Origin of the sequence: Pasteurella oralis, from assembly GCF_042681465.1 — a bacterium.
GTDB classification, from domain to species: domain Bacteria; phylum Pseudomonadota; class Gammaproteobacteria; order Enterobacterales; family Pasteurellaceae; genus Pasteurella; species Pasteurella oralis.
Window position 1 is genome coordinate 1 of the sequence record NZ_JBHUFP010000001.1, and the last position, 57,671, is coordinate 57,671.

Annotated in this window: 49 protein-coding genes (1 of these 49 running past the window's edge); 22 read left to right on the forward strand and 27 right to left on the reverse strand. The window is 36.2% G+C overall.

What is annotated here, in order from left to right; translation table 11 throughout:
* Window positions 1–215 precede the first annotated feature (215 nt).
* From hemG to ACFSAV_RS00015, 3 genes are read right to left on the reverse strand one after another with little or no spacing between them, the layout of a single operon-like run.
* Complete coding sequence (gene hemG / locus ACFSAV_RS00005) at window positions 216–728, reverse strand: menaquinone-dependent protoporphyrinogen IX dehydrogenase (protein WP_101775730.1); 513 nt, start codon at window positions 726–728, stop codon at window positions 216–218.
* Window positions 728–2,179 carry a TrkH family potassium uptake protein gene (locus tag ACFSAV_RS00010; protein ID WP_379094729.1) on the reverse strand — a complete coding sequence of 484 codons (1,452 nt, stop codon included), beginning with the start codon at window positions 2,177–2,179 and terminating at the stop codon, window positions 728–730. Before ACFSAV_RS00010 ends, hemG begins: the two co-directional genes overlap by 1 nt.
* Before the next feature lie 3 nt (window positions 2,180–2,182).
* The gene (locus ACFSAV_RS00015) at window positions 2,183–2,791 is read right to left on the reverse strand and encodes a YigZ family protein (protein WP_379094733.1); all 609 of its coding nucleotides are present in this window, start codon (window positions 2,789–2,791) and stop codon (window positions 2,183–2,185) included.
* A gap of 77 nt (window positions 2,792–2,868) precedes the next feature.
* Between ACFSAV_RS00015 and tusA the strand changes: the two genes are divergently transcribed.
* Complete coding sequence (gene tusA / locus ACFSAV_RS00020) at window positions 2,869–3,108, forward strand: sulfurtransferase TusA (RefSeq protein WP_101775727.1); 240 nt, start codon at window positions 2,869–2,871, stop codon at window positions 3,106–3,108.
* A 62-nt stretch (window positions 3,109–3,170) separates the two neighbouring features.
* On the opposite strand, the gene ACFSAV_RS00025 is transcribed toward tusA, so the two are convergent.
* The 13 genes from ACFSAV_RS00025 to zapB all read right to left on the reverse strand — a co-directional run bounded on the left by ACFSAV_RS00025 (window position 3,171) and on the right by zapB (window position 13,993).
* Window positions 3,171–3,599, reverse strand: coding sequence for a F0F1 ATP synthase subunit epsilon (locus ACFSAV_RS00025; protein ID WP_379094736.1), 429 nt, complete (start codon window positions 3,597–3,599; stop codon window positions 3,171–3,173).
* Between the two features lie 40 nt (window positions 3,600–3,639).
* Window positions 3,640–5,013: a F0F1 ATP synthase subunit beta gene (gene atpD, locus ACFSAV_RS00030; protein ID WP_101775725.1), complete on the reverse strand. Its 1,374-nt coding sequence runs from the start codon at window positions 5,011–5,013 to the stop codon at window positions 3,640–3,642.
* Between the two features lie 17 nt (window positions 5,014–5,030).
* Complete coding sequence (gene atpG / locus ACFSAV_RS00035; protein ID WP_101775724.1) at window positions 5,031–5,900, reverse strand: F0F1 ATP synthase subunit gamma; 870 nt, start codon at window positions 5,898–5,900, stop codon at window positions 5,031–5,033.
* Between the two features lie 25 nt (window positions 5,901–5,925).
* Window positions 5,926–7,467, reverse strand: a complete 1,542-nt coding sequence (atpA, locus tag ACFSAV_RS00040; RefSeq protein ID WP_379094740.1) for a F0F1 ATP synthase subunit alpha — start codon at window positions 7,465–7,467, stop codon at window positions 5,926–5,928.
* A gap of 12 nt (window positions 7,468–7,479) precedes the next feature.
* The gene (gene atpH / locus ACFSAV_RS00045; protein WP_379094743.1) at window positions 7,480–8,013 is read right to left on the reverse strand and encodes a F0F1 ATP synthase subunit delta; all 534 of its coding nucleotides are present in this window, start codon (window positions 8,011–8,013) and stop codon (window positions 7,480–7,482) included.
* A 13-nt stretch (window positions 8,014–8,026) separates the two neighbouring features.
* On the reverse strand, window positions 8,027–8,497 hold the full coding sequence (gene atpF / locus ACFSAV_RS00050; RefSeq protein WP_101775721.1) for a F0F1 ATP synthase subunit B: 471 nt from the start codon (window positions 8,495–8,497) through the stop codon (window positions 8,027–8,029).
* 76 nt (window positions 8,498–8,573) lie between these two features.
* On the reverse strand, window positions 8,574–8,828 hold the full coding sequence (atpE, locus tag ACFSAV_RS00055; RefSeq protein WP_049214366.1) for a F0F1 ATP synthase subunit C: 255 nt from the start codon (window positions 8,826–8,828) through the stop codon (window positions 8,574–8,576).
* Window positions 8,829–8,884: 56 nt separating this feature from the next.
* Complete coding sequence (gene atpB / locus ACFSAV_RS00060) at window positions 8,885–9,679, reverse strand: F0F1 ATP synthase subunit A (RefSeq protein ID WP_379094748.1); 795 nt, start codon at window positions 9,677–9,679, stop codon at window positions 8,885–8,887.
* Between the two features lie 33 nt (window positions 9,680–9,712).
* A complete protein-coding gene (locus ACFSAV_RS00065; protein ID WP_379094751.1) occupies window positions 9,713–10,099 on the reverse strand; it encodes an ATP synthase subunit I in 387 nt (128 codons plus the stop codon).
* A gap of 137 nt (window positions 10,100–10,236) precedes the next feature.
* Window positions 10,237–10,869: a 16S rRNA (guanine(527)-N(7))-methyltransferase RsmG gene (gene rsmG, locus ACFSAV_RS00070; protein WP_379094755.1), complete on the reverse strand. Its 633-nt coding sequence runs from the start codon at window positions 10,867–10,869 to the stop codon at window positions 10,237–10,239.
* The gene (mnmG, locus tag ACFSAV_RS00075; RefSeq protein WP_379094757.1) at window positions 10,869–12,758 is read right to left on the reverse strand and encodes a tRNA uridine-5-carboxymethylaminomethyl(34) synthesis enzyme MnmG; all 1,890 of its coding nucleotides are present in this window, start codon (window positions 12,756–12,758) and stop codon (window positions 10,869–10,871) included. The genes rsmG and mnmG overlap by 1 nt, the downstream gene beginning before the upstream one ends.
* 518 nt (window positions 12,759–13,276) lie before the next feature.
* Complete coding sequence (gene mioC, locus ACFSAV_RS00080) at window positions 13,277–13,720, reverse strand: FMN-binding protein MioC (protein ID WP_379094760.1); 444 nt, start codon at window positions 13,718–13,720, stop codon at window positions 13,277–13,279.
* 54 nt (window positions 13,721–13,774) lie between these two features.
* Window positions 13,775–13,993: a cell division protein ZapB gene (gene zapB, locus ACFSAV_RS00085; RefSeq protein WP_101775714.1), complete on the reverse strand. Its 219-nt coding sequence runs from the start codon at window positions 13,991–13,993 to the stop codon at window positions 13,775–13,777.
* 213 nt (window positions 13,994–14,206) lie between these two features.
* Between zapB and glpX the strand changes: the two genes are divergently transcribed.
* The 12 genes from glpX (at window position 14,207) to ACFSAV_RS00145 (ending at window position 32,262) form a co-directional block, all read left to right on the forward strand.
* Window positions 14,207–15,220, forward strand: a complete 1,014-nt coding sequence (gene glpX / locus ACFSAV_RS00090) for a class II fructose-bisphosphatase (protein ID WP_379094763.1) — start codon at window positions 14,207–14,209, stop codon at window positions 15,218–15,220.
* Window positions 15,221–15,429: 209 nt separating this feature from the next.
* Window positions 15,430–17,850 (forward strand): DNA topoisomerase (ATP-hydrolyzing) subunit B, encoded by a 2,421-nt coding sequence (gene gyrB, locus ACFSAV_RS00095; RefSeq protein ID WP_379094766.1) that lies wholly within the window; start codon window positions 15,430–15,432, stop codon window positions 17,848–17,850.
* 68 nt (window positions 17,851–17,918) lie between these two features.
* Window positions 17,919–18,776, forward strand: coding sequence for a DMT family transporter (locus tag ACFSAV_RS00100; RefSeq protein WP_379094769.1), 858 nt, complete (start codon window positions 17,919–17,921; stop codon window positions 18,774–18,776).
* Between the two features lie 142 nt (window positions 18,777–18,918).
* Window positions 18,919–20,667, forward strand: a complete 1,749-nt coding sequence (locus ACFSAV_RS00105; protein ID WP_379094772.1) for an ABC transporter ATP-binding protein/permease — start codon at window positions 18,919–18,921, stop codon at window positions 20,665–20,667.
* Window positions 20,660–22,318 carry a thiol reductant ABC exporter subunit CydC gene (cydC, locus tag ACFSAV_RS00110; protein WP_379094775.1) on the forward strand — a complete coding sequence of 553 codons (1,659 nt, stop codon included), beginning with the start codon at window positions 20,660–20,662 and terminating at the stop codon, window positions 22,316–22,318. Before ACFSAV_RS00105 ends, cydC begins: the two co-directional genes overlap by 8 nt.
* Before the next feature lie 172 nt (window positions 22,319–22,490).
* Window positions 22,491–22,988, forward strand: coding sequence for a YbhB/YbcL family Raf kinase inhibitor-like protein (locus tag ACFSAV_RS00115; protein WP_379094778.1), 498 nt, complete (start codon window positions 22,491–22,493; stop codon window positions 22,986–22,988).
* A gap of 231 nt (window positions 22,989–23,219) precedes the next feature.
* Window positions 23,220–23,774: a DUF924 family protein gene (locus tag ACFSAV_RS00120; protein ID WP_379094781.1), complete on the forward strand. Its 555-nt coding sequence runs from the start codon at window positions 23,220–23,222 to the stop codon at window positions 23,772–23,774.
* A 222-nt stretch (window positions 23,775–23,996) separates the two neighbouring features.
* Window positions 23,997–25,751 carry a ShlB/FhaC/HecB family hemolysin secretion/activation protein gene (locus ACFSAV_RS00125; protein ID WP_379094784.1) on the forward strand — a complete coding sequence of 585 codons (1,755 nt, stop codon included), beginning with the start codon at window positions 23,997–23,999 and terminating at the stop codon, window positions 25,749–25,751.
* 29 nt (window positions 25,752–25,780) lie between these two features.
* Window positions 25,781–30,508 (forward strand): two-partner secretion domain-containing protein, encoded by a 4,728-nt coding sequence (locus ACFSAV_RS00130; protein ID WP_379094787.1) that lies wholly within the window; start codon window positions 25,781–25,783, stop codon window positions 30,506–30,508.
* A 15-nt stretch (window positions 30,509–30,523) separates the two neighbouring features.
* Entirely contained in the window at window positions 30,524–30,889 is a 366-nt protein-coding gene (locus ACFSAV_RS00135) for a DUF596 domain-containing protein (protein ID WP_096743519.1), read from the forward strand.
* A 228-nt stretch (window positions 30,890–31,117) separates the two neighbouring features.
* On the forward strand, window positions 31,118–31,459 hold the full coding sequence (locus ACFSAV_RS00140) for a DUF596 domain-containing protein (RefSeq protein WP_250269308.1): 342 nt from the start codon (window positions 31,118–31,120) through the stop codon (window positions 31,457–31,459).
* Window positions 31,460–31,896: 437 nt separating this feature from the next.
* Complete coding sequence (locus ACFSAV_RS00145; protein ID WP_379094791.1) at window positions 31,897–32,262, forward strand: DUF596 domain-containing protein; 366 nt, start codon at window positions 31,897–31,899, stop codon at window positions 32,260–32,262.
* 337 nt (window positions 32,263–32,599) lie between these two features.
* Here ACFSAV_RS00145 and ACFSAV_RS00150 read toward each other — a convergent pair whose 3' ends face one another.
* The 4 genes from ACFSAV_RS00150 to malK form a co-directional block, all read right to left on the reverse strand.
* Window positions 32,600–34,339: a DUF4153 domain-containing protein gene (locus ACFSAV_RS00150; protein WP_379094794.1), complete on the reverse strand. Its 1,740-nt coding sequence runs from the start codon at window positions 34,337–34,339 to the stop codon at window positions 32,600–32,602.
* Between the two features lie 134 nt (window positions 34,340–34,473).
* Window positions 34,474–35,331 (reverse strand): maltose operon protein MalM, encoded by an 858-nt coding sequence (malM, locus tag ACFSAV_RS00155; protein WP_379094797.1) that lies wholly within the window; start codon window positions 35,329–35,331, stop codon window positions 34,474–34,476.
* Window positions 35,332–35,428: 97 nt separating this feature from the next.
* Window positions 35,429–36,706, reverse strand: a complete 1,278-nt coding sequence (locus ACFSAV_RS00160) for a maltoporin (RefSeq protein WP_379094800.1) — start codon at window positions 36,704–36,706, stop codon at window positions 35,429–35,431.
* Between the two features lie 141 nt (window positions 36,707–36,847).
* Window positions 36,848–37,966, reverse strand: coding sequence for a maltose/maltodextrin ABC transporter ATP-binding protein MalK (malK, locus tag ACFSAV_RS00165; protein ID WP_379094803.1), 1,119 nt, complete (start codon window positions 37,964–37,966; stop codon window positions 36,848–36,850).
* Between the two features lie 387 nt (window positions 37,967–38,353).
* On the opposite strand from malK, the gene malE reads away from it, so the two are divergent.
* The 4 genes from malE to ACFSAV_RS00185 all read left to right on the forward strand — a co-directional run bounded on the left by malE (window position 38,354) and on the right by ACFSAV_RS00185 (window position 44,383).
* Window positions 38,354–39,541: a maltose/maltodextrin ABC transporter substrate-binding protein MalE gene (gene malE, locus ACFSAV_RS00170; protein ID WP_101775696.1), complete on the forward strand. Its 1,188-nt coding sequence runs from the start codon at window positions 38,354–38,356 to the stop codon at window positions 39,539–39,541.
* Between the two features lie 109 nt (window positions 39,542–39,650).
* Window positions 39,651–41,192 carry a maltose ABC transporter permease MalF gene (gene malF / locus ACFSAV_RS00175; protein WP_379094806.1) on the forward strand — a complete coding sequence of 514 codons (1,542 nt, stop codon included), beginning with the start codon at window positions 39,651–39,653 and terminating at the stop codon, window positions 41,190–41,192.
* Window positions 41,193–41,205: 13 nt separating this feature from the next.
* On the forward strand, window positions 41,206–42,096 hold the full coding sequence (malG, locus tag ACFSAV_RS00180; RefSeq protein WP_379094809.1) for a maltose ABC transporter permease MalG: 891 nt from the start codon (window positions 41,206–41,208) through the stop codon (window positions 42,094–42,096).
* 334 nt (window positions 42,097–42,430) lie between these two features.
* On the forward strand, window positions 42,431–44,383 hold the full coding sequence (locus tag ACFSAV_RS00185) for a site-specific recombinase (protein ID WP_379094812.1): 1,953 nt from the start codon (window positions 42,431–42,433) through the stop codon (window positions 44,381–44,383).
* Window positions 44,384–44,566: 183 nt separating this feature from the next.
* Here ACFSAV_RS00185 and ACFSAV_RS00190 read toward each other — a convergent pair whose 3' ends face one another.
* From ACFSAV_RS00190 to ACFSAV_RS00200, 3 genes are all read right to left on the reverse strand, one after another.
* A complete protein-coding gene (locus ACFSAV_RS00190) occupies window positions 44,567–44,956 on the reverse strand; it encodes a RidA family protein (protein ID WP_379094815.1) in 390 nt (129 codons plus the stop codon).
* A gap of 62 nt (window positions 44,957–45,018) precedes the next feature.
* On the reverse strand, window positions 45,019–45,600 hold the full coding sequence (locus tag ACFSAV_RS00195; RefSeq protein WP_379094818.1) for an aminotransferase class IV family protein: 582 nt from the start codon (window positions 45,598–45,600) through the stop codon (window positions 45,019–45,021).
* 2 nt (window positions 45,601–45,602) lie between these two features.
* Entirely contained in the window at window positions 45,603–46,577 is a 975-nt protein-coding gene (locus ACFSAV_RS00200; protein ID WP_379094821.1) for an aminodeoxychorismate synthase component I, read from the reverse strand.
* Window positions 46,578–46,684: 107 nt separating this feature from the next.
* Here ACFSAV_RS00200 and ACFSAV_RS00205 point away from each other — a divergent pair, with 107 nt between their 5' ends.
* Window positions 46,685–47,251, forward strand: a complete 567-nt coding sequence (locus ACFSAV_RS00205; protein WP_379094824.1) for an anthranilate synthase component II — start codon at window positions 46,685–46,687, stop codon at window positions 47,249–47,251.
* A 44-nt stretch (window positions 47,252–47,295) separates the two neighbouring features.
* Here ACFSAV_RS00205 and ACFSAV_RS00210 read toward each other — a convergent pair whose 3' ends face one another.
* From ACFSAV_RS00210 to ACFSAV_RS00225, 4 genes are all read right to left on the reverse strand, one after another.
* Window positions 47,296–48,306, reverse strand: coding sequence for a YeiH family protein (locus tag ACFSAV_RS00210; RefSeq protein ID WP_379094827.1), 1,011 nt, complete (start codon window positions 48,304–48,306; stop codon window positions 47,296–47,298).
* A gap of 177 nt (window positions 48,307–48,483) precedes the next feature.
* The gene (locus tag ACFSAV_RS00215) at window positions 48,484–49,743 is read right to left on the reverse strand and encodes a sigma-54-dependent transcriptional regulator (protein ID WP_379094830.1); all 1,260 of its coding nucleotides are present in this window, start codon (window positions 49,741–49,743) and stop codon (window positions 48,484–48,486) included.
* Complete coding sequence (locus tag ACFSAV_RS00220; protein ID WP_379094833.1) at window positions 49,736–51,718, reverse strand: ATP-binding protein; 1,983 nt, start codon at window positions 51,716–51,718, stop codon at window positions 49,736–49,738. The genes ACFSAV_RS00215 and ACFSAV_RS00220 overlap by 8 nt, the downstream gene beginning before the upstream one ends.
* On the reverse strand, window positions 51,715–52,950 hold the full coding sequence (locus ACFSAV_RS00225) for an ABC transporter substrate-binding protein (protein ID WP_379094836.1): 1,236 nt from the start codon (window positions 52,948–52,950) through the stop codon (window positions 51,715–51,717). The genes ACFSAV_RS00220 and ACFSAV_RS00225 overlap by 4 nt, the downstream gene beginning before the upstream one ends.
* Before the next feature lie 375 nt (window positions 52,951–53,325).
* Here ACFSAV_RS00225 and ACFSAV_RS00230 point away from each other — a divergent pair, with 375 nt between their 5' ends.
* The 4 genes in view from ACFSAV_RS00230 to ACFSAV_RS00245 are tightly spaced (at most 21 nt apart) and all read left to right on the forward strand, a layout consistent with a single transcriptional unit that may run on beyond the window.
* On the forward strand, window positions 53,326–54,315 hold the full coding sequence (locus ACFSAV_RS00230; RefSeq protein WP_101775684.1) for an ABC transporter substrate-binding protein: 990 nt from the start codon (window positions 53,326–53,328) through the stop codon (window positions 54,313–54,315).
* Between the two features lie 14 nt (window positions 54,316–54,329).
* A complete protein-coding gene (locus tag ACFSAV_RS00235) occupies window positions 54,330–55,418 on the forward strand; it encodes an ABC transporter ATP-binding protein (protein ID WP_379094839.1) in 1,089 nt (362 codons plus the stop codon).
* Between the two features lie 2 nt (window positions 55,419–55,420).
* On the forward strand, window positions 55,421–57,118 hold the full coding sequence (locus tag ACFSAV_RS00240) for an ABC transporter permease (protein WP_101775682.1): 1,698 nt from the start codon (window positions 55,421–55,423) through the stop codon (window positions 57,116–57,118).
* Window positions 57,119–57,139: 21 nt separating this feature from the next.
* Window positions 57,140–57,671, forward strand: the 5' portion of a protein-coding gene (locus tag ACFSAV_RS00245; protein WP_379094843.1) for an ABC transporter ATP-binding protein. It continues 527 nt past the right edge of the window; the window shows 532 of its 1,059 coding nt (coding positions 1–532); the start codon lies at window positions 57,140–57,142; the stop codon falls past the right edge of the window.

Genomic DNA, 57,671 nt, shown 5'->3' on the forward strand with positions numbered 1-57,671 from the left:
CTTTATAAAACCACTTGTCATGCCTGACTTGCGGACGTGCATTATAGGCATTTATTTATCTCAAGCAAGTCCTTTTTTACTAAATAACCTCAAATTAAATTTAACTGCTATTTTTTTAGACAAAATAAATAATATTATCTGTTATTAAGGAGTGTATCACATTCGAAAAATGGCTTTTATCAAAACATCCCCATACAACGAATCGTTGATGCTGATTACTTCATTACATTAAACTGTTCTGCAAAATCTTTTACTTTATTCCAATTTGTATATTCAACTTCTTTCGTTGTATCCGTTTCACCCCCTGTTATTCTCATAATAAATTGAATCATCATACGATCAAAAAAATTATAACGAGGATAAAACAATGCTCCGGCAAATACTGCTTTTAAAGTTGGTTGCCATTGATTACGCAAAAAAAATTTTCTCACATAAACATTTGTTTCTGGCATATCTTTACCTTCTTTACGTGCAGTTAAGTTCACTCCAAAAAATGCTGTTCGTTTTTGATTTAAAAGTGCGGTATGTTTTTTGACAAATTTATCAAGTAGTGAATTAAAATGTCCATAACGTATTGATGCACCAATAATGATGTTATCAAAACTATCAATTTGTATATTTTCTGTTAATGCTTCAATACTAACATCGCCTAGTAAACACGAAGCAATATATTCAGCTATTTTTTTAGTTTGTCCATCTCGACTTGAGTATAAAATTAATGTTTTCATTATTCTTTCCAGAAAGCAGGGCTAAATAAAACAAGTAATGAAAAAATTTCTAAACGGCCACAAATCATAGCGAAAGTTAAAATCCATTTAGCACCATCAGGAATATTAACAAAATTACTACTTACTTGTCCCAAACCTGGTCCTAAATTATTTAAACAAGCAACAACTGCATTAAAAGCATCAAAAATATCAACACCACAAGCAATGACACCAAATAAACAGACTATAAAAACAAAAACATAAGCAGAAAAAAACGCCCAAATTCCTTCTAAAACTCGTTCAGGCACAATATTACGCCCTAATTTAATTGGATAAACTAAGTTTGGATGTACAAAGCGTTTGATTTCCCTATTCCACTGTAATGATAAAATCAAAATTCTTACCGCTTTTAAACCTCCTCCTGTAGATCCTGCACATCCTCCTACAAAAGATGAAAATAATAAAAGCATAGGAATGAAAGAAGGCCAATGTGCAAAATCAGCTGTGGTGTATCCTGTTGTTGTTGAAATAGATACTGCTTGGAAAGCTGCTTGCTCTAAGCTATTTTCATGTCCACCCCACCAAAGAAAGAGAAAACAAATCACAATAAGTGCAGTCTGAAAACTGATAAAAAACTTAAATTCTGAATCACGTAGATATATTTTAAGTGATTTACCACGTTTTAATTCTGAAAATGCGGCAAAATGTAATGCATAATTACAAGCAGAAATAAGTAAAAATACAATTGTAATAATATTAATTGCACTATTATTGAAATATCCCATACTTGCATCATGAGTAGAAAAGCCACCAATAGATACTGTTGAAAAACTATGGCTAATTGCATCAAATGCTGACATACCAGCTAACCAATAAGCTAATGCACAAAGAACAGTAAGAGAAGTATAAATAAACCATAAAATTTTGGCCGTTTCTGCTATACGTGGACGCATTTTTTGATCTTTCAGCGGTCCTGACATTTCAGCACGATATAGTTGCATACCCCCAATCCCTAAAAGAGGGATAATCGCAACTGCCAATACGATGATTCCCATTCCGCCCATCCATTGCAATAGTTGGCGATAAAATAGAATAGCTTTTGGTAAATTGTCCAATCCTGTGATATTGGTTGCACCAGTAGTTGTTAGACCAGAAAAAGATTCAAAAAAAGCGCCAGATAAAGTAAGGTCAGGCTTTTCAAATAGCATGAAAGGAATGGCGCCAAGGCTACCTAATACAAGCCAAAATGCAACAACAATAAAAAAGCCATCTCGAGAACGCAATTCTTCTTTATGATGATGACAAGGCCACCATAAAGATAACCCTACAATTGAGCTCATTACGAAAGTTTGTACAAATGCTTTACCACCACCATCACCATATAATAATGCAACAAAAGCAGGTGCTAACATAGTAATAGAAAAACACATAACTAAGATACCGACAATTCGGATGATCGACAATATTCGCACAAATTACTCTCTTTCTAATTGTAGTTGTCCGCTCGAACGTTCTATTATTTCTTGTTCAAAGAGCTTCAGTTTATCATCTCTAATACCTAACTCAAACTTTACGCTTTCGCTAAATGTCTGAGTATTAACTAATATTTCATATTTTTCAAACAATAATTGTAACCAGTTAATCTGCCCATAATCACATTGTATTTTATAATTTTCACGTCGTACTTTTAATGTTGTTTCTAATAGTAATAATGCTTGTTGGACACCATTATTATAAGCGCGTATTAATCCACCAGTTCCTAACAAAACACCGCCATAATAACGTACAACAACTGCACTAATTTCACCAATATGACTACCTTGTAATGCTGATAACATTGGTTTACCTGCTGTACCAGCTGGTTCACCATCATCAGAAAAACCAAGCTGCTGTGAGTCTATTGGTGAACCCGCTACTGCTGCCCAGCAATGATGGCGAGCATGTGGATGTAATACTTTAATTTCTTGCCAAAATGCTTTTGCTTCAACAATGCCTTCAACGTGACGCAAATAGGTAATAAAACGACTTTTCTTTATTTCTTCTTCAAAAATGACCGCACTTTTTGGGATTTTATATTCAATCATTACGTTTATTGAACTTTTAGGCTATTTGAGTTTGATGTATTATACCGCTTAAATTTATTCAAAAAACGATAAAATTCATGAGCGAAATTACTGTTACTCAAACATTGGACACTTTAGGTTTACGCTGCCCTGAACCAGTAATGTTGGTAAGAAAATATATCCGTTACTTACAAGATGGGGAAGTATTATTAGTGATTGCTGATGATCCAGCAACAACAAGAGATATTCCAAGTTTTTGCCAATTTATGGAACATACTTTATTAAAAAGTAAAGTAGAAAAAACACCCTTTAAGTATTGGGTGAAAAAAGGAAAATAATTGCCAATGAAAACAAAAGACCACTAATAAGTGGTCTTTGTTGTGTTCAAAGTGCGGTCTAATTAGCGTTTATTTTTTACTAATTTTTCTGTCAATTCATAAGCGCGTAGTTTTGCTAATTCTTTAGACAGTTTAGATGCTAACATTTCATAATTTGCATCACCATGACGAGAACGAATATTTTCTTCTGCACGTTTTTTCGCAGCTAAAATACGATCACCATCAAGTTCATCACCTCGAATTGCTGTATCAGCTAATACAGTAACGATATTTGGCTGAACTTCTAAAAAACCACCTGAAACATAAACAACTTCTTCTTTACCATCTTCAAGAGTAAGCTTAACAATACCCGGTTTAATTGCGGTAAGTAATGGGGTATGACCTGCTAAAATACCAAGTTCACCCTCAATACCCGTTGCCTGAATACTCTTTACTGGACCAGAAAATATTTGCTGTTCCGCACTAACTACATTTAAATTAAATACTGACATATACTCTCCCTCAAGCCTGGTTAGTTGCTTTCAGAAGCAATTATAATTTAGCTGCTTTTTCTAATACTTCATCAATGGTGCCTGCCATATAGAACGCTTGCTCTGGGATATGGTCATATTCACCCTCTAAAATACCTTTAAAGCCACGAATTGTTTCTTTTAATGGTACATACTTACCTGGTGTACCATTAAATACTTCCGCTACGAAGAACGGTTGTGATAAGAAACGTTCGATCTTACGCGCACGTGCTACCACTAATTTATCATCTTCTGATAATTCATCCATCCCAAGAATTGCAATGATATCTTTTAATTCTTTATAGCGTTGTAATGTTGTTTGTACACCACGAGCCACGTTGTAATGTTCTTCACCAACAACTAATGGATCTAATTGACGAGAAGTTGATTCTAATGGGTCAACTGCAGGATAAATACCTAATGATGCTATTTGACGACTTAATACAACTGTTGAGTCTAGGTGCGCAAAAGTTGTTGCTGGCGATGGGTCAGTTAAGTCATCAGCTGGCACATAAACCGCTTGAACAGAAGTAATAGAACCTGTTTTAGTTGAAGTAATACGTTCTTGAAGTACTCCCATTTCTTCTGCTAGCGTTGGCTGATAACCTACTGCAGACGGCATACGACCTAACAATGCGGATACTTCAGTACCAGCAAGAGTATAACGATAAATATTATCAACGAAGAATAAGACGTCGCGACCTTCATCACGGAATTTTTCCGCCATTGTTAAACCTGTTAGTGCTACACGTAGGCGGTTACCTGGTGGTTCATTCATCTGACCATAAACAAGAGAGACTTTATCTAATACGTTAGAGTCTTTCATTTCATGATAGAAATCATTACCTTCACGCGTACGCTCACCTACCCCTGCAAATACAGAGTAACCAGAGTGTTCAATCGCGATGTTACGAATTAATTCCATCATATTAACGGTTTTACCTACACCTGCCCCACCGAATAGACCAACTTTCCCCCCTTTTGCAAACGGACATACTAAGTCAATAACTTTAATTCCCGTTTCTAAAAGTTCAGTACTGTTAGATTGTTCTTCATAACTTGGTGGCGCACGGTGAATAGACCAATTTTCTTCTGCACCAATTGGGCCTTGTTCATCAATTGGCTCACCTAATACGTTCATAATACGACCCAATGTTTTTGTCCCCACTGGTACAGAAATTGGGCTATTCGTGTTAGTTACTGTTAAACCACGTTTTAAACCATCAGATGATCCCATTGCGATACAACGAACAATACCGCCACCTAATTGTTGTTGAACTTCAAGGACTAAACCTGTTTCAACATTTAAGGCATCATATACTTTTGGTACCACATCTTGTGGGAATTCAACGTCAATAACCGCACCGATGATTTGTACAATTTTTCCAGTTGCCATTACCGATCCTCTATTTGTTAAATTGCTGCTGCACCAGCAACAATTTCATTTAATTCATTTGTAATACTTGCTTGACGAGCTTTGTTATACACCAACTGTAACTCATTGATTAAATTACCTGCATTATCAGTTGCTGCTTTCATTGCTACCATTCGAGCTGCCTGCTCAGAAGCCAGATTTTCTACTACCGTTTGATAAACTTGAGACTCTAAATAGCGGATAAGTAATGAATCAAGTAATACTTTTGCATCAGGCTCATATAAATATTCCCAAGCCTGTTGTTTTTCAGCTAATTTATCATCTTCTAATTCAGGTAAAGGTACAAGCTGTTGTAAAATCGGTTTTTGCGACATTGTATTAACAAACTTATTGTAAACAATATAAATCGCATCAACTTCACCTTCTTTGTAGGCATTAAACATACCATTTGCAACACCAAGCAATTCTTCAACTGATGGTGTATCACCCATACCTGAAAGTTGACCTCTTACTTTCATACCAATAGATTGGAAAAAACTAATACCTTTAGAGCCAATTAAACCTAGTTCTACTCCAACATTTTGTTCTTTCCATTTTTTTATTTCGGTCATTGCAGTTTTAAATAAATTAACATTTAAACCACCACATAAACCCCGATCAGTAGAAACAATTAAGATACCAACTTTTTTAATTTCACGTTCAATCAAAAACGGATGTTTGTAACCAATACTGGCTTTAGAGACATGACTGATCACATTACGTATTGCAACAGAATACGGACGTGAAGCAGACATACGTTCTTGCGTTTTACGCATTTTTGAGGCAGCAACCATTTCCATCGCTTTGGTAATCTTTTGTGTACTTTTTACACTCGCGATTTTGGTTCTTATCTCTTTAGCACCTGCCATCTTGTCTCTCCATTAAAGCGTTAACTTACCACGCACTATTTGCTTTGAAGCTATCTAAAATGTTTGCCAATGACTCTTTAATTTCATCATTGTAATTACCAGATTGAGTTAATTCACGCATAAAATCTGCATAGTTGTGGTTAGCATACTCTAAAAGAGCTGATTCAAATGAACCAATACGATCTAATTCAACTTCATCTAAATAACCAAATTCCACTGCAAATAACACTAATGCCTGCTGTGCTACTGATAATGGAGAATATTGTTTTTGTTTCAATAATTCAGTTACTTTTTGACCATGTGATAATTGTTTACGTGTTGCATCATCAAGGTCAGAAGCAAATTGAGCAAAAGCAGCTAATTCACGATATTGAGCAAGTGCAGTACGAATACCACCAGCTAATTTTTTCACTACTTTAGTTTGTGCAGAACCACCTACACGGGATACCGAGATACCTGGGTTTACCGCAGGGCGAATACCTGAGTTAAACAAGTTAGATTCTAAGAAAATTTGACCATCAGTAATTGAAATTACGTTTGTTGGAACGAATGCAGAAACGTCACCAGCTTGCGTTTCAATGATTGGAAGTGCAGTTAAAGAACCAGTTTTTCCTTTCACTTCACCATGAGTAAAACGTTCAACATATTCTTCATTTACACGTGAAGCACGCTCAAGTAAGCGAGAATGTAAATAGAAAACATCGCCAGGGAAAGCTTCACGACCAGGCGGACGACGTAATAACAATGAAATTTGACGATAAGCTACAGCTTGTTTTGATAAGTCATCATAAACAATTAATGCATCTTCACCGCGATCACGGAAATACTCCCCCATTGCACAACCAGAATATGGTGCAAGGTATTGTAATGCAGCAGATTCAGATGCTGAAGCAACAACAACAATAGTATTTTGTAACGCACCATGCTCTTCTAATTTACGCACTACGTTAGCAATTGTTGAAGCTTTTTGACCGATAGCAACATAGATACATTTAATACCTGAATCACGTTGATTAATAATAGCATCAATTGCTAATGCTGTTTTACCTGTTTGACGGTCACCGATAATTAATTCACGTTGACCACGACCGATTGGTACCATTGAGTCAACAGCTTTATAACCAGTTTGAACAGGCTGGTCAACAGATTTACGATCAATAACGCCTGGCGCAATCACTTCAACAGGTGAAAAACCATCATTAGCAATTTCACCTTTACCATCGATTGGTTCACCTAATGTATTTACTACACGACCTAATAAACCTCGTCCGACAGGTACTTCTAGGATACGACCAGTACATTGAACTTCCATTCCTTCTGCTAAATCAGCATAAGGACCCATTACTACCGCACCTACAGAATCTCTTTCAAGATTCAGTGCCATAGCATAACGATTACCTGGTAATGCAATCATTTCACCTTGCATTACTTCACTTAAACCATGAATGCGGATAATACCATCACTCACAGAAACAATTGTCCCCGTATTGCGAGCTTCACTCACTACGTCAAATTGGGCAATGCGTTTTTTAATCAATTCACTAATTTCTGTAGAATTTAGTTGCATCTTTTATTCCTCTTATAATTGCAGCTCATTTGCTAGACGAGCAAGTTGTCCACGACTACTGCCATCAATCACAAAATCATCTGTACGAATAATAACTCCAGCAATCAATGAGCTATCTAAGCTACAATTTAATTTAACTTTACGAGCTAATCTTTTTTCCATTGCTGCGGCAATTTTTTGCGATTGCACCGCATTTAATGGTTGAGCTGATATGACTTGAACTTCTACTATTTTTTGATGTTCTTCAACATAATGTTGAAATTCTTGATAAACCGCAGGAAGCACTGTTAAACGCTTGTTTTCAGCCATTAACCTAATAAGATTTTGCCCATATTGATCAAGCTGGTCGCCACAAATCGATATGACAGTATTAGCAAGTTTATGAGCAGAAAATGAACTATTCAAAAATGTTTGCATTGTTTCATCTTTAATTAATTCAGATGAAAAGTTTAACATTTCTGTCCATTTTTCAACCGCACTTTGCTCTACTGCAAAATCAAAAGCTGCTTTGGCATAAGGGCGAGCTATTGTAGTTAATTCTGACATAAGCCCAACCTTCTTATAGTTCTGCAACTAATTTATCGATAATGTCATTGTTTGCCGCTTCATCAACTGTACGACCCACAATTTTCTCAGCACCAGCAATAGCAAGTGATGCAACTTTAACGCGTAATTCTTCTTGAACACGTTTACGTTCAGCAGCAACTTCAGCATAGCCTTGTTCAATAATCTGAGCTTTAGTCGCTTCAGCTTCTGCTTTTACTTCTTCTAAAATTTCATTACGGCGTTTATTCGCTAAATCAATGATCTGTTGTGCTCGCACTTTAGCATCAGTAATTTCTTGCTCTACTAAAGCTTTAGTATCAGCCTGTTCTTTTTTTGCTGCCTCAGCAGATGCAAGCGCATTTGCAATCGCACGCTGACGCTCTTCAATCGCTTTAATAATTGGTGGCCAAACAAATTTCATACAAAACGTAACGAAAATTGCAAAAGCAATAAGTTGACCAATTAGTGTTGCATTTAAATTCACAACCACTCCTCCCTAATAATTATTGTTTACATTACTCAATATGAGTAATTATTTGCTGTTATTTGCAAACCAACAATTATTTTAATAACTCGATGAATGGGTTAGCAAAGATAAATAACAACGCAATACCTACAGCAATCATTGAAATCGCATCTAAAAGACCCGCAACGATAAACATTTTAATTTGTAAGCTACCTGCTAACTCAGGCTGGCGAGCTGATGACTCTAGGAATTTACCACCTAAGATAGCAAAACCTAATGCAGTACCTAATGCAGCAACAGCAAGAAGAATTGCGGATGCGATGATTGTTGTAGTAATTACAGTTTCCATAATGTTCTCCATAAGATTGAAATTTAGACCTTAAGGTCCGTTTTGTTTATAAAAAATTAGTGTTCAGTTTTGTTATAGCCCATACTCAAATAAACAACTGTTAGCATCATAAAAATAAATGCTTGTAGTGTAATAACTAGAATATGGAAAATTGCCCAAACTAAATGCATAAAAACACCCATTGAATTTAAAGCGAAATTATTTGCCATGTACATTACAGCAATCAAAATAAAGATAAGTTCACCTGCATACATATTACCGAAAAGACGGAATGCTAAAGAAACAGGTTTTGCTAATAATGTTACTGACTCAAGTGCTAAGTTAACGGGAATTAACAATGGATGATTAAATGGATGAAGTGTGTATTCTTTCACAAAACCACTCATACCTTTTGATTTAATGGTATAGAAAATAATTAAAAAGAATACGCCAATAGAAAGACCTAATGTACTGCTAATATCTGCTGTAGGCACAGCTCTTAAATATTCGATACCAAATAAATGAGCTAACTGTGGTAAAAAATCAACTGGGATTAAATCTATTGCATTCATAATGAATACCCAGCAGAAAATGGTTAATGCTAATGGACCAATAGTACCACGCGGACCTTGAAAATTTTCTTTTACAATACTATCAACCCAATCAACCATAATTTCAACAAAACATTGCAATTTGCTTGGTACACCAGAAGTGGCTTTTTTTGCTACGCGTGAAAAAATAAAAAGAAAAATGATACCTGAAACAAGAGAGAAGAACAGTGTATCTAAATGAACATGCCAAAAAGAATCGCCTGTTGTAAGGAACGATAAGTGGTGGCTAATATATCCAGCTGTTGTTAGTTCTGCTGCCATAATTATTCCTTTTAATAATATTTTGTGAAAATTCTATATTTTTAAGTAGTTATCAACCAAAAACGGAAGAATGTTATTCAATACAATCGCAATAAAATAACCACTAAAAAATGCTATAGGCTGCATTGAGGAAAAGAGTTTAAATGTTGCAATAATGCAGACAATCGTTAATAGGAACTTTATTCCTTCCCCATAATAAAAATAGGTTATTTTATTAGAAAACTGTTGTTTTTTTCTAAAAAAAACTAAAAATACAAAAACACAATACGGCAAAAAAATAGCCATCGCACCAAGATAAAAAGAAGCAGCTATTTGCCATTGCCAACTCATTAAAATGAGTGCTGTTATAAGCAAAATAAGGCTTTCAATAGTGAGTGATCTTTTATATTTTTTCTTTGCCTGTGCTATTACTCTAGACATTATTTATTCTGCTTTCTTGGTAAACAGCTAAATCAAAACAAAATTATGCCAGATTATACGCTAGTTTTAGTTTGATTAGAAATTAAAAAATGTGAAACAGATCACAAAATTATATTTTTTAAACATTTATTTAAAATTTAATTAACAATTACTAAATGCCTTTCTCCCACAAGGGCCGGCACTTGTAATTTAATCACTTGTTTAAGTGTAAATTTAGCTTCTAATTCAAGCACTTCTTGTTGATGGTAAATCCCTTTCAGTGCATAAAAACAACCTTGTTGATTTGGTAGATGTTGACACCAATCAGTCATATCTTTTAGCGAAGCAAATGCTCGGCTTAAGACGCCATCGAATAATTGTTCTGGTTGATAATCTTCAACACGACTTAATATAGGTTCCACATTGGTAATCCCTAACTCACGCAAGGCATTACGAATAAAACTAATTCGTTTACCCAAGCTATCTAACAATACAAAATATTTATTTGGATTAATAATCGCTAAAGGCAAGCCAGGCAAACCTGGACCAGTACCAACATCAATAAAGCGTTCGCCTTGTAAATAAGGACTCACCACTATACTGTCTAAAATATGTTTAACTAACATATCCATTGGATCACGTACTGAAGTCAAGTTATAAGCTTTATTCCATTTGTGTAAAAGCAAAACTAACTTTACTAACTGCACTTTTTGTTGATCGGTTATCGAAAGTGCGGTCTGTTTTAACAAAATTTCAAGTTTTTTAACTAATTGCTGTTCAAGATTAAGCATCATTCACCACGTTTTAACATACCCTGTTTTTTCAAGTTAACGAGCAAAATTGAAATTGCAGCTGGAGTGACGCCTGAAATACGTGAAGCTTGTCCAATAGACACGGGACGATGTTGTTCTAATTTTGATCTCACTTCATTAGATAACCCTGATACAATTGAATAGTCAAAACTATCTGGGATCACTGTGTTTTCATGACGTTTTTGACGCTCAATTTCTTCTTGTTGATGTTCAATATAACCCTGATATTTAATAGCAATTTCCACTTGCTCTACCGCTTCTTTATCTTCCATTGCAGGTTGGAATGGTGTAAGTGTAGTTAAAACTTGGTAGTTTATTTCAGGACGACGTAGCAAATCCTCACCATTAGCCTCACGTACTAATGGACTACTTAGCAGTTGGTTTACTTCTGTAAGGTATTCTGAACGTGGGTGCAGCCAAATTTGACGTAAACGTTGACGTTCTAATTCAATATTTTCCATTTTCTGGTTAAATCTTGCCCAGCGTTTTTCATCAATTAAACCAAATTGACGTGCGATAGGTGTTAAACGGCTATCAGCATTGTCCTCACGCAATAATAAGCGATATTCTGCACGAGAAGTAAATACACGATAAGGCTCTTTTGTACCTAAGGTACAAAGATCATCAACAAGAACACCAATATATGCTTGATCGCGACGTGGGAACCAAGCTTCTTTTTCTTGTACAAATAACCCCGCATTAATTCCAGCTAGTAGACCCTGTCCTGCTGCTTCTTCATAACCTGTAGTACCATTAATTTGACCAGCAAAAAATAAGCCTTTGATTTCTTTAGTTTCCAATGTTGGTTTAAGATCACGTGGATCAAAGTAATCATATTCAATTGCATAACCAGGTTTAATAATGCGGGCTTTTTCCATCCCTTTCATCGAATTAACGATCTTCATTTGTACATCAAAAGGTAAACTCGTTGAGATCCCATTTGGATAGATCTCATTGCTGGTTAACCCTTCTGGTTCAAGATAGATTTGGTGAGAACTACGTTCAGAAAAACGCATTACTTTATCTTCAATCGATGGACAGTAACGTGGACCAATTCCTTCAATGATCCCAGCATACATTGGACTGCGATCTAAATTATTACGGATCACTTCATGGGTTTGTTCATTAGTATGAGTAATAAAACACGGAATCTGTTGTGGATGTTGATTGACTGATCCCATAAATGAAAATACAGGTAATTGTTTATCACCATGCTGTTTTGCTAACACAGAAAAATCAATCGTACGTGCATCAATACGCGGTGGTGTGCCTGTTTTTAGACGATCTACACGCAAATTTAGCTCTCTTAAACGTTCTGCTAACATCACAGAAGCAGGATCACCAGCACGTCCACCAGTGTAATTTTCTAAACCTATATGGATCTTGCCAGATAAAAAAGTACCTGCTGTCAGAATTACTGATTTGGCTTTAAATTTCAGTCCCATTTTAGTCACAACACCAGCGACTTGATCTTGTTCTAAAATAATATCTGTAACCTCTTGTTGAAAAATATCAAGATTTTCTTGATTTTCTAAAGCAATACGGACTGCTTGGCGATATAAGACACGATCTGCTTGAGCACGAGTAGCACGCACTGCCGGACCCTTACTGCTATTTAAAGTACGAAATTGAATCCCTGCTTGATCTGCTGCAGTTGCCATTAAACCACCCATGGCATCTATTTCTCTGACTAAATGACCTTTACCAATTCCACCAATTGCAGGATTACAAGACATTTGACCTAAAGTATCAATATTGTGAGTCAATAGTAGCGTTTTTAATCCCATTCGTGCTGGTGCAAGTGCAGCTTCTGTACCTGCATGACCACCGCCAATTACAATCACATCATAATTTTCAGTATAAAACATAATAACCTTTTAGTAATTCATTTTGCGTTGCGATCTTTTGATCCGCTTTAACTGGGGCGTTATTCTACTGAAATTTAACCTTGCTTGAAAGTAACATTTTTGATTGGTTAGATGGGCGGATCTTGTATTGGATCATGTGTTAATAAAATAAAGATCTTTTTATATAAAGAGATCTTATTATTAATGTTATTACGATCTTTTTTATTGTGAGTAAGATCGTTTTTTTATTATTAATTAAATAGTTAGATCCTTTTTTAGCATGTTAAGATCTCTAATTTAAATCATTAATATCTTGTGTATAAATATCGGTTTTATCCACAAGTTAAATTTAAGACTATTCTATTCATTGTATAAATACAGGTTTTTTACAGATTAATTGAAAGTTATCCACAGGGAATTTAATTTTTCTAATTATTATTTTCTATAACAAAAAAATGATAATTGAGGAAAGAGAAAGAGAAAGAGAAAGAGAAAGAGAAGTGATAGGAGTTTGTATAATTTCTATCACTTTTTATTAATTAAAGTTGTTGAGTGAAGGTAGGTAACCACTGTTCTGCAGTTTGTTCAGGATCTGTAATATGTAACATATCCATCTTTAAGGATGGACAAATTTGCATAGCTTTTTTGCTAAGTAATATTTGTTCCACCTGATTTACTGCATAGCAAAAAGTATCGTAATCCGAGTTACCTAGTCCGATCACCGCAAAACGTAAATCATTTAATGGAATATTTTGCTGCATTAATTGTTCAAATAAAGGCTTGATATTGTCAGGTAATTCGCCTGCACCATGTGTTGAAGTGACAACTAACCAACATTTTTCCTCAATAATATCAGTAAGGTTAGGACCATGCTCTAAATGGATAGGATAACCCTGTTGCTGTAATACCTCTGCAATATGCTCTGCAACATATTCAGCACCACCTAAAGTACTACCTGTGATAAGACAAATTTGAGATTTCATCATTTTTTCCTAAAAATAAGGCTTAGAATGACTAAGCCTTACTTTCAAATTGAATTAAACGTTATCAATTTTACCTAATAATGAACGTAAACGTTCTTGCCAGTTTTGATGTTCACTCTTTAATTGCTCATTTTCATTGCGTAATGCATCATAAGCTTGTTGTGATTGATTATTTTTTTCTTTTAATTCTTCAATTTCTAATTGAAGCAATTGAATAGTTTCAACTGCTTGTTTAATTTTTTCTTCTAGTTGATCTAAAATTTCTAAAGACATAAAAGCTTCCTCTACTATGTAATAAGTTTAGTTATTCTACTCTAGTTAACTTTGATTGTTAAACAGATGAATAAACTTTCTCTGCAACATTAACATAATTTCTAAGCTCATTCGAAAAAATTATTATCATTTTTTTATTTTTAATTACGCAATCGATTGCGAGGTGCTAGAATAATGCCGAATTTTGATCAATCAGAACAAAGGATAAATAATATGAATAGAGCGTTAGCCATTGAATTTTCAAGAGTTACTGAAGCTGCAGCATTAGCTGGGTTTGCTTGGTTAGGGCGTGGTGATAAAGAAGCGGCAGATAATGCGGCAGTACAAGCAATGCGTTTAATGCTAAATCAAGTTGAAATGGTTGGTGAAGTGGTCATTGGAGAAGGAGAAATTGATCAAGCACCTATGCTGTATATTGGTGAAAAAGTAGGTATGGGAAAAGGTGAAGAAGTTTCTATTGCCGTTGATCCAATTGAAGGAACAAGAATGACAGCGATGGGTCAGGCTAATGCTTTATCTGTACTTGCTGCTGGTGGTAAAGAGACATTTTTAAAAGCGCCTGATATGTATATGGAAAAATTAGTGGTTGGTCCAGAAGTGAAAGGGATGATTGATTTAAGTTTACCTTTAGAACAAAATTTGCGTCGTGTTGCATCTAAAATGGGAAAGCTTCTTTCTCAATTAACCGTGATTACTTTGGATAAACCTCGTCATCATGAAACGATCAAAAAAATGCAGCAATTAGGCGTGAAAGTACTTGCCATTCCTGATGGTGATGTGGCAGCTTCCATTTTATGTTGTTTACCTGATGGCGGAGTAGATATGTTATATGGTATTGGTGGTGCGCCAGAAGGGGTCATTGCAGCCGCAGCAGTACGTGCTTTAGGTGGTGAAATGCAAGCACGTTTATTACTTCGTCATCAAGTAAAAGGTAGCACCCCTGAAAATCAAGCGATTGCAGCAGATGAAATTCGCCGCTGTCAGGAAATGGGGATCGAAGTAAATCAAGTATTGAAATTAGAAGATTTAGTTCGTGATGATAACTTAGTTTTTTCTGCTACAGGGATTACAAATGGGGATTTATTAAAAGGCATTCATCGAAAAGGTAATTTAGCTACTACTGAAACTTTATTAATTCGTGGTCGTTCACGTACTATTCGCCGCATTCAATCTGTGCATTATTTAGACAGAAAAGATACCGCACTTTATCGTATTATTGGTGCTTAAAAGTAAAGGATTCAAATGATATAAGCAGACACTTAAGTGATCTGCTTTTTATTAGATACTCTATTAGTGTGACAAAAAACGGTTTGTTCTAAAATTTTTCTATTTCAATTAAAAAATCAATCAAAACTCACCGCACTTATCTTTAGCCATTCTGCTAAAAATTTGCTATAATTGCAGCAATTTTTTACGCTTTTGAAAAGAGAGAAACAATGTCAAATAATACCCCTGAAAATTATGGTGCGAATAGTATTAAGGTCTTAAAAGGGCTTGATGCAGTACGTAAACGTCCTGGTATGTACATTGGGGATACAGATGATGGCACAGGTTTGCATCACATGGTATTCGAAGTGGTGGATAACTCTATCGATGAAGCTTTAGCTGGTTATGCCAAAGATATTACAGTAACTATTCATACGGATAATTCGGTGTCGGTACAAGATGATGGACGAGGGATTCCTGTTGATATTCATCCAGAAGAAGGTGTTTCTGCTGCTGAAGTTATCATGACGGTATTACATGCAGGTGGTAAATTTGACGATAATTCCTATAAAGTTTCTGGTGGATTGCATGGTGTAGGGGTTTCTGTTGTTAATGCTCTTTCTGATAAATTGCAGTTAACCATTCGTCGTCAAGGTAAAGTACATGAGCAGATCTATCGTTTAGGTGAACCTGAAGCGCCATTGGCGGCGATAGGTGAAACAGAGCAAACAGGCACATCTGTTCGTTTCTGGCCAAGCCCAACCATTTTTAATAATATTGAATTTGAATATGACATTTTAGCTAAACGCTTACGTGAATTATCATTTCTAAATTCAGGTGTTTCTATCAAATTATTTGATAAACGTAATGACAGACAAGATCATTTCCATTATGAAGGGGGAATTCAAGCCTTCGTCGAATATTTAAACCGTAATAAAAATCCAATTCACCAAAAACCTTTTTATTTTTCGACAGAAAAAGATGGTATAGGTGTGGAAGTATCCATGCAATGGAATGATAGTTTTAATGAAAATGTCTATTGTTTTACCAATAATATACCACAACGTGATGGTGGGACGCATTTAGCAGGCTTTCGTGGTGCTCTGACCCGTAGTTTGAATAACTACATGGACAATGAAGGACATAATAAAAAATCGAAAGTTGCCACTTCTGGTGATGATGCTCGTGAAGGTTTAGTGGCTATCATTTCAGTGAAAGTACCTGATCCAAAATTTTCTTCACAAACTAAAGATAAATTAGTGTCTTCTGAAGTGAAAAGTGCGGTTGAATCGGTGATGAATGAATATTTACAGCAATATTTATTGGAAAATCCGTCTGACGCTAAAATCATTGTAGGTAAAATTATTGATGCTGCGCGTGCGCGTGAAGCAGCACGTAAAGCACGTGAGATGACACGTCGTAAAGGAGCATTAGATTTAGGCGGTTTGCCAGGTAAACTTGCTGACTGCCAAGAACGCGATCCTGCTTTATCTGAACTTTATCTAGTGGAGGGGGATTCAGCAGGTGGTTCTGCGAAACAAGGGCGTAACCGTAAAAACCAAGCGATTTTGCCATTAAAAGGGAAAATCCTAAACGTAGAAAAAGCACGTTTTGATAAAATGTTATCTTCGGCAGAAGTAGGAACATTAATTACTGCATTAGGTTGTGGGATTGGTCGTGATGAATATAATCCAGAAAAATTACGCTATCATAGCATTATTATTATGACTGATGCGGATGTGGATGGTGCGCATATTCGTACTTTATTATTGACTTTCTTCTATCGTCAAATGCCAGAATTGATTGAACGTGGACATGTCTATATTGCTCAACCGCCTTTATATAAAGTGAAAAAAGGTAAACAAGAGCAATATATCAAAGATGATGAAGCGATGGTGCAATATGAAGTTGCTCTGGCATTAGAAAATGCAGCACTTTATGTTAATGAAAATGCGCCGGCAATGAATGGATTAGCCTTAGAAACATTAGTGTCAGAATATAATGCACTTCAGAAAATGATTGTCCGTTTAGCACGTCATTATCCAGAAGCCGTGTTAAAAGAGCTTATCTATCATCCAGAATTAACTACCGAATTAATGGCACAAGAAAATGCGGTAGAAACTTGGATTTCAACATTAGTTGAAAAATTAGCGGCAAAAGAAACTAATGGTAATCATTATAGCTATCGTCTGGTATTTAATAATGAACGTCATTTATATGAAGCCGTATTAACAGTACGTACACATGGAATTGACACGGATTATTTCCTGAATTTCCAATTTGCCACAGGTAGTGAATATGCGCGTATTGTGAAATTAGGCAAACAATTAGTTGGTTTGATTGAAGAAGGCGCTTATATCACACGTGGTGAACGTAAACTTGCTATTACTTCATTTGAGCAAGCGATTGAATGGTTAGTGAAAGAATCACGTCGCGGTTTGATGGTACAGCGTTATAAAGGATTAGGTGAAATGAACCCTGAGCAACTTTGGGAAACTACAATGGATCCAAATGCACGTCGTATGCTAAAAGTATCTATTAAAGATGCAGTGGCAGCAGACCAATTGTTTACTACGTTAATGGGCGATGAAGTGGAGCCACGCCGTGAATTTATCGAAAGTAACGCATTACATGCAAATTTAGATATTTAAAAAATTTCATTTCAATCTATCAAAGTGCGGTTAAAATAAATCCAATTTTAACCGCACTTTTTTATCTCATGTTTTATCAAATTCTTGCATTATGTATTTGGGCGAGTTCTCTCGTTGCTGGTAAATATGCATTTACTATGCTTGATCCTGTATTAACAGTTCAAGCACGGTTAATCATTATTTCATTCCTTATCTTTCCATTATTTTTACGCCATTGGAAAAAAGTAGATAAACACTGGCACAGCCAATTATGGTGGCTTAGTTTTATTAATTATCCAGTAATTTTTCTCTTGCAATTTATTGGCTTGAAATATACTTCAGCAGCAAGTGCAGTCACTATTATTGGTTTAGAACCATTATTGATTGTTTTTATTGGTCATTTCTTTTTTCAAGATAAAGCCAGTTGGTATCATTGGTTATTTGGTATGATTGCTTTTTTGGGTGTAGCCATGTTAATTATTGGCGGTGAAGATACGGGTAAAATTAGCCTACTGGGTCGTAGTTTAGTGTTATTGGCGGGTATTTGTTTTTCTGCGAGTTTGCGTTGGACTAAAAAGATGATTGTGCAGATTACCGCGCCTGCTTATACGGCTATTTCAGTCGTGTTAGGTGCAATAACTTGTTTACCTTTTACATTGATATTAACACAACATTGGCAAGTAAATTGGAATTGGCAAGGTATTGGTGGATTACTCTATCTTTCTATTTTCTGTAGCTGGATTGCTTATTGGCTATGGAATAAGGGACTCAATGCTACACACACTAATTTGACGGGATTATTAACCGCACTTGAACCTATTTTTGGTGTATTTTTAGCCATTATATTATTAGATGAATCAATTTCGTTATTATCTTGGTTTGGTATTGTTGTCATTATTAGTGCAACATTAGTGGCAAGCCTTATACCTAAATTAGGTAAAGAATAATTTCACTTATTTTATTGTTTGAATAGCCAGTAAGTTTGAACAAACTTGCTGGCTTTTTAGCTATTTTTAATAAAATCAATTCTCATTTATGTTAAAATAGCACACTTTGATTTGAACCAAGATTTTTAAGGACAAACATTTTATGATGATCGATAAACGATTGATAAATACGGTATCTGATAGCAAAAAATGGATTGCTAAAACCGTCTTTTGGAATTGGATAGTATTAGTTGCTGGTATTATCAGTGCTGTCGTTTTTGCGCTTTGTTTAGAACAAGCTTTTGAACAAACGTTAACTTTAGCAGGTGCGGTCAGTTTTGGTATAAATTTGATTGTAGCTTTAGCAATACGTGCATTTGCGAGTAAAAAATCAGTACAGGCTTCTTATCAAGCAAGTACGAAAGTAAAACATGAGTTACGTACACTAATTTTTCAAAAATTGGCCGCTATGCCATTGAGTCAAGTCAATCAACAATCAACATCATCTATTATTCAAGTCGCCTCTGAAGGAGTTGAACAACTTGAAATCTATTTTGGACGTTATTTACCTCAACTTTTTTATAGTCTACTTGCTCCTCTTACGTTATTTATCTTCTTAGTTTGGTTTAATGCGCCCACCGCTTTAATTTTATTAGTTTGTGTACCGTTAATTCCAATGTCGATTATTGCAGTAAATAAAATAGCCAAACGCTTGTTACATAAATATTGGTCAATTTATGTGGGGCTAGGTAGTAGTTTTTTAGATAATTTGCAAGGTTTAGTTACTTTAAAAATCTACCAAGATGATGATTACAAAGCTAAACAAATGGATATTGAAGCCGAAAAATTTCGTACCATTACGATGAAAGTTCTTACTATGCAGTTAAATTCTGTTTCTTTAATGGATTTACTTGCTTATGGTGGTGCAGCAATTGGCATTTTAACTGCATTATTACAATTCCAAGCGGATCATTTGAGCATTTTTGGAGTGATTTTATTTATCTTACTCGCCTCAGAATTTTTCATTCCATTACGTTTACTTGGTTCTTTTTTCCATGTAGCGATGAATGGTAAAGCAGCCTCAGACAAAATTTTTACTTTGTTAGATACGCCAATCGAAACTCATGAAAGTGCGGTGGATTTTAAAGCAGAGAATTCAGTACGCGTAGATATTCAAAATTTACACTTTGCTTATTCTCCTGAAAAATTAGCTATTAACGGTTTAAATTTGACTATTGAACCGAAGCAATTAACCGTATTTGTTGGTAAAAGTGGTTGTGGTAAATCGACATTAGTATCGTTATTGATGGGCTTCTATAGCGCACAACAGGGCAAAATTTTATTTAACCAACAAGAAATTCAAACCTTAGAACGCCATTCTTTCTATCGTCATGTGTCATTAGTGAGCCACAGTTCTTATATTTTCAAAGGGAGTTTGCGTGAAAATATGCTAATGGCCAATTTAAAGGCGACCGATCAACAAATTTACGCTGTACTCGAACAAGTCAATCTCGCTAACTTTGTGCGTGAAAATGGTGGTTTAGATATGCCATTGTTAAGCCGCGGTAGTAATTTATCAGGAGGACAAATTCAGCGTTTAGCTTTGGCTCGAGCTTTGTTGCACGATGCAGATTTATATATTTTTGATGAAGCAACCAGTAATATTGATGTAGAAAGCGAAGAAATCATTTTGACTTTTATTCAACGATTAAAAGCAGAAAAAACAATCATAATGATTTCTCATCGCTTAGCCAATGCAGTGCAAGCCGATAAAATTTATGTGTTACAACAAGGTAAATTAGCAGAGCAAGGCAATCATCTTGAGTTAATGGCGCAAAATAGCATTTATGCAGACATGTTTAATCAACAAAAGAATTTAGAAAATATCAGACAAGGAGGTGAGCATGCGTAAAAATGGATTTGTCATCATGTGGCATTTGCTTAAATTAGTTACACCATTAGCGCATATCATGACTTTTACTATTGTGATGGGGGTTCTCGGCTTTCTAGCTGCAATTTTCATTATGGTATTAGGCGCAATGGGATTAGTTAATCTACTTCAATTCCCAACCCATCTTGATTTTTCACAAATTTTGACTGCACTTATTGTACTTGCCGTAGCACGAGGTATTTTGCGTTACCTCGAACAAATGTCAGGACATTATATTGCCTTTAAATTATTAGCGTTGTTGCGTGATAAAGTTTTTACTGCATTGCGTAAATTGGCTTTTGTTAAGCTGCAAGGTAAACAATCAGGACAATTACTTTCTTTAGTGACTAATGACATTGAATTACTCGAGGTTTTCTATGCGCATACTATTGCGCCAATTATGATTGCATTTTTAACTTCAGGTATCTTATTAGCTATCTTTGCTCATATTTCGTTGTGGTTTACCTTCATTGCTTTTTTAGCTTACCTGACTATCGGTTTAATTTTACCGATTATCACCACTAAAATGGCGCGTGAAGATGGACGTGTTTATCGAGAGTTAGTCGGTGAAATGAATGATTATTTCCTTGATAGCATACGTGGTATGAAAGAGTTGCAACTTTTTGGCAATGAACAAGAACGTTTATCAGGTATTCACCAACGTAGTAAAAAGATCGATCAAGCATTCTTAAAAATTAAGCAACAAGAAGGTAAAGTTCGTTCTTATACTGAAATTGCCGTTTCAGTATTTAATATTTTAATTTTATTCACTGGACTTACTTTGTTCTATAAGCAACAAATTAATTTTGCAGGTTTATTAATTGCGGTAATTTTATTAATGTCGAGCTATGGTCCAGTCATTGCATTAAGTAACTTATCTAATAACTTATTACAGACTTTAGCTAGTGGTGAACGTGTTTTAGGTTTATTAAGTGAAGAACCGCATTTAAAAGAGGTGATAAAAGGGCAAGATTTATCAGATGTCACTCAACTTGAAATAAATAATCTCAGTTTTGCTTATGAAGATGAACATATTTTATCGAATGTGAATTTATATTTAGAAAAAGGCAATATTTTAGGTATTCATGGACGCAGTGGTAGCGGAAAAAGTACGCTATTAAAGCTAATCATGCGTTTTTATGATCCACAAACAGGTCATATTCGTATTAATAATACTGATTTAACTCAAATTAATACGATGAATTTACGCGATAATATCGCTTATATCACCCAGCAAACTTACATTTTCAATGAAACAATTTATGAAAACATTGTGATGGCAAATCGTTCTGCTTGCAAAGAACAAGTGATTGAAGCAGCAAAAAAAGCCTCAATTCATGATTTCATTATGAGTTTACCTGAAAGTTATGATACTAAAATCACCGAATTAGGTAACAATTTATCTGACGGCGAAAAACAGCGTATTGGCATTGCTCGTGCGTTTTTACATAATGCGCCAATCATTTTACTTGATGAGCCAACCAGCAATTTAGACAGTTTAAATGAAGCAATTATTTTACAATCTTTGTTGAATGTAAAAACAGAAAAATTGATTGTGTTAGTCAGCCATCGTGCGTCTACTATGGCAATTTGCGATCAAGTCATTCATATTGAAAATGGTAGAATGTCGTAAGTCATATTAAGTTTTTATTTTCAATCTAAAGTAAAAGAGCGGTCTGTTTTTCAATATGTTAGAAAGCAGATCGCTCTTTAATCTACTTGTAAAAGCAAATAATCTAGCGAAATTTTCATCAATTCTAGTTATAGTAGAAACTGCTTGTTTAACACAAACGTAAGGAGAAACGATGAAAGTAATCAGTTCTGCCATTAAAAATGGTGTATTTGAAGACAAATATGGTAAGCGAGGTAGCCAATTTAGTCCGAATGGTATGCCGACGTATTCAATTCCTTTTGAGATTAGCGATGTTCCTAAAGGTACACAATCTTTTGCAGTCGTGTTAGAAGATAAAGATGCCATTACAGCAAGTGGTTTTGTTTGGATTCATTGGTTAATTGCTAACTTAGAACGCACATCAGTACAAGCGAATGAAAGTCAAACCGCAACCGATTACATTCAAGGCGCTAATTCTTGGGCGAGTGTATTAGGTAAATTTGAACTTGCAGAAGCTTCTTTTTATGGTGGAATGGCACCACCGAATTGTCAACATCGTTATGAATTGATTGTGTATGCTTTGGATTGCAAATTAGATCTGGAAGCAGGCTTTCGCTTTAATGATCTTCATTTTGCGATGCAGGGGCATATTTTGGATCAAGCAGTTGTGATGGGTACTTATGATGTTTAATCAAGAGTAAGTTTTCTTGCTACTATTTTAACTTATTCTTTTTGTAAGTTTTGTTATATAAAGAGCGGTCTGTTTTTGCAAAATTTTACAGAAATACACTGCACCTTGTTTCGGAATATGATTGTACGGTTTATTTGACTGGTAATATATAAATCATGTTTAAACAAAGTACGATCTAATAAATGCTATCTTATTTAACGTAGTATTTAAATCCTTTAAAAAGGAAATATTATGATAAAAATTCATCCTGATGCCCAAGCTGTACTTGACTTTTGGTATAGCGAGGAAAATAAAGTAAATTGGTTTGTTAAATCAGATCAATTTGATCAAGCTATTCGAGCACAATTTGCTCAAATATTAGAGCAAGGTAGTCGTGGTGAACTAGATAGTTGGCGCACGACAATTCAAGGTCGTTTAGCTGAAATTATTGTGCTAGACCAGTTTTCACGTAATCTTTATCGCAATACACCACGTGCATTTGCACAAGATACAATGGCATTAGTGTTAGCACAAACCGCAATTGAATTGCCTGAATTTATGTCGTTGAGTGAATCAGAAAAACATTTTATTTTAATGCCTTATATGCATTCAGAATCAGCTTATATTCACCAAAAGGCAGTTGAATTGTTTGATAAATTTACTAATCCAGCGTTGTTGGATTTTGAAATTAAACATAAAGTAATTATTGATCGTTTTGGGCGTTACCCACACCGTAATGCCATTTTAGGACGTCAATCAAGTGCTGAAGAAATTGACTTTTTACAACAACCCAATTCTTCATTTTAATTATTAGATTTAAATAATAAATAACCTCCTTATAAGGTTCTTACTCTTTTAAGGAGGTTTATTTTTATAAAATATAAAATAATTGTAGTTATTGTAGAAATTAGATATCGATCACAATTTGATTAAAAATAGTTTTAAACTCTTGTTTTTGTATAAATAAAAAGCTATAACTTTTTGTAGAATTATAAATAATAAACAAATCCTTTGTGTATGGTATAAGAAATGCTTTTGTTTAAACCTCCTACAAAAATAACTTTTCCTTTATTATTCATTCTCTATTCTAATTTTTCTCTTGCTGACAATTTACAAGCCGAATCTATTCGTATTCAGCAACAACAAAAACAACTTGAGCAAGTCTTATCGAAGACACAGGATATTTATCTGTCACAAATAGATAGCAAACAAGAAATATTTCAATTAGGGCAACATGAGACTCCTTGTTTTGCTATTCAGCAATTTAATCTTGTGGGAGAGAAAGCCGATCAATTTTCTTTTCTATTAAATAAAATAATTAAAAAATCCCAATTTAAATCTGGTATGTGTCTTGGTACTCAATCCATTCAATATTTGCAAACATTGGCACAAAATATAGTGATTGATGAAGGGCTTGTCACTACCCAGCTTTATATTACACCACAAGATTTAACAACAGGTACGCTGCGTTTTTCAATAGAGCCAGGTTATATTAGTAAACTTAAATTTAATCAAAACGGTGCACAATTAAATACATTAGGTCAATATGCGACTTTTCCCGTGAATCGACAAAAGATTCTGACTTTATCTGAGCTAGAGCAAGGGCTTGAAAATTTACGCCGTTTATCTGGCGTAGAAGCGACTATTCGGATTGAACCTGCTACTGATATGCTGGGAGAAAGCAATGTCATTGTTGAGCGTTCTCAATCAAAAAGTTGGTTTTTAACCTTAGGAATAAATGATGCGGGAAGTAAAACCACGGGAAAATACCAAGGCAATATTAGCTTACAACTTAATAACTTACTTGGGATGAACGATCTTGTTTATGCAGCATATAACCAAGACTTAGGTCATCATAAAGTCAGTTATGTTGATCGTTTTGGTAAAAAAACAGACAGTGGTACACAAGGTTATAGCCTGCATTATTCAGTGCCATTTGGTTATTGGTTATGGTCAATTAATCATAGTTATCATACCTATAATGAAGCCACTGAAGGTTATTATATTAACTACGATTATAGTGGTAAAACCTATAATACTAATATGAATTTAAGCCGTCTGATTTTTCGTCATAAACAACATAAAACGACTTTAGGCATGAAGTTATGGCGTTTAAGAATGTATAAATATATTGATGACGCAGAAATTGAAGTACAGCGCAGACAAATGGGCGGTTGGGAAGCTAATTTAGCTCATCATATGCAATTAGGTAGAGCAATAATTAATGCTAATGTGAGTTATAAACGTGGTACAGGGCTATTTAATAGTCAACCCGCCCCAGAAGAATTTAATGATGAACATGATGCTATTCCAGGCACCTCCCGTATGAAGATAATTAATGCAGCATTAGATATTGCCATCCCTTTTCAATTGTTTAAACAACCTTTTTCGCTAGACAGTAGTTTAGCGTTGCAATGGAATAAAACACCATTAATTCCACAGGATAAATTGTCTATTGGCGGGCGTTATACTGTCAGAGGATTTGATGGTGAACGTAGTTTAGCTGGTGAAAAAGGTTGGTATTGGCAAAATAACGTTAATTGGCATTATTTAGATCATCATCGTATTTATTTTGGTGTTGATGTTGGGCGTGTATCTGGGCGTAGTACGCAAGGACTGCCTGAACAAAAATTAGTTGGTGCAGTTATTGGTGTTGCTGGACATTTTTTGTTATTCAATGGGCAATTACAATATCAATTTTCTTTGGCAAAACCTTGCGATAAACCAACAGATTTCCGTACAGCAACAACTACTTATGGGTTGAATTTAAGTTATCGTTATTAATTTATTTTAATGATTAAGGAGATATTGGCATGAGTAAATTAAATCATACTGGTAATAAAAATGTACAAAAGCGTAAACCACAATGTTATGTGAGAAAAAAATCACAACTCAATTGCTCTTTTTCCCACCAACTCAAAACGACTTGTCTTATTACCAGTTTTCTCTTTCAATCCATTGTTCCCAGTTATGCCAATATTATTGCGGATAATCAAGCACCACAAAATCAACAACCTATTATTTTAAAAGATGGACAAGGCAATCCATTAATTAATATTCAAACACCGAATGCTAATGGTTTAAGTCATAACCGTTATACGCAATTTGATGTGGATACACATGGTGCAACTTTAAATAACCATCGTACGAGTAATCCACATTTAGCCAAAGGTACAGCCAAAGTTATTTTAAATGAAGTGCGTTCTAATAGCCCAAGTAAATTAGAAGGCATAGTCAGTGTGATTGGTGATAAAGCTGATGTGATTATTGCTAATCCATCGGGTATTCAGGTTAATGGTGGTGGCTTTAAAAATGTTGGGCGTTCTACTTTAACAACAGGGCAGATTGAAGTCAAAAATGGTGCTGTACAAGCAATTGATATGCAGCAAGGTACAGTTTCTATTGGTAGCAAAGGTTTTGATAACCGCGAAACAGATTACACCGAAATTCTTGCTCGAGCTGTAGAAGTACAGGGGGCATTGCAGGCTAATCAAATTGGTATTTCAACAGGTAATCAAAAAGTAGATTATGTTTCTGGTCAAGTGTTAGAAAAAAGAGAGGGAACATCAACATCTGAGGTAGCTATTGATATTGCTGAGCTTGGAGGAATTTATGCTAACAGTATTCATTTAATTGCGAATGAAAATGGTGTGGGAGTTAAAAACTCTGGGCAATTAAAAGCAAATAATCGATTGGTTGTTACTTCCTCAGGGCGAATTGAAAATGTGGGGGATATGCTTGCTCAGCACGATAGTGACAAATCTATTTTAGTATTAGAAACAGTGGGTAAAAATCAAGATATTGTATCCACTAAGGGCAAGATTGAAGGTAAAAATCAGGTCATTTTAAGCGCGTCAGGTAAAGTAAAACTAGCTAATACTAAGGTGCAACAAACAGATAAAAACGTAGGTACGGGAGTATTGCTAAATAGTAAAGCCAATATTGAGATTACAGAAAGCCAGTTAACCAGTGGTAAAGGCAATGTATCATTATTAAGTAAAAATGATATTCATTTAGCAAATGATACTTCAGTAAGCGCAGATAATGATCTTTTCTTACGTAGTCAAAATGGCAAGATTCAATTAGATACTTTGTTTGAGAATAAGAATAATAAATCATTTGAATATTCAGTTTTTTTGAATGCAAAAAATGAAATAAAATTATTAGCATCTAAAATAGAAATTAATTCTGCTAAGTTAAATACTAATGGAGATATTTCATTAATATCTAATAAAGATTCTCTATTTATAAATGGTGGTAGATTTATTTTTTCAGAAGTTTTATCTGATAAATTAAAGGAAAGAAAAAAAGATATCTTAGTGGAAATTACTAAGATATCTAATAAGTTAAATCTATTAGAGCAAGAGCCTATTTATATACATTCAGAAAATTTATTAAGCGCAGTTGAAGATGTTGGTGATATTAAGCAACTTTTTCTTGTTGGTGGAGAAGAGGTTATCTCTGAATTATTTCCTCAATATGATCCAAGTAACATTACATTGGAAGACATGGAGCATGAAATTAATTTAGCGAAAAATCGTTTAAAGAGATTTTATGATTTTTGGCTACCTTTATATCAAAGTAAAATAGCATTGGAAAAAATGTTATGGTTGATGGATAAGCACCTTTATGGACAAGAATATTCTTTTGCAGAACTAATAGGCAAAAATATCAATATTTTTTCTGAGCAAGGGATTAATATTGAAGGTGCAAAATTAAATGCAGATCAAACGATTAATATTCATGCAGTAGGCTTATTACCACAACAAGAAAACTCTCCTTTAACTTCGATTAATATTAATGGTGTATTTGATTCCTATGAATATGGTGGTGGCAATCACTATGCCTATGGAATTTTTAATAACCCAACGGTTATTAGTGGCAAAGCAGGAGTCAATATTTCCACTACAGCACAAAATGGTATGTTAACAATTGGTGCTTCTCACCTTTCTTCTGATGAAGGAAAAATCAATTTACAAGCTTACCAAGATATTGATTTAACATCAGGGCAAGGCGAACTTTATACTTATGATAAGCACAGTTATAAAACGGGTAAATGGTATAAACGTAAGTATGTTACTGAAATTAAAGAACACCGCCATGCTAAAGCAGATCCAACAATTTTAGCAGCAGCAAAAGGAATTGATATTCAGGCTGGTGGTAATTTGAATGCTTATGCTACTTTATTTGATGCACCAAAAGGCACAATTGACATCACGGCAGGACAAGGGCTGAATTTATATGCTGTAGATGAAATTCACTATAACAAACTAGAAAGTCATAAACGGTCTAAATTTTTAGGTATTCGTTATAACAAGTCAGATCGTTCTAGTACCCAGTCAATGAAAACGGCATTACCTTCTCGTTTAGTAGCACAGAGTACAAATTTAACTTCGGGTTGGGATACTTTATTACAGGGTACTCAGTTTGAGAATACCTTAACTGGCGCAAAAATTCGCGTTGGTGTTGGTGAAAAAGCGCGTGAAAATGCCAAATTAATTCTAAAAGGGATTAAAACTACGATTCAAACTGAAGAAACTTATGAATCAAGTTCATTAGTCTGGCAAAAAATGGCAGGAAAAGGTGAATTAGTAGAAAGCTTGATTTTACCTTCTTTTAAAGGTGAAAAACCAATTTTTGATGCACCAAATGGCATTATTGCTGATATTCCAGAGGGCGATTTAAAAACTGAATTAGAAAAATTGATTCAAAAACCTGAATATGCATACTTAAAAGAACTAAAAAGCAATGGAAATGTAAACTGGAACCAAGTAGCGCTAGCTTATGATAAATGGGAATATGAGCATGAGGGCTTAACTGGTGCCGCAGCGGCATTGATTGCAATTGCTGTTGCTGTTGTCACGGCTGGGGCTGGTGCAGCAGGGGCCGGTGCTGCGTTAATTGGCGCTGCGAAAGGGACGGTTTCTGCAGCAATGGCAAATGCAGCAGTAGCTTCCTTAGCCAGTCAAGCAGCGATTGCTGTGGTCAACAATAAAGGCGATGTAGGACGCGCTTTAAAAGATTTAGGTCGTAGTCGCACAGTGAAAAATTTAGCCACTTCAGTTGTGACAGCCGGCGTTGCTCATCAAGTATTAGGTGCGGTGGGGTTAGCAGAAGTAACAGAAGCTAGCCAATTTAGCGATCGTTTAACCGAGAGTTTGATTAATGCTGGTACATCCGCTGTGGTACATACTGCGATTAACGGTGACAGTTTGTCAGACAGTTTAGAAAGCTCAATTATCGCTGCTTTGGCGCAAACTTTACACGGAGAGCTTGCCCAGCATATTAAGGGAATTACAGTGGGTAATGAGCAAGTTTGGTATCGCCAAGTCGCGCATAAACTCGCTCACGCTGTCACAAGTTGTGCAGCTGCAAGCGCGCAAAAAGGACGTTGCTCTGATGGGGCAATGGGGGCAGCTGTTGGGGAGATTGTTGCAGAAATTCTTGGTAACCAAATATTGAAAGCCAATGGTGCAAGTGAGTTAACTTTCGATGAAAAGCGTTCTATTTTAAATAAAACAAAATTGATCGTTGGGAGTATCGCTGCATTAACTAATGCAGATGTAAATATGACTGTTGATACTGCAACAATTGCAGTAAAAAATAATTATCTTACTTCAGAGAAAGAAAGAGAAAAACAACGATTAATTTATGAATCGGGCAAACGCGAGTTATCTGATGAAGAACAAACAAGATTATTTGTATTGGCTATTGAAGATTTGGAATCGAATAACCGATTAATTGCTGCTTGTGAAAATGTATCTAGTGAGGCTTGTTCAATTGAACGTAGTAAAGCATTTGCTGCATTAAAAAGTTATATTCCATTGACAATCTATCATCCTAGAGAACATCAGCCAGGTTATGTGGATATAACGGATTTATTGTCTTATACAGATGCTGATTCAGTAGCATTAAGAAATATTTATAATGGTTATATAGAAAGTTTTAAAGCGTTTGGTTTTTCGGATGAGCAGGCTAAAAAAGCTGCATCGCGTAAGTTAAATGTAGAATATCTTGCTGCATTTGCATTAAATATGGGTAAAGCTAAAAATAATAGCCAAGCACTTACTAAAATAAAGATTAATAAAATTTACCTACCAAGCCAGCAAAAGTTACATGAGTTACGTGTTGAAAGCTTGACTCACCAAATTAATAAACCTGATTTCAAACATAAAGATTTGGTTTTAACAATGGATGGTAAAGTGTTTACACCTGTTCAAGAAGTGAGCCGATTTGCCTCAGTCTATCAAGGACTAAATACAACACAAATTTTTGAATTGGCAAAACAAATTGCAGGGGTAGATAAATTACCAGATGTACGGATAATGCCGAATAAGACCTCTATTTCTGGCGATCAAGGGATGTTATATGTTATACAACCTACAGAAGGAAAATTGAAAGGCGCTAGTATTAATTTAAGAAATTTTTCAAATTCTGATACTGAAAGTAAAGCTAGGTGGACGATTGATATTAATATTAAAAAACAATCTGATAATGCTAGGTTATGGGATAAAGAACAATTTGAACTAAAATTTCAATAGATTGAGGAGAAATATATGTTAGAAAAAATGTCAGAAACACAATATAAACGAGTGATTGAAAATAATCGAGGACTTACATTAATTGGTATGTTTTCCAGTTTTCAGGTGTGTTATGGAGATATAAGAGATAAACCTGAAATCAAAGAAATGTTTTTAGAATTGATGGCAGATTTAATGAAAACAGGGGAACTCAAGTTAGCGACTAACGGTAAATTCCTCGAAGGGTCGATTGAAGAACAGATTGATTTATTTCGCCAAGCTTGGCCAGATCATTATGATGAAAATGAAATGGAATATGATATTGATAATACATGGTGGATTACTTATGCCCCTGCAGGCGCAGTGTGGATTTGCGAAGATGGCTATGAAGAATGGACTTAGCGAGATAAAAGTGCGGTTAATTTTGAAAAAGTTTTACGCTTTGAGGAATTGACCGTTTTTTTGTGTAAGATGATGTTATATCGTCGATTGAGTTCGCGCTTGTGTTTACACGAGTGCGTTTTTCATTTGTTGTTAAAACACTCGTCAGAGATGAGCGCTATCAAAGGGGGAAAATCAATAGAGTTAAAGTTTCAATAACTATAGTGGAGAAGGAATATGAATCCTAATATGAAAAAGAAAATATTGGAAAAATCTAAAGGATTACCTCTTTTCGCATTATTAGCGGAATTTGAAGATTATTTTGGTTCAGTAAAAGATTCAGATGAAACAAAAGAATTATTTCTTTCTTTTGTTGCAGAATTAATGCATGACGGCGAATTGAAATTTGCAATACGAGGCAAATTCCTCGAAGGGTCGATTGAAGAACAGATTGATTTATTTCGCCAAGCCTGGCCAGATCATTATGATGATAAGGAATTGGAATATGATATTGATCATTTATGGTGGATTACTTATGCGCCAGCAGGCGCAGTGTGGATTTGGGAAGATGGTTATGAAGATTGGACTTAGCGAGATAAAAGTGCGGTCAATTTTGAAAAAGTTTTACACTTTGAGGAATTGCCCCTTTCTTTGTGTAAGATGATGTTATATCGTCGATTGAGTTCGCGCTCGTGTTTACACGAGTGCGTTTTTCATTTGTTGTTAAAACACTCGTCAGAGATGAGCGCTATCAAAGGCGGCAAAAAAATTGCAGGGGTAGATAAATTACTAGATGTACGGATAATGCCGAATAAGACCTCTATTTCTGGCGATCAAGGGATGTTATACAACCTACAGAAGGAAAATTGAAAGGCGCTAGTATTAATTTAAGAAATTTTTCAAATTCTGATACTGAAAGTAAAGCTAGGTGGACGATTGATATTAATATTAAAAAACAATCTGATAATGCTAGGTTATGGGATAAAGAACAATTTGAGCTAAAATTTCAATAGATTGAGGAGAAATATATGTTAGAAAAAATGTCAGAAGCGCAATATAAGAGAGTAGTTGAAAACAATAGGGGGCTTGCGTTAGATGGTTTATTTGCTAGTTTTCAGGTGTGTTATGGAGATATAAGAGATAAACCTGAAATCAAAGAAATGTTTTTAGAATTGATGACAGATTTAATGAAAACAGGGGAACTCAAGTTAGCGACTAAAGGCAAATTCCTCGAAGGGTCGATTGAAGAACAGATTGATTTATTTTGTCAAGCTTGGCCAGATCATTATGATGAAAATGAAATGGAATATGATATTGATAATATATGGTGGCATGTATATGCCCCAGCAGGTGCAGTATGGATTTGGGAAGATGGCTATGAAGAATGGACTTAGCGAGATAAAAGTGCGGTCAATTTTGAAAAAGTTTTACACTTTGAGGAATTGACCGTTTTTTGTGTAAGATGATGTTATATCGTCGATTGAGTTCGCGCTCGTGTTTATACGAGTGCGTTTTTCATTTTTTCGTTAAAGTACGTCAGAGATGAGCACTATCAAAGTTATGAAGATTGGACCTGATTAGATAAAAAGTGCGGTATGTTTTGAGTAAATTTTGACATACCGCTTTTTTTAGGTTAGATGCGAGTTTGGATACTTGCGAGAATAGGAAGAGAAAGTGCAGCTTGTCTGAATGCAAAAAACTCGTCAAAACTGACCGCACTTTTTCGTGTTGTTAAGGGGCGAGGTAGAATTCGATATAGCCGCCTTGATAAACATAGCCTTTGATATCACCATGTATTTCGTATTTAAAATCAATATCACGGAAAATTAATAGCCCGCCTTCTTCCGTTGGCACTTTAGTAAGTTTTTCAGCTAAAGGAAGCAATTCCTCTTGTTGGTATTTTTGGTGAATGTCTAATCCTGCTGACTTAAATACCTCTGCAAAGTAACTTTCACTGAAGTTATATTGATAACCAGAATCTTCATCGATAAACGCAAAGTGACGTTGGAATAATTGAGATTTATCTTGTTCTGATACTTCATCTTGTGTTTTTGTATCAATATAACTGTTGATCAGATAGAGTTTTTGATAAGGCTGAATATCAATGGCTTGTTTATAGTTTCTGTTTGCGTCATAAGCATAAAAGCTAATAGAAGCATATTTATCTTGGTAATTATTATTGTAGACAATTTGGTTGTAGTAAAAACCAGATAAGAAATCAAGATTTTCTTTACCATATTTCGTGATTGCCTGTGGGTTAGTTTTAATATAACGCTCAATAATATCATCTAATAGTTTGTATTTTGCAGCTTGCTCACTGCTTAGCTGTTTCGCAAAATTTTTCTCAAAAATTTGGGTGCTAATTTTCTCATTTTTATCGAGAACATTAAGTTCGGTTAACAGTCGTTCAAAGCGCGCAAGTTGATTTTGTTGGGCTAGCTGATAAGGTGAGGTAAGTATCATACCAGCGAAAATAACGGCACAAGTGGTTAGTGTAAATAAGCGATATTGTAACCATCGCTGGCTCATGCAGCATAAGACAAACAACGTAATGACGCTGGCAATCATGACTAAGAAGACTCTTGTTTCAGTTAGGCCATAAGTGGTAATACGTTCGTTGATACCTAACCACAGTAAAATCAATGGTGCAATAGAAAGATAGCTGAAATAGCGATAGAACCATGTCCATTTAGGTTCAGTTAATAATAAACGTAGCGCATTGCACAATAGACCTAGCGCGATGTAAGGCATAATGATGTAGGCTACTCCGCCTTGTGGTAACTCAAAATGAAGGAGAATTTTCGCTAAATAAAGATACACAAGGAAGGTATAAATGATGACAACAGGTGAGAAAATAAAGTTAATCACCAGTTCAATGACATAGTGAAAACGTTCATTTTGGAAATTATTTGCTAAACGTTGTTCAAAAATAAGAAATAAAATGGGCGTGAAGAAAAAAGTGGTAAATAGAATCGTTTTAGGTACTACATAGGATGTCAAAATATTTAGATTAAATAGATATTCAATGCTGGTAAAAATGAGTAGTACAGAAAGACAAATAATGCATGCAACGGCAATAGACAGAATAAGTTGTGCAAAACGAGATATTGTATCGTAGATAAAGTGTTGATTATCTTTCGCAAGTGGATAAGTAATAAATAGCAAAAAGTGGATAAGCAATAATCCCCAATAGGCATGGTTATCATAAATATCACGTTCAGCAAAATAAAAAGCTAAGGTGATTACAATGGTGTAACTTATTGTGATCCAATGAGCATATTTGACTTTTTGCAACATTAATGCTGTCGAAAAATAAATCGGCAATAATAGAATCAAGATGGCATAAGAGGAAATGTTGTCATCTTGGATAAAAGGAATACATGAAGTGCTGACTAAAACAAATAACACAGCTAAAGGATACTTGCCTGTCAAGTTTTTTGCCGTATTGGTGAGGGATTGTATGAGGTGCATTTTTCGTTCCTTAAACAATAATCACTTAAATAAAATCATTCTAATGTTTTTGTGACTAGTTGGGTAGCGTGAATAAAAAAAGCCACAGATAACTGTGGCGAAAACTCATAATGAAAAAGACATTTATATGATTTTTATTTAGAGGAAACTTGTTGTAAGAAAATCTTGCGTGGGGCGGTCAAACCGAGTTTTTCTGCTTCATTAACTAAATTCAATGCGCGATTAATATCATTTTGTTTTAACGCGTTTTTCACTGCTTGATTAAAATAGGCTTCGGTCTCTTTATCTACTGGCGTTGTCACCGCTTGAGCTGGCGGCATAATTGGTTGTACTTTACCTACTGGCGTTGCTGGTTTTTTCTCAAATAATGTGTTGGGTAAGCCAATAAATTGTGTACCTTGTGAATGAGTGACGTTGACGATAATCTCACCTTGACGACTATGTGTAACTTCAATATCAGGAATGGCGGGTGGTTGTTTTCCTGTCGCTTTAGCAAACACTTTAGCAGGATGTGGCATCATCGTAGTTTTGCTTAAATCTTGTGCAGTTGTATAGATCAGTAAATAAATATAATCTTGTCCAGCTACTGGCGTTAAACTTAATTCAGCTTCTAAGCGATTTGGTTTTAAACCGCGTTCTTCTTGGAATGTGAAAGTAGAAGAAGGATAAGTGGCGGCAATATTGAATTTCCCATCTAAAATGACCGCACTTGGCACAAATAGTTGTTTATCTATTACCGGACTGGTGATTTCAATCGTCAATGTGCCTTGATTTGCAGGGATACGATAAGCCGCAACAGGACTTTCTGTACCTGCAAAATGCGTGGTAAAGGCTTGGTTTTGTTGTGTTGATAATTGAGTTTTTACTGATTGTGAATAAGGCACATCTTGCCATTGCAGTTGTGAAAGTGCTTGTGAATTAATATGAACAGGATTGGCATAACTGAAACTTGCTGTAACCAAAAGTGCGGTCGCAAATAAGATTTTTTTCATATTAACCTCGCAATCAACGAATTAAATTAGATTAGTCGATGGCACAAGGAACTTCCCTATGCCATCTTTTTTAGGTTTTATTTAACCAATGTGGCGATTACCACCAAGCTTCAAATTGAACGCCGTAGATGAACTCACCATCTTTGGCTTTACCAAATTTGTGTGGATCGGTTACGCGATCACCAAATTTATCATTCCAGTGTGCGTAAGTACCAAAGACACGAATTGCTGGACGTGCCCAAATGCTGCTACCAGCTTGCCATTGTTGAGCAAGAGTCACTTTAGTGAGGTCGTTTTTCTTACCTGTAGCTTGATCTTTAACACGGTCATAACCTAATTCCATTAAGGTACTCATCGTATTATTCCATTTATACATTGGGCGAATACCTGCGGAGTACCAAGTATTTCCTTGTTTATTATCAAGATCCGTTTTTTGGAAAATGAGTGCATGCATGACTTCGACTTTATCACTCAATTGAACAACACCTTGATTGATTAAACGAAGCATTTTTCCGCGGTTATTCGTTAAACTGCCTTTTGCATGACCTACGTTCCAATCTGCTGCCATTGAATCTTTAGCAAATTGAACAGTGAATTTATTAAATCCACCAAAAAAGTTACCTTGAGTATGTTCGGCGGTTAACATGAAACCATTTTTAGTTGCATCATCTTCAAAAGTGAAACCATCTTTAACGTGTGCATTAGCATAGTCAAAACCAAGTTCTAAAGAACCATCTTGATTGGTTTTGATGCCCGCTAAACGGATGTCAAAAACATCATTGTATACTTTTTGGTCTTTATCTGAGCGAACGTATTTTTTTGTTACAGTATCATATCGCCAGCTATATGCACCATTACCTTCAGTGTTGCGTGTTATTGCTAAAGAGAGTTTACCAAAGCCAAGATCAATATTTTCTACCCCAGCACCAGGACCCGAAATATCCCAGTAGTAGAAATCGTTCATATGGACATCATGGCGTTGATAGAAACGTTTACCTGCCCATAATGTCGCGCCCGGTAAGCTATCAGCGAAGTTTTTAAATTGAACATTAATTTCACGTAATGCTGGCGCTGTATCTTCCCAGTCATTTTGTTGTAAGATTCCGCCGTAAGCGACGTTAGAATCTAAATAAATCGTCTTTTCACTATCTTTAAATAGTTCTTGACCTAATTTGAATTCTGCATAAGTTTCGTTTTCATTACCTAAACGATATTTTGCTGGTGCACCAGTTGCTTTGAATGCACTTTGTTCACCACCACCTGATGTCCAACCAATACCTGAACGTGCATAGCCATGGAAATCAACTGCAACAGCTTGTGTTGCAAATAATGCGCCTGTTACTGCTAAGGCAAGTAGTGTCTTTTTACTATTCATAACTGACCTCTTTTTACCAAATAAATATGATTGTTCAATATCTTATTGATATTGTTAGAGCTAATGGTGCTTGGTAATACAATAAACACCAAAAATCCTTGTCATTGTGTTGTTCCCAGCGTTACAGGCTCGGCAAGAATATTAAACGCCAATTTCTCTAAATAAACGTTGGCAAGCAGTGCCATCTTCTTTAAATAAGTGGCAGCGCTCAGGCACAATGCCGATATCCATGATTTGTTCTTCTTTAGCGAGCACAATGTCATTTTGACGATACACTAAAGTAGGCTGTTTAATTTCTGGAATTTCAAGATGAATTTGGGTTTCGTTGCCAAGTAGTTCTACTACTTGAACAATACCGCGTAAGGTGACTTCTGCTTTATCTGATGGAATTAAATGTTCAGGGCGAATACCAAGTGATAAGTTATCACCAACTTTTACACCATCACCTGCCACAGGAATCCAGAAGTTATGATGATTTGCATCTGGCAATTCAATTTGTACGCGTTCTTTTTCGACTGCGGTTACTCTAACGGGAAGGAAATTCATTTTGGGTGAACCAATAAAACCTGCCACAAAGCGGTTTGCAGGGTAATGATATAGTTCTAAGGGTTTACCGACTTGGGCAATACCACCCGCTTTTAATACTACGATTTTGTCTGCTAAAGTCATTGCTTCAATTTGATCATGGGTGACATAAATCATTGTGCGGTTTAATTTTTTATGCAATTTAGAAATTTCTACTCGCATTTGGACACGTAAAGCTGCATCGAGATTTGATAAAGGTTCATCGAGTAGGAATACTTCAGGTTGTGAAACTAATGTACGACCAATCGCCACACGTTGACGTTGACCGCCAGAAAGGGCTTTGGGTTTACGATCTAATAAATGCGCTAGTTGTAGAATTTCGGCGACTTGGTTTACTTTTTGATCGCGTACTGTTTTATTGATGCCCGCAAGTTTTAGACCAAAACACATGTTTTCTGCAACATCTAAGTGAGGATAAAGAGCATAAGATTGGAATACCATACCCACACCACGTTTAGAAGGTGGTACATCATTCATTAAGGTGTCGCCAATATATAATTCACCAGAGGTAATGTCTTCTAAGCCTGCAATCATGCGTAACAGAGTGGATTTGCCACAACCAGATGGACCAACAAAAACGACAAATTCACCTTCGTTAATTTCTAAATTAATATCTTTGGATATGTGAACATCGCCGTAAGATTTACAGACGTTGCGTAGTGATACATTTGACATATTTACCTCGTTGTTATCTCATTTATGCGCGTTATTCACGCTATCCTCAGTCGTGACGATATACTGAATAACTTTGTATTGAAAAAAATCATCCTAAAAAGAAATTTTTAAGGATTAGCAAAAATTTGCTCTTTATAACAAAGAACTTTTTAACTGAAGTATTTTTGTGGCTTTTTTGTGATTTTGATCTCATTTCTCCATTAAATTTATATGATCCCTATCACACTTTTGACTAAATTATTAATAAGATCACATTATGGCAAGTAGGGGCGTAGAGAGGGGGATGATGAATAATGGGGGCTTTCACTTCATTCTATGCTACACCAAAAAAGGTTTTGTTATCTTTCTACTTATCAACATTATCTCTCAAGATTCAGGAGCAATGCTATGAAAAATAATTTTGTAAAATTTACACTCACTGCGGTAGCTGGTTTGGTTCTTTCTTCATCTGTGATGGCAAAAATGACAGAGGGTAAACTGGTTATTTGGATTAATGGTGATAAGGGCTATAACGGTCTAGCTGAAGTAGGAAAGAAATTTGAAGCAGATACGGGTGTGCAAGTATTAGTAGAACATCCAGATAAATTAGAAGAAAAATATCCACAAGTGGCATCAACGGGTGATGGTCCTGATATTATTTTTTGGGCACATGACCGTTTTGGTGGTTATGCGCAATCAGGTTTATTAGCAGAATTACATCCAAGTAATGAATTTAAGCAAAAATTTGTTGATTTTGCTTGGGATGCAGAAACATACAATGGCAAGTTAATTGGTTATCCAGTTGCAATTGAATCTTTATCATTAATTTACAATAAAGATTTACTTCCAACGCCACCAAAATCTTGGGAAGAAATTAAAGAACTAGATAAGAAATTTAAAAAAGAAGGTAAGAGTGCCATTATGTGGAACTTGGCAGAACCTTACTTTACATGGCCTGTTGTTGCATCAAATGGTGGCTATGCCTTTAAATATGCGAATGGTCAATATGATGCAAATGATATTGGTGTGAATAATGAAGGATCACAAAAAGGGTTACAATTTGTCGTTGATATGGTTAAAGCAAAAGAAATTAATCCAGATATGGACTACTCTATTGCAGAAGCCGCATTTAATAAAGGGCAAACAGCGTTAACGATTAATGGTCCTTGGTCTTGGGGCAACATTGAAAAAAGTGGCATTAACTATGGTGTAGCAGTATTACCAACGTTAAATGGAAATCCATCTAAACCATTTGTTGGTGTATTAAGTGCCGGTATTAATGCAGCTAGCCCAAATAAAGACTTAGCTGTTGAGTTCTTAGAAAACTATTTGTTAACTGATGATGGCTTAGATATGGTTAATAAAGATAAACCATTAGGTGCAGTAGCATTAAAATCATTCCAACAAAAATTAGCGCAAGATCCTCGTATTGCGGCAACAATGATGAATGCGGAAAAGGGTGAAATCATGCCAAATATTCCACAAATGTCAGCATTCTGGTATGCAGAGCGTAGTGCAATTATTAATGCTGTTAATCAACGTCAAAGCGTGAAAGCGGCATTAGATGATGCACATAGCCGTATCCAAAAACAATAATCTACTTTGGTAAGGGCAGGTCTATGAGTCTGCCCTTTGCCCAATTTTCTAGATAATTTTGATTTGGGTGTATTAATGTTATACCCACAGAATGAAAATAGGTGCTTTTATGGTAACCCATCATGCGAAATCCAACACACAATCGTCATGGCTTAAATGGATCGTTGCAGGGATTGTATTGCTCCTCGATTTATATTTAGTGGTATTAATGTATTCGCAAGGTGAATATTTATTTGCTCTGTTAACTTTGGTGATTTTAACCTCAGGCGTATATGTTTTCACTAGCAAAAAAGTCTATGCATGGCGTTATGTTTATCCTGGTATTACTGGGATGATTATCTTTATTTTATTTCCGCTGGTTGCGACAATTGCTATTGCATTTACAAATTACAGTGGGACTAACCAATTGGCTTTTGAACGTGCATTGAGTGTGTTATCAGAGCAACGTTATTTTGCCGGCGATAAGTTTGACTTTAAGCTTTATCCACAAGGCGAACAGTGGCAAATTGTGCTACATAATAAAAATACAGATCAAATTTTTATTTCAGCGCCAACTCAATTCAGCGATACCGAAATTCACGTCACAGAAGGGGTCGCTCCGACAGGTACGCCAGCACCATTAAAAATAATTACTCAAAATCGTAGTGCACTTCAAGCAATGCAGATCATATTGCCTGATGGTAAAAGCTTAACGATGAGTTCATTACGCCAATTTTCTGAGCAAAAACCACGTTATCATTATGAAGCAAACTTACAACAGTTAACCAATAATGAAACAGGTAAAATCTATCGTGCAAATCATGATACGGGTTTCTTTCAATTGGTTGATACACAAGGCAATTGGCTCAGTGAAACCTTAGAACCGGGTTTTACCGTATCAACAGGTTTTACTAACTTTGTGAAAATTTTTACTGACGAGGGCATTCAAAAACCTTTCATTCAAATTTTTATTTGGACTGTAATATTTTCTGTACTGACGGTTATTTTCACTGTCATTTTAGGTATGGTGTTAGCTTGCGTTGTGCAATGGGAAGCATTAAAAGGTAAAGGGATTTACCGCCTATTATTAATTTTGCCTTATGCTGTCCCTTCTTTTATTTCCATTCTGGTATTTAAGGGGTTATTTAACCAAAGTTTTGGTGAGATCAATTTAATTCTTAATCAGCTATTTGGTATTCGACCAGAATGGTTTAATGATCCTTTCTTAGCGAAAAGCATGATTTTAATTGTAAATACATGGCTTGGTTATCCTTATATGATGATTTTATGTATGGGATTATTAAAAGCGATTCCACAAGATTTATATGAAGCCTCTGCAATGGATGGTGCCTCAACATGGCAAAACTTTAGTCGAATTACTTTCCCATTATTGCTAAAACCATTAACACCATTGATGATCGCTTCATTCGCATTCAACTTTAATAATTTTGTGCTAATTCAATTATTGACCAATGGTCGCCCAGATATGATCGGCACCACTACACCTGCGGGTTATACCGATTTATTAGTGAGCTATACTTATCGTATTGCGTTTGAAGGAAGTGGTTCACAAGATTTTGGTTTAGCTGCGGCAATTGCAACGATTATCTTCTTATTAGTAGGTGGTTTAGCCTTGCTCAATTTAAAAGCCACTAAACTTAAATTAGATTAAGAGGGACGAATTTATGGCTATAGTTCAACCTAAATCAATGCGTTATCGCTTATTTGGTACGCACTTATTATTAATCCTATTTATTTCGTTAATTATGTTTCCATTGCTGATGGTGATCGGCATTTCTTTGCGTCCCGGTAATTTAGCGATTGGTGAAATTATTCCAAGTGAAATTTCATGGGAACATTGGAAATTAGCGTTGGGGTTTGATGTGGTTCACCCTGATGGCAGTGTCACCCCGCCGCCATTTCCTGTTTTATTATGGTTATGGAATTCAGTGAAAGTGGCGACAGTGACCTCGATTGGTATTGTGACGCTTTCAACCACTTGTGCGTACGCATTTGCACGGATGAAATTCAAAGGTAAAAAGACGATTTTACAAGGCATGTTAATTTTCCAAATGTTCCCAGCAGTACTGTCTTTAGTGGCATTGTATGCGTTGTTTGATCGTTTAGGGCAATATGTTCCTTTCTTAGGTTTAAATACCCATGCGGGTGTAGTATTTGCTTATTTAGGTGGCATTGCGTTACATGTTTGGACAATTAAAGGTTATTTTGAAACTATTGATGGCTCATTGGAAGAAGCGGCATCACTAGATGGTGCGACGCCATGGCAGGCATTCCGTTTGATTTTATTACCGCTTTCTGTACCTATTTTAGCGGTGGTATTTATTCTCTCGTTTATTGCGGCAATTACTGAAGTGCCTGTTGCTTCATTACTGTTACGTGATGTGAATAGTTATACACTAGCCGTTGGTATGCAGCAATATTTATATCCACAAAACTATTTATGGGGTGATTTTGCTGCCGCAGCAGTATTGTCAGCTATTCCAATTACAGTGGTATTTTTATTGGCACAACGTTGGTTAGTTAGTGGATTAACTGCTGGTGGTGTAAAAGGGTAACTTCTTTCATTATCCTTTCTACTTGTTATGTTTATTCTGTGATTCTAGGGCGGTTATCTCAATCCGCCCTTTTTCCATTATAATGTAAAGCAGGATGGGTTTTAGCATACTGATAAATTAAGAACATACTAGATGATAGGTTGCCCATCCTACTGATTTCTACACATCAAAATTTCTAAAAAATCGACCGCACTTTTATGCTTGTCGGCAGCATAACGGCTTGTTTGATCGTTGCCTAATTTTTCATTAAGCGCTGAATATGTTATTTTGTTTTCTCTCAGCTATGGCTTTAACCATAGCTACTTCTATTTTTTATGTAACTGAATAGCGCTTTATGATCGAGAAATATAATTTAAACGCGGAAAACATTATTCCTTTTTTAACTACACAAATTGAACAACAAAATGCCTTTACCCTATTAAATGGAGCGTGCCAATGGCTACGTGCTGGAGGTAAAAAAGAGGCAGCAACACGTTTAGCTCAATTTATCCAGATGTTAAATCAGCATCCTGTCCTTGCCGCAAATGCGGCAACTTTGCTATGTCAATGGATTTGCCAAATGCGTTTGTATCCATTGTTTATCAGTTGCGGCATTTTAGGGCGAGAAGGTTTTGGGCGTGAAATTCAAAAACGTTTATATGAGCGTTTTAACCCTGCTTTTAAAGATTTAAATGATTTGCGTGATATTTTCTTTGTCTTGTTTTGTGAAGAAAGTGATGAAGAATGGCTACAAGCAACTGCAATTCAAGATTGGATAAAATTATTAGATATTTTACAACAGCATAGTACTGAAAGAGATCGTGAAAATGTGCATAATCATTTACGCTATGAAGGGCTATTTGCAATTGAAATGTTAGCAATTTGGATTGCTGCAGAAGAATTAGAACCTGAATTGATGCGTTTGGATCCGACTTTATTGGATGCTGATTCGCCTTTTGTGGCGTTACAACGAGAAGTGGCAAATTGGGTGAATGCTCGGCGTCAGCATGTATTTTATGATGATGCGCATTTGCAAGTCATGTTTGAACAATGCCGTGAGCAAATTGATCGTATTCATCGTCGTGGTGCGAGTGCAGGGTCAACTTTAGGTGTAGCACATTTACTGGCTCGCCTAGATCAGATGCTTGATCGGTTGGCTATTTTAATGGACATTTTTCAACAAGATCGTTTGCCACCGCGCCGAATTTTAGTGTTTACTGGCATCTTGGCAGTGGCTTCAGCGCAAAGTCATAGTGCAGTAGATTTGTGGAAACAAAGCGTCAAGATGTTGGCTCGTAGTATTACACAAAATAAAAGTGATCATGGTGAGCATTACATTACTCGTGATAGTCAGGAATATCGTGCAATGTTTTTTTCTGCCGCTGGTGGGGGAATTTTAATTGCCTTGATGGCACTGTTTAAACTTTATTTGGGCGATGTTATTGAGGATCGTGTCTGGCGTGGTGTTGCTGAAGGGTTGAATTATGGTATTGGTTTTACACTTATTTTTATGTTGCATTGTACAGTAGCAACTAAACAACCTGCGATGACCGCGGCCCGTTTTGCTGAAACGGTAGATAGTGGGCAAGGAAAATCCGTCAATCTGCAATTAGCACAATTGCTCATTGATGTATTTCGTTCACAAACGGTAGCCGTATTAGGTAATGTTACTCTCGCTATTTTAGTTGCTTGTTTACTAGCCATAGGCTACCAGCATTATGTTGGTGTACCTTTACTCTCCGAGGCAGAGATTGCATATCAGCAAAAATCTATTGATCCAATGAAAGGGTCTTTATGGTTTGCTGCGATTGCGGGTTTTTGGTTGTTCTTTTCGGGGATTATTTCAGGTTATTTTGATAATCGAAGTAATTATTTGAACTTGAGAATGCGTTTGCGTAACCACCCCATTTTACGTCTTCTGTTGACTCGTAATATGCGCTATAAATTAGCAGATTATTGGCACGATAATTATGGTTCGATTATGGGTAATTTGTGTTTTGGCTTATTGCTCGGTTTAACGGGGTTAGTGGGGCATCTATTAAATTTACCGCTTGATATTCGGCATGTGGCTTTTTCTTCTGCTAATTTAGGTTATATGACAGTCAGTGGTGATTTCACTTGGCAACTGTTTCTACAAGGACTGATGTTAGTGTTATTGATCGGGATTGTGAATCTAGTAGTGAGTTTCTTTATTGCACTTTGTGTGGCATTACGTTCATTAGATGCGCAAATTGAAAGCTGGTGCGATATTGGCAAGTGTGTGTGGAAACTGATTAAACAACGCCCTTTATCATTATTTTTGCCTTGATAGACAAGTGGAGCCATTTTAGTGCATCAATAAATCGAGAGGTGATATGTAAGATGATGAGCTAAAGCCTATCCTACCGATTTTGCTAATCAAAATTGTAAAAAAAGTCACTGCACTTTATATAGGGACGCCATGTTTGGCGTCCGATGTTTAAAATTGTGAATAGGTAGGAAATCTAGTCGATTAACCGCGTAGCGCAATGGCTTCGATTTCAATACCGACATCTTTTGGTAGGCGGGCGACTTCGACACAAGAACGTGCAGGGAAATTTGGATGATTGTTTTCTTTAAAGAAGCGTTCATATTCCGCATTTACAGCAGCAAAATCATTTAAATTTTTGACAAATACCGTCGTTTTCACAATATTGGCGACTTGCAAACCTGCTTGTTCAACAATGGCTTTGATATTTTCTAAAGATTGGCGTGTTTGAGCAACAATATCAGCGGGGACGTCGCCTGTTTGGGGATTGACTGGAATTTGCCCCGAAGTTAACAGCATATTCCCCAAGTCAACAGCTTGCACATAAGGACCAATTGCTGCGGGGGCGTTGTTAGTATGAATCACTTTACTCATTTTTCTCATCTCCTTTTATTTGATTGAAAAAACGTTTTTATTGTACGCGGTTCAAGGAAAATTTACAGTGGATTTAGGGCATTAATTAAACGAACTTCGTCAAATGTTGCGATGTCTTCTAATAAGATCGTGCGTTGTTGAATTTTATTTGCCGCTAATAGTTTTGCTCGTTGGGTACCAGCGAATAAAGGTGTATCAGGAGTAACCCATACTTCACCCTGACGAAATATTAAGTTGCCAATTGTACAATCAGTTACCTTACCTTGTTTGATGATCATGATTTCATCGCAATCACCTTTTTGTTGCAACAGTTGATTTAAGTAAGTCCGATCAGCATATTTCAGCCCATAATCAATTTCATCACAAATCACGGGCTGAAAAGTGCGGTAAGTTTTGCGTTGATAAGCAAAATATTGCACTTGCAATTCGGTCGCGTTGTAATCAATGCGACAGCGAATCAAAGGGGCGTGTTGAGTTTGTATAAGTGCGGTCTGAATTTGGATAATTTCGCTAAAATCATGAATGTTGAGCGTATTTTTACCATAAAATTGCTTTAAACTATTAATATAGCGTTGTTGGTGCAAGGCAAGATTTTGAATCTTACCATTGGTAATCGCAATAGTTTCAAATAAGGGAAACATCATTTTTATCCTAATGGTACATAGACTTTCTGCAGTAATTCTTGGTACTCATCTTCTAGTTCACTCAAGATAGTGATTCCCCCACCACTGCGAAAATAATATTTATTGTGCACTTGTTCAATAAAACGAATTGCTACCGCACTTTGTACAGTATTACCATCAAAAATGCCAAAAATGCCGGTGTAATAACCGCGTTTTTGCTGTTCTGCTGCTTGAATAATTTGCACGGTTTTTTCTTTCGGTGCACCGCTAATTGAACCCGCAGGCAGTAAAGTAGCTAAAATAGTACCGATGTTTTCTTGCCACTTCTCTGCTAAATTGCCTCTAATTTCCGAACTTGTCTGCAAGATTGCGCCTTTTGGTGTTTCGATTTTTTCCACATAACGAAAACGAGTCACTTCCACTTTTTCTGATACCGTTGCTAAATCATTACGCATTAAATCAACAATAGTGTAATGTTCTTGCTGTTCTTTTTCTGAATTCAGCAACATTGCTTGTGCATTAGGCAAGGTGGCATCAATCGTACCTTTCATTGGATAAGTATAGATTTGGTTTTGCTCAATTTTGATAAAACATTCAGGCGAAAAACAGACAAAGCGATCTTGATAATACAATTTATAAGGCGCTTTTGTTTGCTGGAAAATCTGAGCAAGGCTAAAATTCATCTCAATTTCAGTGGGATAAGTGAGATTCAATAAATAAGAATTACCTTTTTGTAATTCTTGCTGTACTAAAGCAAAACCACGTTGATAATCTGTTTTTGCTATCGGAAATTTGTTCAATTCAAAAGGTATGGTCGGCATTTCTATTTGCCAATCAATATTATGTTTGTCTCGAATAGAAAAAAATAGCCCCAGACTGGCGGCTTGTGCTAAAGGACAAATTATCGGTTGTTGCTGTTCAAAATCAATCAAAAAGAAAAATGGTTGACGTTGCTTACCGTATTGATTGGCTTGTTGAATAAAAGAATGAAAGCACATAAGTTATCTGTATTTGAAAAAATAAGTGAAAGTTTAGCGGAAAATCAGACAAAAATCCGCTTTTTCCTTTATACTTTGCCTCTTTCTCAATGGAATATTATATAGGCATGAAACGACTTCTTATCATTAACAATCAAGATTCTTTTACTTACAACTTAGTAGATTTAATCCGTCGTTTAGCTGTGCCTTTTGACGTGGTAAATGTACAAGAATTGGCGTTGGTAAAGATAGAAACATTTAGTCATATTTTGATTTCGCCGGGTCCAGATGTGCCTCGTGCTTATCCACAATTATTTGAGATGTTAGCAAGATATCACCAATCTAAATCGATTTTAGGTGTCTGTTTGGGACATCAAACCCTATGCGAGTTTTTTGGTGGTGAATTATACAATTTAGACAAGGTACGACATGGTCGCATTCAGCGTTTAAAGGTGTGTTCAAACGCTGGTTTATTTGTAGGACTACCAACTGAATTTCAAATTGGTTTATATCATTCTTGGGCAATTAAGGCACAAGATTTTCCTACTGCATTAGAAATCACAGCTCATTGTGCTGAAGACGTTGTCATGGCTTTTCAACACAAATCTCTGCCAATTTACGGCGTTCAATTCCACCCAGAATCCTTTATGACGGAACATGGCGAACAGCTATTACGAAATTGGTTAGAAAACTAAAATTGCGAAAAAACAGACCGCACTTTTCTGAATCATCTAGGGATTTACATGATCTGACTCATTCCAACATTCACAAAAAATCCACCAATCACTAACCAACATAATACTAATGCCCCTAAGATGAGCGGTTTGATGCCTGCTTGTTTAATGGCACTGATATGGGTGGTTAAGCCTAAGGCGGCCATAGCGGCGATGAGTAATAATCCGTCAATTTCCACGATCCATTTGACGATATGAGCGGGAATGAGTGAGAAGGAATTGATTACCGCCATCAGAATAAATAAAAAAGCAAACCATGGAATAGTGATTTTATTGTTTTGTTGATTGTGATTTTGTTTAGCCAGTAACCAAGAAATAAAGAGTAAAAATGGCGCAAGCATCATCACACGGATCATTTTTGAAATAACGGCAGTATCTGCAACTGTTGAGCTAATGTTACCACCAGCGGCATAAACTTGAGCAACTTCGTGTACACTAGAGCCGATATAAATGCCAAATTGATGTTCACTTAACCAAGTTACGAGATAAGGGTATATTGTAGGATATAAAAACATTGAGATTGTGCCGAAAATGACAATGACGGCGACAGAAACAGAAACTTGATGAGATTCTGCTTTTGTCACGGGCTGCATAGACATAATGGCAGCTGCGCCACAAATACTACAGCCACCTGCTGTCAAATAAACAATTTGTTTATCCATGTTTAAGTAGCGAAGACCGAGCCAAACAGTAAGCGCAAAAGTACTGATTAACATGATTGCATCTACCGCAATCGCATTAACACCTACCGCGCTAATGTCTTGAAAGGTTAAACGAAAACCGTACAAAATAATCCCTAGGCGGAGCAATGTGCCTTTGGCAAAAATGACACCTTGTGCAGTATATTGTGAAAATTTAGGATAAAGCGTATTGCCAAGTAAAATACCTAACAGAATTGCAATAGTTAGTGCACTTAATTTGGCATTGATAGCGAAGGTGCTTTTGGCAAGCATATCGACAATAAAAGTGAGTAGTGTGACAAGCACTAGACCAATATACATAGTTTTATTTTTCATTAGAATTGTCCTAATGGATAAGGCGAATAGAATATATTTGGAACAAAAGGATAAAGGGATTTTACCTCGATGTAAAATTGATTATCGTGCTATTTCGGCGTTATCTTGTTGGAAAAAAGCTATTTTATTGTGTGGCATAGGCAATTACCGCACATGCGTAATGTGCGGTCTGTGTAGTTAGAATTTATAATTTTTCTTATCAATGCCGTATTTACGCATACGTAGATATAATTTTTTACGTGGAATATCTAAATAATTAGCCACTTCATTAATTCTACCTTGATAGAAAATCAGCGCCTCTTCAATAATTTGTTTTTCATATTCGTTAATTTGTTCATCTAATGGTTTAATGTGATCTGTTTTAATTGTTGAAGTGGCTAATGTTGCCGCTGAGGTTTGTTCAGCAAGTAGTCCAATCGCGTATAGTTCAGCCACATGAATCAGCTCTTTGACATTACCCTGCCAGTCTTGATTGAGCAAATGTTGACGTAACTTTTTCGATGGCTCGACGTAGTCTTTGTTTAATCTAGCGCAACTTTTATGCACATAATGACAAAAAATTGGCACAATATCTGTGGCATGTTTTTTTAATGGCAATAGCTCAAGTTGTGTGTGTAAAAATAAATAATACAGTTCAGCAATTAAAGTTTGTTTTTGAATCAAGCTAAGTAAGGGGACATCACTGATTACGACTAAGCGAAATGGATGCTGTTGGTTATTTAGCCCATTGGCGAGCAATTGTTGCTCACTGGCAGGTAAGTGATGAATATTTTTTAATACTAATGTGCCTTGTTCAACCTCATTAATTAGGGTTTCAATGTGAATTTTATTTTGTGCCAAGCATTCCACATTAATGAAGGGCGCATGTTTACGATGACTGAGTTTATGTAAGTAAGTTGCTGATAAGTGCCGTCCCGTGCCAGTTTCTCCCCATAAAAAAACGGGGACATCAATATCTGCTAGCTTTTGTAGCTGGCTACGGATAGTGTGAATCCAATCACTTTGCCCAATAAAACTTTCGTTTAATTTTTCTAACTGCCAGTAACGATTTTCAATTAATGCGGCACGTTTGGCTAAGGCATGTTCTACTTGAATCAAGAGATTTTCAGGTGAAATGGGTTTTTCCAGAAAGTTAGTTGCCCCTTTTTTGACAGCTTCTACTGCCATTGGCACATCGCCATGCCCAGTGATCATAATAACTGGGATGTGTGAATCTCGTTGTGTGATATGTTCTAGTAGGGTAAGACCTGAAATATTAGGGAGCAGTACATCACAAAGTACGACACCAATCCAGTTATCAGGAATTTGAGACACAATATCCACGGGATCAGCACAGGTAATCACTTGATAGCCTTCTTCGCGCAGTAAGTCTTGATAAGAATCAAGAATATCAATGTCATCATCAATGAGCAGTACGTTATATGCTGAGTTAAACATCTTGCGTTACCTTAAAATTTAAAATAATTAATGCGTTGTGTTTTAATGTCGAGGCGATACGTAGTTCACCTTGACATTGTTCCATAATTGATTGGCTAATGGATAGTCCTAAGCCTAAATTAATGGATTTACTGCTGGCAAAAGGTTGAAGTAGCTTTTCTGTTAATGGCCAACCTTTGCCATTATCCGAGACCCACAGGCTGATATAGTCTTCATCGATACTCGCTACTTCAATGTAAATATGAGGTGGAATATGCTCGATAGCTTCGAGAGCATTTAAGAATAAATTGACAAAGACTTGTTCGATTAATACGTCTTCGCCAAGTACATGGGGGAGATCTGCTGGTGTAGTTAAGCGACCTTGTCGATTTTTATGTTGTGTTTCTAATAACTCCCATGCCCCTTGTATGCAGTCTGTTAAATCCACTGCTTGTATTTTTCCAGAGCCTTGCCGTGAAAATTGGCGTAAGCGTTTGACAATCAGTGCAGTGCGTTCCACTAAATGGTTCATTTTGTCTAAATAAGTCAAAATAGCATCAATATTTTGCTTTTTTACCGCTCTTTTAGCACTAAATAAGTAGGCATTCATGGCATTGAGCGGTTGGGTAATTTCGTGGCTAATGGACGTTAAGGTTTTTCCCACTGCGGCTAATTTGGCTGCTTGTGTTAGTTCATTTTGTGTATTTTCAAGTTCTGTCTGGACTTTAACGCGATAGTCGATTTCATCGAGTAAAATTTGATTGCGCAATTCTAATTCTTGAGTTTTTTTCTGCATTTCAAACAAAAAGAGGCGTAACAGTTTAGCGATACGTCCCAGTTCATCGTTGCCATAAATGGCAATTTTAACATCATCTTCACCATTGGTGAGTTGAACAACCGCTTGATTGAGTTGTTGAAAGCGTTTTAGTAAACGTAAACGAATATAAAAAAAGTTAACAGCAATCACAAAGATACAGGCAAGTAGCATAGCGAGCAGAATTAACACACCATTAAATTGCGTACTTTTTTCTACGATATTGTGTAATAAATGAAGTTGGTTTTTGCTGTTACCAATTTGAGTATTAATTCGTTGCCGAAAAGCATCAAACACTGTTTCGCTTTGTGTAATCAATTGTTGCTGTTGTTGGTTTAGTTCCGTTCTGAGTAGAAACAGTGCGGGTAATTCTTGGGGATTTAAGCCAAAACTAATAAGTTCAGTTAAAATTTGTTGAATTGTGATAATAGAAGAATGTCTACCCAGTAAGGCAATACGGTTATTAATGAGTAAAGAGAGATAGCTTAAATAATTATGTAATCGTGCTGCGCTGTTTTGGCTTGGTTCAGCAATCTGTGTACGTAGTTCAGTAATAATTTGTTCTTCGTAGTTAGTAAAGTCATAAACTAGCAGCAATTCTTGTTGTAACTTTTTCAATTGTTCCACTTTTTGCGTATTTTGTGGACGGAGTGCGATGTTATTGGCAAGGGTGGATTGCTGCCAGCTCATTTCTTGTAACAAGGCAGTAAATTCATTATGAAAATCGTTATGTAACCAATTAATTTTGGAAACAGTTTTGTTTAATTCTTCATTTAAGGTGAGAGTAGCCGTGATATTAGCTGAAATTTGTTCTAATAATAAGGATTGTTGTTGTAATAAATCCGTTAATTGATCATCGAGATTTTCATCCAGTTCAATGATCAACTCTTTTAAGGTGGCGAGCTGTTGTTTAGCATTGTTATAACGAGCGATTTTGTCGTTAGTATTTTTGACATTAACCAGATGAACAAAGGCATTTTGTAAGATGTTAATTTGTTCTTCCGTTTGGAATGCCGCTTGTACTTTAGGGAAATCTTGATCAAGGGCAAAGTTAATTTCACTACGTTGTTGTTGCCATGTGTACAACCCTACGCCACCAACAAAAAGACACAGTAATACACTCACTAAAAAAGAGAGTTGTAGTCCAGTACTGAGATCTAAGTGTTTAAACCATGTTTTCATTCTAAATCTTCCAAGGCTTTAACAAAGGCGACTTGCTGGGCAATGAAAAAGTGTTGCCAGCTTAACAGTTCTTGTGTGCGATTAAAGTGAGTTAAATAAACCTCATCTTCTGCCTGCGCTGCAGAAACAGGAAGTGCGGTTAAAATTTGGCGTAATTCAGGTAAAGGGCGGTTAAAAGCTTGCTCTTTTTGCTGTAACAAACGCCAATGCTCCTGGAGTAAGCCTAAACGATGTGTAATATGTTGTTCAAACAAGAGTTTAACTAATTGTTGTCGCTTGAGCAGTAAATCGTAATTAATGGGTGGTTGTTGAAATAATTGTTGTTGTAATGCGGCTTTGGGATGTGTTGTAGGTAAGGGCACAATAGGATATTTACTCATTTGAACATCCGTTAAAATGCGCTGCCCTTTTTCACTAAGTAAAAACTGAATGAATTCGATTGCTTGTGACTTTTTACTACTTTCAGCCACAATCGCGATAAATGTGGGTGAAGCGGGAAATTGTGGAAAGTAATGAAAAGCGAGATTAGCGTGATTTTGTTGGGTCAAAATATGGGCGTAGTTATCAATAGTAATCCCCACTGCGCCAAGATTGGCTTGGATTTTATCGACGACACCAAAACTGCGTGCAGAAATTGTGCCAACATTTAGCATGATTTGTTCAATTAATGCCCAACCTTCTTGCCAACCGTGCTTTTGTAATAAGGCTTCTAACATAATGTGATTCGTATCAGAGCGCGTTGGGCTGCTGATGACGATCAGCCCTTGTAAGTCGGGATGAGTCAGATCTTGCCAAGATTGTGGTAAAGGACGTTGAGCATATTGTAACAAAGTTTTATTAAATAACATGCCGTAGCCAGAAAGGGCAAATGCCACAGTAGTAGGTTTGAGCATATTTGGTAGAAAGCCAGTTTTATCTTGTAATTCTTTTGGTAGCAATAAAAGTTTATTTTCCTTTTGTAGGTTATAAAACAGCATGGGTGAGGAGCTTAGAATTAAGTCCACTTCGCGAGCTTTTTCGGTAGATAACAGTTGGTTGAGTGATGTACTGGTACGATTTAAGGTCGTGATAGGCACCGTATTCGGCTGTTTATTCCATTCATTGACCAAATGCTGAATGCCTTCTAGCGCAAAAGTGGTGCCGATCACAAGCTCATTTGCTTTTGCTTGCAGAGTGAAAATAAATAAGCTGATGATAAACGTTGTTAATCGTTTGAGTAATTTGGCGCGCATGATCTTCACCTTGATTGACATCAGTTGCCTTGTCATATTACCCAAAATTTGATCGGCTATGTGCTTTTTTTTGTGATCGAATTCAAAAAAATAAAATTTAAATTTTAATTAGTTAGCCTGTTTTTTGGGTCATTTATAGGCTTTTTTCCTGTCAATTTCTTCCTCTTGTTGTACGACTGCATAAATGAGTTAAATTTGACCTATTGTGATCTTCAAAATGGGTCAATTTTGACTGCTTTTTGAGCATAAGTGCGGTCTTTTTTTTTGTTATTTTGAGCGCTATTGTAGGTTAAGTTTCATACAGTGTATGAGCTAGGCTAAGCGGTATTATCGGTCAATAAACTTGATAAATAACGAGATAGGAAGGGGCAGATTATGAATAAAAAATTATCTTCAATCATCATGGCGCTTGGGTTAGGTATGGCTGTAGTCAATGTCGCGCAAGCTAACGAACAACTCATTGTATACACCTCCATGAAAGAATCTTTAATTGGTGCATTAAAAGCAAAATTTAATGAAAAACATCCTGAAGTCGCGATGGATTATCAATCAGCAGGCGCAGGAAAATTAATGGCAAAAATTGCAGCAGAAAAAGAGTCCGGTCAAATCATGGCTGATGTGATTTGGACCAGTGAAGTACCTGATTTCTTTAAAATGAAAGCAAACGGCATGTTACAAACTTATATTTCACCAGAAGTTGAGCATATTGTTAATCCATTGCCAGAGTTTGATGGTTCTTTTACGCCAATCCGTCTTGGGACATTAGGTATTGCGTATAACACAAGGTTTGTTAAAGAGCCACCAGCAGAATGGGCAGATATCACTGGTTCAAAATATAAAGGGGCATTTGGAATTGCTAACCCAGCTTTATCTGGTACTTCTTATATGAGTGTGGCTTTATTGAAATCGACATTTGGTTGGGAATTTTTTGAAAAAATCAAAGCCAATAAGGGCAAAGTCGGTAAAGGTTCGGGACAAGTTGTCGATGATACGGCATCAGGTGATTTATTAGCTTCATTGGCAGTGGACTACATTACTAACGATAAAATTAAAAAAGGTGCTCAACTTAAATTAGTTTATCCAAAAGAAATGTTAGTGATTCCAAGTCCAGCCGCGATTTTTAAAGGCACGAAAAATCCAGCTTCAGCACAAAAATTCATTGATTTCTTATTATCTGAAGATGCACAAAAAATTATTGCGCATGAAGGAACGTTACCTGTGCGTAAAGGGATTGCCACTTTAGAAGGCATGCCAACTGTGGAAGATGCAATTAGTCGTGCTATTCCGATTGACTATCAAGCTATCTTGGCAGAGAAAGAAGAAACCGTGAAAAAATTTGCTCAAATTCTTCAAGGTCGTCAATAAAACAGGAGTGCTTTATGGCAACAATCACTTTCGAAAATGTCAGTAAGGCATTTGGTTCGAATGAGGTGTTAAAAGATTTATCGCTTGTGGTGAAAGACGGCGAATGCTTTACCCTTCTTGGGCCATCTGGCTGCGGGAAAACAGTATTACTGCGTCTACTTGCTGGCTTTGAAGTCCCAGATGCTGGGCGAATTTTAATTGATGAACATGTTGTTTCTGATCCTGTTGCAGGTATTGATATCCAGCCTGATCAGCGCAGTTTAGGCGTGGTCTTTCAAGATTATGCGGTTTGGCCGCATATGACCGTCTTTGACAATATTGCCTATCCATTAAAGTTAAAGGCGTTAGATAAAGCAGTGATTCAGCAGCAAGTGATGGATGTTGTTGATTTAGTTAATTTAACTGGATTAGAACAACGTTTGCCTTCACAGCTTTCTGGTGGACAACAACAACGGGTTGCTTTAGCTAGGGCATTAGTAGCAAAGCCTTCTTTGATGTTGCTTGATGAGCCGTTGAATAATTTGGATGCAAATTTAAGAGAAGAAATGCGTTTTGAGATCAAAGAGTTACAAAAAAAATTAGGTATTACTATTTTATATGTAACACATGATCAGGAAATTGCGCTCGCTATTTCAGATCGTTTAGCCATTATGGATAAAGATGGGCATATTCAACAAATTGGTACACCATGGGAGATCTATGAAAAATCTGCCAATGAAATGGTGTTTAAATTTATGGGATTAGCCAATTTTATTCCCGTGCGCTATGAGCAGGGGCGACATTTTGTTGGGCAAGGTATGCAGGCGATTGAATGGGCTAACTTACCCACAGAGCATGGCAAATTAGGTTGTCGTCCATCAGATATCATGTTAAGTAAAACTGGCAGTGGGTTAAAAGGCAAGATTGTACGAGCCAGTTTTCTCGGTGCAATCATGGATTACATGATTGATATTGATGGTGTGTTGTTACGTACGGAAGTATCAACGAATACGGCATTGCAGCATGATTTGATGTTTACAGAGGGTGATGATTGTTATGTCAATTTCCACGATTTACTTTGGTTTGCTGACAATCAACAAGCTGTCCAACAAGGGAGGGAATAACAATGGCAGCGGTTATTCAGAAAAAAAGTCCATTTAATGTGGCAAATGCAATTCTCGCCTTATCCATTGGGATTTTAGTGATTGTTGTTGCTGTACCGGTGTTATTAATTTTTATTAATTCCTTTTGGGTTAATGGGCAATTTAATGTCACTGACGTAGTGACGATTTTACAACAGCAAGAAACTTATGAAGCATTGCTTAACTCCTTATTTATTGCGGTTGGTGTAACTATCATGAGTACCATTGTAGGTACATTTTTTGCTTGGTTGGTGACACGAACTGACTTACCTTATAAGGGTTTTATGAAAGTGATGTTTTTAGTGCCTTTCATGTTGCCATCATTTATTGGCGCATTAGCTTGGAAAATGTTGCTTTCTCCTCGTGCTGGCTATATTAACCGTTTCTTCATGGATACCTTTGGTCTAGAAGATCCGATTTTCAATATTTATAGCTACGCAGGCATTATGGCAGTAGAAACCATGTATCTGTTTCCGTTTGTCTTTATTCAAGTATGTGGGGCATTAGAACGGATGGATCCAACTTTAGAAGAGTCTGCGCGTATTTCAGGTGCCAGTTTATTTACTATTACCCGTAAAATTACAATTCCATTAGTCATGCCGAGTATTGTGTCGGGTGCATTACTGATCATGCTGTATTCCATGGCTCACTTTGGTACAGTTGCAGTATTAGGGGTAGAAAATGGGATTTTCAATATCCCAACCTTAATTTATGAACGTATTCACCAAAGTGCGGGAAGTTTTGAAGCGATTCGTACTGGAACAGTATTGGCTACGGTGTTAGTTGCCACAGCAGCGTTAATTATTTGGCTGCAAAACAAAATTTTAAATCGAGGACGTTTCCAAATCATTGCAGGTAAAAGTTTCCGTCCTGTTGAAGTGAAGCTCAGAGGATTAAGAATGCCGTTATTAATCATTTGTTTGCTTTATATCGCGTTCACTATTGTCTTGCCAACGGTCACTATTTTTATTGTGGGTGGATTAAAAACCTATGGCTTACCAATCACTTGGGAAAACCTCACCTTAGATAATTATAAATTTATCTTGTTTGATTGGCAGCTGACTAAAGATGCGATTCGCAACAGTGTATTACTAGGCTTAGCCGCCGCAGTGATTACGATGTTTGCAGGTGTAATGATTTCTTATGTGATCGTGAAAATGCGTGTTAAGGGCAAAGGTATTTTAGAGTTTTTAGGCATGCTGCCATTCTCTGTGCCCGGTTCAGTTATTGCGTTAGGAGTAATCTTAGCTTGGAGTGGTAAATTTGGTATTAATTTATACAACACCGTTTGGATTATTCTGATCGCGTATATTGCACGTTACATGGCATTTTCCTTGAAAGCGAACTCTGCCGCATTGGAACAAGTCCATGATTCGTTAGTTGAAGCAGCACGTGCTTGTGGCGCAAGTATGTGGCAGTCTTTGAAAGATGTGGTTGTCCCTTTAGTTCGTCCGGGTATGATTGCCGCATTTTTCTTAATCTTCCTTCCTGCACTACGTGAGTTAACGGTATCTGTCATGTTATATGGCCCGTCTACACGGACTATTGGGGTGGCAATTTATACGCTGAACGAAGATGGCGAAACGGTTTATTCGGCTGCACTCGCAGGTATTGCATTGATTATCATTGTGTTTGGGCAAACGGTTATTAAACGTTATGCCGAGAAGAAAACACAGAAATAGCCGAATTTTAAGGAGAACACTATGAGTTATATTCAACTTAATCATGTGATGAAAAAATTCGGTGATGTCATTGCGATTCCAGATCTGAGTTTATCGATTGAAAAAGGCGAGTGCTTTTCTATGTTAGGACCTTCAGGCTGCGGTAAAACGACTACATTACGTATGATTGCAGGCTTTGAAGACCTTGATGGTGGTGAGATTCGTGTAGGCGAACGCTTACTTTCTTCGAAAGTGACAAACTTTTATTTACCACCAGAAAAACGAAATTTTGGTATGGTATTCCAAGCTTTTGCGGTCTGGCCGCATATGACAGTGTATGACAATGTGGCATTTCCATTGACGTTGAAAAATTTGTCCAAGCAGGAAATTGAAACCCGCACTAAAGAGGCACTAAAGCACACCAATTTATTGAAAGTGGCAGATAAAAGCCCTGATGATTTATCTGGTGGTGGTAAACAGCGTGTCGCTTTAGCACGCGCTTTAGCGTTAAATCCTGATGTGATGTTATTAGATGAACCCTTATCGAGTTTGGATCCGCATTTAAGGGAAGAAA

Excerpts from the sequence above, each read along its gene's own strand:
- hemG (WP_101775730.1), bottom strand. The coding sequence starts at position 728 with ATGAAAACATTAATTTTATACTCAAGTCGAGATGGACAAACTAAAAAA.
- ACFSAV_RS00015 (WP_379094733.1), bottom strand. The coding sequence starts at position 2,791 with ATGATTGAATATAAAATCCCAAAAAGTGCGGTCATTTTTGAAGAAGAA.
- tusA (WP_101775727.1), top strand. The coding sequence starts at position 2,869 with ATGAGCGAAATTACTGTTACTCAAACATTGGACACTTTAGGTTTACGC.
- ACFSAV_RS00025 (WP_379094736.1), bottom strand. The coding sequence starts at position 3,599 with ATGTCAGTATTTAATTTAAATGTAGTTAGTGCGGAACAGCAAATATTT.
- atpD (WP_101775725.1), bottom strand. The coding sequence starts at position 5,013 with ATGGCAACTGGAAAAATTGTACAAATCATCGGTGCGGTTATTGACGTT.
- atpG (WP_101775724.1), bottom strand. The coding sequence starts at position 5,900 with ATGGCAGGTGCTAAAGAGATAAGAACCAAAATCGCGAGTGTAAAAAGT.
- atpA (WP_379094740.1), bottom strand. The coding sequence starts at position 7,467 with ATGCAACTAAATTCTACAGAAATTAGTGAATTGATTAAAAAACGCATT.
- atpH (WP_379094743.1), bottom strand. The coding sequence starts at position 8,013 with ATGTCAGAATTAACTACAATAGCTCGCCCTTATGCCAAAGCAGCTTTT.
- atpE (WP_049214366.1), bottom strand. The coding sequence starts at position 8,828 with ATGGAAACTGTAATTACTACAACAATCATCGCATCCGCAATTCTTCTT.
- atpB (WP_379094748.1), bottom strand. The coding sequence starts at position 9,679 with ATGGCAGCAGAACTAACAACAGCTGGATATATTAGCCACCACTTATCG.
- ACFSAV_RS00065 (WP_379094751.1), bottom strand. The coding sequence starts at position 10,099 with ATGTCTAGAGTAATAGCACAGGCAAAGAAAAAATATAAAAGATCACTC.
- rsmG (WP_379094755.1), bottom strand. The coding sequence starts at position 10,869 with ATGCTTAATCTTGAACAGCAATTAGTTAAAAAACTTGAAATTTTGTTA.
- mnmG (WP_379094757.1), bottom strand. The coding sequence starts at position 12,758 with ATGTTTTATACTGAAAATTATGATGTGATTGTAATTGGCGGTGGTCAT.
- mioC (WP_379094760.1), bottom strand. The coding sequence starts at position 13,720 with ATGAAATCTCAAATTTGTCTTATCACAGGTAGTACTTTAGGTGGTGCT.
- zapB (WP_101775714.1), bottom strand. The coding sequence starts at position 13,993 with ATGTCTTTAGAAATTTTAGATCAACTAGAAGAAAAAATTAAACAAGCA.
- glpX (WP_379094763.1), top strand. The coding sequence starts at position 14,207 with ATGAATAGAGCGTTAGCCATTGAATTTTCAAGAGTTACTGAAGCTGCA.
- gyrB (WP_379094766.1), top strand. The coding sequence starts at position 15,430 with ATGTCAAATAATACCCCTGAAAATTATGGTGCGAATAGTATTAAGGTC.
- ACFSAV_RS00100 (WP_379094769.1), top strand. The coding sequence starts at position 17,919 with ATGTTTTATCAAATTCTTGCATTATGTATTTGGGCGAGTTCTCTCGTT.
- ACFSAV_RS00105 (WP_379094772.1), top strand. The coding sequence starts at position 18,919 with ATGATGATCGATAAACGATTGATAAATACGGTATCTGATAGCAAAAAA.
- cydC (WP_379094775.1), top strand. The coding sequence starts at position 20,660 with ATGCGTAAAAATGGATTTGTCATCATGTGGCATTTGCTTAAATTAGTT.
- ACFSAV_RS00115 (WP_379094778.1), top strand. The coding sequence starts at position 22,491 with ATGAAAGTAATCAGTTCTGCCATTAAAAATGGTGTATTTGAAGACAAA.
- ACFSAV_RS00120 (WP_379094781.1), top strand. The coding sequence starts at position 23,220 with ATGATAAAAATTCATCCTGATGCCCAAGCTGTACTTGACTTTTGGTAT.
- ACFSAV_RS00125 (WP_379094784.1), top strand. The coding sequence starts at position 23,997 with ATGCTTTTGTTTAAACCTCCTACAAAAATAACTTTTCCTTTATTATTC.
- ACFSAV_RS00130 (WP_379094787.1), top strand. The coding sequence starts at position 25,781 with ATGAGTAAATTAAATCATACTGGTAATAAAAATGTACAAAAGCGTAAA.
- ACFSAV_RS00135 (WP_096743519.1), top strand. The coding sequence starts at position 30,524 with ATGTTAGAAAAAATGTCAGAAACACAATATAAACGAGTGATTGAAAAT.
- ACFSAV_RS00140 (WP_250269308.1), top strand. The coding sequence starts at position 31,118 with ATGAAAAAGAAAATATTGGAAAAATCTAAAGGATTACCTCTTTTCGCA.
- ACFSAV_RS00145 (WP_379094791.1), top strand. The coding sequence starts at position 31,897 with ATGTTAGAAAAAATGTCAGAAGCGCAATATAAGAGAGTAGTTGAAAAC.
- ACFSAV_RS00150 (WP_379094794.1), bottom strand. The coding sequence starts at position 34,339 with ATGCACCTCATACAATCCCTCACCAATACGGCAAAAAACTTGACAGGC.
- malM (WP_379094797.1), bottom strand. The coding sequence starts at position 35,331 with ATGAAAAAAATCTTATTTGCGACCGCACTTTTGGTTACAGCAAGTTTC.
- ACFSAV_RS00160 (WP_379094800.1), bottom strand. The coding sequence starts at position 36,706 with ATGAATAGTAAAAAGACACTACTTGCCTTAGCAGTAACAGGCGCATTA.
- malK (WP_379094803.1), bottom strand. The coding sequence starts at position 37,966 with ATGTCAAATGTATCACTACGCAACGTCTGTAAATCTTACGGCGATGTT.
- malE (WP_101775696.1), top strand. The coding sequence starts at position 38,354 with ATGAAAAATAATTTTGTAAAATTTACACTCACTGCGGTAGCTGGTTTG.
- malF (WP_379094806.1), top strand. The coding sequence starts at position 39,651 with ATGGTAACCCATCATGCGAAATCCAACACACAATCGTCATGGCTTAAA.
- malG (WP_379094809.1), top strand. The coding sequence starts at position 41,206 with ATGGCTATAGTTCAACCTAAATCAATGCGTTATCGCTTATTTGGTACG.
- ACFSAV_RS00185 (WP_379094812.1), top strand. The coding sequence starts at position 42,431 with ATGATCGAGAAATATAATTTAAACGCGGAAAACATTATTCCTTTTTTA.
- ACFSAV_RS00190 (WP_379094815.1), bottom strand. The coding sequence starts at position 44,956 with ATGAGTAAAGTGATTCATACTAACAACGCCCCCGCAGCAATTGGTCCT.
- ACFSAV_RS00195 (WP_379094818.1), bottom strand. The coding sequence starts at position 45,600 with ATGATGTTTCCCTTATTTGAAACTATTGCGATTACCAATGGTAAGATT.
- ACFSAV_RS00200 (WP_379094821.1), bottom strand. The coding sequence starts at position 46,577 with ATGTGCTTTCATTCTTTTATTCAACAAGCCAATCAATACGGTAAGCAA.
- ACFSAV_RS00205 (WP_379094824.1), top strand. The coding sequence starts at position 46,685 with ATGAAACGACTTCTTATCATTAACAATCAAGATTCTTTTACTTACAAC.
- ACFSAV_RS00210 (WP_379094827.1), bottom strand. The coding sequence starts at position 48,306 with ATGAAAAATAAAACTATGTATATTGGTCTAGTGCTTGTCACACTACTC.
- ACFSAV_RS00215 (WP_379094830.1), bottom strand. The coding sequence starts at position 49,743 with ATGTTTAACTCAGCATATAACGTACTGCTCATTGATGATGACATTGAT.
- ACFSAV_RS00220 (WP_379094833.1), bottom strand. The coding sequence starts at position 51,718 with ATGAAAACATGGTTTAAACACTTAGATCTCAGTACTGGACTACAACTC.
- ACFSAV_RS00225 (WP_379094836.1), bottom strand. The coding sequence starts at position 52,950 with ATGCGCGCCAAATTACTCAAACGATTAACAACGTTTATCATCAGCTTA.
- ACFSAV_RS00230 (WP_101775684.1), top strand. The coding sequence starts at position 53,326 with ATGAATAAAAAATTATCTTCAATCATCATGGCGCTTGGGTTAGGTATG.
- ACFSAV_RS00235 (WP_379094839.1), top strand. The coding sequence starts at position 54,330 with ATGGCAACAATCACTTTCGAAAATGTCAGTAAGGCATTTGGTTCGAAT.
- ACFSAV_RS00240 (WP_101775682.1), top strand. The coding sequence starts at position 55,421 with ATGGCAGCGGTTATTCAGAAAAAAAGTCCATTTAATGTGGCAAATGCA.